This is a genomic window from Azohydromonas australica DSM 1124 (assembly GCF_000430725.1).
GTDB lineage: Bacteria > Pseudomonadota > Gammaproteobacteria > Burkholderiales > Burkholderiaceae_C > Azohydromonas > Azohydromonas australica.
Genome location: NZ_AUMO01000055.1, coordinates 9860 through 66410 on the forward strand (window position 1 = coordinate 9860; position 56551 = coordinate 66410).

At 66.8% G+C, this 56551-nt stretch carries 51 protein-coding genes and 2 pseudogenes (1 of these 53 only partly in view); 33 read left to right on the forward strand and 20 right to left on the reverse strand.

What is annotated here, in order from left to right; genetic code table 11:
• Positions 1-752 (forward strand): sigma 54-interacting transcriptional regulator (locus H537_RS57010; RefSeq protein ID WP_441293974.1); only part of this gene is annotated, 752 nt, incomplete at its 5' end.
• 208 nt (positions 753-960) lie between these two features.
• Here H537_RS57010 and H537_RS42090 read toward each other — a convergent pair.
• Positions 961-3105, reverse strand: coding sequence for a putative bifunctional diguanylate cyclase/phosphodiesterase (locus H537_RS42090; RefSeq protein ID WP_084150563.1), 2145 nt, complete (start codon positions 3103-3105; stop codon positions 961-963).
• A 913-nt stretch (positions 3106-4018) separates the two neighbouring features.
• Positions 4019-4312 (reverse strand): helix-turn-helix domain-containing protein, encoded by a 294-nt coding sequence (locus H537_RS0109710; RefSeq protein ID WP_169516981.1) that lies wholly within the window; start codon positions 4310-4312, stop codon positions 4019-4021.
• Between the two features lie 161 nt (positions 4313-4473).
• Between H537_RS0109710 and H537_RS0109715 the strand changes: the two genes are divergently transcribed.
• A complete protein-coding gene (locus tag H537_RS0109715; protein WP_156901573.1) occupies positions 4474-5274 on the forward strand; it encodes a DNA/RNA non-specific endonuclease in 801 nt (266 codons plus the stop codon).
• A 73-nt stretch (positions 5275-5347) separates the two neighbouring features.
• Here the strand turns inward: H537_RS0109715 and H537_RS56710 are convergent, their stop codons facing one another.
• The 3 genes from H537_RS56710 to H537_RS0109725 all read right to left on the reverse strand — a co-directional run bounded on the left by H537_RS56710 (position 5348) and on the right by H537_RS0109725 (position 8476).
• A complete protein-coding gene (locus tag H537_RS56710; RefSeq protein WP_375136317.1) occupies positions 5348-5950 on the reverse strand; it encodes a YHYH domain-containing protein in 603 nt (200 codons plus the stop codon).
• A gap of 81 nt (positions 5951-6031) precedes the next feature.
• Positions 6032-7465, reverse strand: a complete 1434-nt coding sequence (locus H537_RS0109720) for an amidase family protein (protein ID WP_028997767.1) — start codon at positions 7463-7465, stop codon at positions 6032-6034.
• A 12-nt stretch (positions 7466-7477) separates the two neighbouring features.
• Entirely contained in the window at positions 7478-8476 is a 999-nt protein-coding gene (locus H537_RS0109725; protein ID WP_238446643.1) for a Bug family tripartite tricarboxylate transporter substrate binding protein, read from the reverse strand.
• Between the two features lie 122 nt (positions 8477-8598).
• Here H537_RS0109725 and H537_RS42095 point away from each other — a divergent pair, with 122 nt between their 5' ends.
• Positions 8599-9540 (forward strand): LysR family transcriptional regulator, encoded by a 942-nt coding sequence (locus H537_RS42095; protein ID WP_051242289.1) that lies wholly within the window; start codon positions 8599-8601, stop codon positions 9538-9540.
• A gap of 100 nt (positions 9541-9640) precedes the next feature.
• Here the strand turns inward: H537_RS42095 and H537_RS42100 are convergent, their stop codons facing one another.
• Complete coding sequence (locus H537_RS42100) at positions 9641-10465, reverse strand: GntR family transcriptional regulator (protein ID WP_084150564.1); 825 nt, start codon at positions 10463-10465, stop codon at positions 9641-9643.
• Between the two features lie 218 nt (positions 10466-10683).
• On the opposite strand from H537_RS42100, the gene H537_RS0109740 reads away from it, so the two are divergent.
• The 11 genes from H537_RS0109740 (at position 10684) to H537_RS0109790 (ending at position 20729) form a co-directional block, all read left to right on the forward strand.
• Complete coding sequence (locus H537_RS0109740) at positions 10684-10914, forward strand: hypothetical protein (RefSeq protein WP_238446644.1); 231 nt, start codon at positions 10684-10686, stop codon at positions 10912-10914.
• A 67-nt stretch (positions 10915-10981) separates the two neighbouring features.
• Positions 10982-12304: an aromatic ring-hydroxylating dioxygenase subunit alpha gene (locus tag H537_RS0109745; RefSeq protein ID WP_028997770.1), complete on the forward strand. Its 1323-nt coding sequence runs from the start codon at positions 10982-10984 to the stop codon at positions 12302-12304.
• Positions 12305-12319: 15 nt separating this feature from the next.
• Positions 12320-13759: a glutamine synthetase family protein gene (locus tag H537_RS0109750; protein WP_028997771.1), complete on the forward strand. Its 1440-nt coding sequence runs from the start codon at positions 12320-12322 to the stop codon at positions 13757-13759.
• Positions 13760-13764: 5 nt separating this feature from the next.
• Entirely contained in the window at positions 13765-14088 is a 324-nt protein-coding gene (locus H537_RS0109755; RefSeq protein WP_028997772.1) for a 2Fe-2S iron-sulfur cluster-binding protein, read from the forward strand.
• A gap of 2 nt (positions 14089-14090) precedes the next feature.
• Positions 14091-15335: an NAD(P)/FAD-dependent oxidoreductase gene (locus tag H537_RS0109760; protein WP_043458489.1), complete on the forward strand. Its 1245-nt coding sequence runs from the start codon at positions 14091-14093 to the stop codon at positions 15333-15335.
• A gap of 75 nt (positions 15336-15410) precedes the next feature.
• The gene (locus H537_RS0109765; RefSeq protein ID WP_028997774.1) at positions 15411-16598 is read left to right on the forward strand and encodes an ABC transporter substrate-binding protein; all 1188 of its coding nucleotides are present in this window, start codon (positions 15411-15413) and stop codon (positions 16596-16598) included.
• A gap of 32 nt (positions 16599-16630) precedes the next feature.
• Positions 16631-17491: a branched-chain amino acid ABC transporter permease gene (locus H537_RS0109770; RefSeq protein ID WP_028997775.1), complete on the forward strand. Its 861-nt coding sequence runs from the start codon at positions 16631-16633 to the stop codon at positions 17489-17491.
• Positions 17491-18453 carry a branched-chain amino acid ABC transporter permease gene (locus H537_RS0109775; RefSeq protein WP_028997776.1) on the forward strand — a complete coding sequence of 321 codons (963 nt, stop codon included), beginning with the start codon at positions 17491-17493 and terminating at the stop codon, positions 18451-18453. The genes H537_RS0109770 and H537_RS0109775 overlap by 1 nt, the downstream gene beginning before the upstream one ends.
• Entirely contained in the window at positions 18450-19277 is an 828-nt protein-coding gene (locus H537_RS42105; protein WP_084150565.1) for an ABC transporter ATP-binding protein, read from the forward strand. The genes H537_RS0109775 and H537_RS42105 overlap by 4 nt, the downstream gene beginning before the upstream one ends.
• The gene (locus H537_RS0109785) at positions 19270-20013 is read left to right on the forward strand and encodes an ABC transporter ATP-binding protein (protein WP_028997777.1); all 744 of its coding nucleotides are present in this window, start codon (positions 19270-19272) and stop codon (positions 20011-20013) included. The genes H537_RS42105 and H537_RS0109785 overlap by 8 nt, the downstream gene beginning before the upstream one ends.
• Positions 20010-20729, forward strand: a complete 720-nt coding sequence (locus H537_RS0109790) for a type 1 glutamine amidotransferase (protein WP_028997778.1) — start codon at positions 20010-20012, stop codon at positions 20727-20729. The genes H537_RS0109785 and H537_RS0109790 overlap by 4 nt, the downstream gene beginning before the upstream one ends.
• Before the next feature lie 182 nt (positions 20730-20911).
• Here H537_RS0109790 and H537_RS0109795 read toward each other — a convergent pair whose 3' ends face one another.
• From H537_RS0109795 to H537_RS0109815, 5 genes are all read right to left on the reverse strand, one after another.
• Positions 20912-22045, reverse strand: coding sequence for a porin (locus H537_RS0109795; RefSeq protein WP_028997779.1), 1134 nt, complete (start codon positions 22043-22045; stop codon positions 20912-20914).
• 410 nt (positions 22046-22455) lie between these two features.
• Positions 22456-23160, reverse strand: coding sequence for a nitroreductase (locus tag H537_RS0109800; RefSeq protein ID WP_051242293.1), 705 nt, complete (start codon positions 23158-23160; stop codon positions 22456-22458).
• Complete coding sequence (locus H537_RS0109805) at positions 23157-23729, reverse strand: NADPH-dependent FMN reductase (RefSeq protein WP_028997781.1); 573 nt, start codon at positions 23727-23729, stop codon at positions 23157-23159. The genes H537_RS0109800 and H537_RS0109805 overlap by 4 nt, the downstream gene beginning before the upstream one ends.
• Positions 23730-23767: 38 nt before the next feature.
• Entirely contained in the window at positions 23768-24328 is a 561-nt protein-coding gene (locus H537_RS0109810; RefSeq protein WP_028997782.1) for a 4-hydroxylaminobenzoate lyase, read from the reverse strand.
• An 8-nt stretch (positions 24329-24336) separates the two neighbouring features.
• Entirely contained in the window at positions 24337-25326 is a 990-nt protein-coding gene (locus H537_RS0109815; protein WP_028997783.1) for a tripartite tricarboxylate transporter substrate-binding protein, read from the reverse strand.
• A gap of 249 nt (positions 25327-25575) precedes the next feature.
• Between H537_RS0109815 and H537_RS0109825 the strand changes: the two genes are divergently transcribed.
• Positions 25576-26562 carry a LysR family transcriptional regulator gene (locus tag H537_RS0109825; RefSeq protein WP_028997784.1) on the forward strand — a complete coding sequence of 329 codons (987 nt, stop codon included), beginning with the start codon at positions 25576-25578 and terminating at the stop codon, positions 26560-26562.
• Positions 26537-26938, forward strand: a complete 402-nt coding sequence (locus H537_RS52500; protein ID WP_169516982.1) for a tripartite tricarboxylate transporter substrate-binding protein — start codon at positions 26537-26539, stop codon at positions 26936-26938. Before H537_RS0109825 ends, H537_RS52500 begins: the two co-directional genes overlap by 26 nt.
• A gap of 274 nt (positions 26939-27212) precedes the next feature.
• Here the strand turns inward: H537_RS52500 and H537_RS50810 are convergent, their stop codons facing one another.
• The gene (locus H537_RS50810) at positions 27213-28994 is read right to left on the reverse strand and encodes a carboxypeptidase regulatory-like domain-containing protein (protein ID WP_084150566.1); all 1782 of its coding nucleotides are present in this window, start codon (positions 28992-28994) and stop codon (positions 27213-27215) included.
• A gap of 1189 nt (positions 28995-30183) precedes the next feature.
• On the opposite strand from H537_RS50810, the gene H537_RS0109835 reads away from it, so the two are divergent.
• Positions 30184-30660, forward strand: coding sequence for an HU family DNA-binding protein (locus tag H537_RS0109835; protein ID WP_310733012.1), 477 nt, complete (start codon positions 30184-30186; stop codon positions 30658-30660).
• A gap of 158 nt (positions 30661-30818) precedes the next feature.
• Here H537_RS0109835 and H537_RS0109840 read toward each other — a convergent pair whose 3' ends face one another.
• On the reverse strand, positions 30819-31118 hold the full coding sequence (locus tag H537_RS0109840) for an SWIB/MDM2 domain-containing protein (protein WP_051242297.1): 300 nt from the start codon (positions 31116-31118) through the stop codon (positions 30819-30821).
• Positions 31119-31314: 196 nt separating this feature from the next.
• Here H537_RS0109840 and H537_RS0109845 point away from each other — a divergent pair, with 196 nt between their 5' ends.
• Together H537_RS0109845 and H537_RS0109850 are read left to right on the forward strand one after the other, a co-directional pair.
• Entirely contained in the window at positions 31315-31701 is a 387-nt protein-coding gene (locus tag H537_RS0109845; protein ID WP_156901576.1) for a hypothetical protein, read from the forward strand.
• An 18-nt stretch (positions 31702-31719) separates the two neighbouring features.
• Positions 31720-33417: a hypothetical protein gene (locus H537_RS0109850; RefSeq protein ID WP_156901577.1), complete on the forward strand. Its 1698-nt coding sequence runs from the start codon at positions 31720-31722 to the stop codon at positions 33415-33417.
• A 344-nt stretch (positions 33418-33761) separates the two neighbouring features.
• Here H537_RS0109850 and H537_RS42115 read toward each other — a convergent pair whose 3' ends face one another.
• A complete protein-coding gene (locus H537_RS42115; RefSeq protein WP_156901578.1) occupies positions 33762-33959 on the reverse strand; it encodes a hypothetical protein in 198 nt (65 codons plus the stop codon).
• 1253 nt (positions 33960-35212) lie between these two features.
• Between H537_RS42115 and H537_RS0109860 the strand changes: the two genes are divergently transcribed.
• From H537_RS0109860 to H537_RS42125, 6 genes and pseudogenes are all read left to right on the forward strand, one after another.
• Positions 35213-35668: a VOC family protein gene (locus H537_RS0109860; protein WP_028997789.1), complete on the forward strand. Its 456-nt coding sequence runs from the start codon at positions 35213-35215 to the stop codon at positions 35666-35668.
• A gap of 28 nt (positions 35669-35696) precedes the next feature.
• A complete protein-coding gene (locus H537_RS0109865) occupies positions 35697-36914 on the forward strand; it encodes an FAD binding domain-containing protein (protein WP_028997790.1) in 1218 nt (405 codons plus the stop codon).
• Positions 36915-36968: 54 nt separating this feature from the next.
• Positions 36969-37322: a DUF485 domain-containing protein gene (locus tag H537_RS0109870; protein WP_028997791.1), complete on the forward strand. Its 354-nt coding sequence runs from the start codon at positions 36969-36971 to the stop codon at positions 37320-37322.
• Positions 37319-38968: a cation acetate symporter gene (locus tag H537_RS0109875; protein WP_028997792.1), complete on the forward strand. Its 1650-nt coding sequence runs from the start codon at positions 37319-37321 to the stop codon at positions 38966-38968. Before H537_RS0109870 ends, H537_RS0109875 begins: the two co-directional genes overlap by 4 nt.
• Positions 38969-39171: 203 nt before the next feature.
• Positions 39172-39894, forward strand: a complete 723-nt coding sequence (locus H537_RS42120) for a TetR/AcrR family transcriptional regulator (RefSeq protein WP_051242298.1) — start codon at positions 39172-39174, stop codon at positions 39892-39894.
• 67 nt (positions 39895-39961) lie between these two features.
• Positions 39962-40559: pseudogene (locus tag H537_RS42125) on the forward strand (MFS transporter); the annotation flags it as partial.
• Between the two features lie 644 nt (positions 40560-41203).
• On the opposite strand, the gene H537_RS0109890 reads toward H537_RS42125, so the two are convergent.
• The gene (locus H537_RS0109890) at positions 41204-42646 is read right to left on the reverse strand and encodes a replication initiation protein (RefSeq protein ID WP_028997793.1); all 1443 of its coding nucleotides are present in this window, start codon (positions 42644-42646) and stop codon (positions 41204-41206) included.
• Between the two features lie 1996 nt (positions 42647-44642).
• On the opposite strand from H537_RS0109890, the gene H537_RS52505 reads away from it, so the two are divergent.
• Both H537_RS52505 and H537_RS55505 read left to right on the forward strand, forming a co-directional pair.
• Positions 44643-44957 (forward strand): hypothetical protein, encoded by a 315-nt coding sequence (locus H537_RS52505; RefSeq protein ID WP_156901579.1) that lies wholly within the window; start codon positions 44643-44645, stop codon positions 44955-44957.
• Positions 44958-45019: 62 nt separating this feature from the next.
• Positions 45020-45373: pseudogene (locus H537_RS55505) on the forward strand (EamA family transporter); the annotation flags it as partial.
• 278 nt (positions 45374-45651) lie between these two features.
• On the opposite strand, the gene H537_RS0109900 reads toward H537_RS55505, so the two are convergent.
• A complete protein-coding gene (locus H537_RS0109900; protein WP_156901580.1) occupies positions 45652-45816 on the reverse strand; it encodes a hypothetical protein in 165 nt (54 codons plus the stop codon).
• A gap of 268 nt (positions 45817-46084) precedes the next feature.
• Positions 46085-46258, reverse strand: a complete 174-nt coding sequence (locus H537_RS52510) for a hypothetical protein (protein WP_156901581.1) — start codon at positions 46256-46258, stop codon at positions 46085-46087.
• A 673-nt stretch (positions 46259-46931) separates the two neighbouring features.
• Here H537_RS52510 and H537_RS52515 point away from each other — a divergent pair.
• Positions 46932-47078 (forward strand): hypothetical protein, encoded by a 147-nt coding sequence (locus H537_RS52515; RefSeq protein ID WP_156901582.1) that lies wholly within the window; start codon positions 46932-46934, stop codon positions 47076-47078.
• Between the two features lie 525 nt (positions 47079-47603).
• On the opposite strand, the gene H537_RS0109915 is transcribed toward H537_RS52515, so the two are convergent.
• The 3 genes from H537_RS0109915 to H537_RS0109925 all read right to left on the reverse strand — a co-directional run bounded on the left by H537_RS0109915 (position 47604) and on the right by H537_RS0109925 (position 50437).
• Positions 47604-48128, reverse strand: a complete 525-nt coding sequence (locus tag H537_RS0109915; RefSeq protein WP_028997795.1) for a GlcG/HbpS family heme-binding protein — start codon at positions 48126-48128, stop codon at positions 47604-47606.
• Between the two features lie 123 nt (positions 48129-48251).
• A complete protein-coding gene (locus H537_RS0109920) occupies positions 48252-48896 on the reverse strand; it encodes a response regulator transcription factor (protein WP_028997796.1) in 645 nt (214 codons plus the stop codon).
• The gene (locus tag H537_RS0109925) at positions 48893-50437 is read right to left on the reverse strand and encodes an ATP-binding protein (RefSeq protein ID WP_064735939.1); all 1545 of its coding nucleotides are present in this window, start codon (positions 50435-50437) and stop codon (positions 48893-48895) included. The genes H537_RS0109920 and H537_RS0109925 overlap by 4 nt, the downstream gene beginning before the upstream one ends.
• A gap of 69 nt (positions 50438-50506) precedes the next feature.
• Here H537_RS0109925 and H537_RS52520 point away from each other — a divergent pair, with 69 nt between their 5' ends.
• From H537_RS52520 to H537_RS0109955, 5 genes are all read left to right on the forward strand, one after another.
• A complete protein-coding gene (locus H537_RS52520; RefSeq protein ID WP_156901583.1) occupies positions 50507-50965 on the forward strand; it encodes a cupin domain-containing protein in 459 nt (152 codons plus the stop codon).
• A gap of 376 nt (positions 50966-51341) precedes the next feature.
• Complete coding sequence (locus tag H537_RS0109935; protein ID WP_028997798.1) at positions 51342-52724, forward strand: hypothetical protein; 1383 nt, start codon at positions 51342-51344, stop codon at positions 52722-52724.
• A gap of 1167 nt (positions 52725-53891) precedes the next feature.
• Positions 53892-55106, forward strand: a complete 1215-nt coding sequence (locus tag H537_RS42135) for a ParA family protein (RefSeq protein ID WP_051242304.1) — start codon at positions 53892-53894, stop codon at positions 55104-55106.
• Positions 55103-56014, forward strand: a complete 912-nt coding sequence (locus tag H537_RS0109950; RefSeq protein WP_028997800.1) for a ParB/RepB/Spo0J family partition protein — start codon at positions 55103-55105, stop codon at positions 56012-56014. The genes H537_RS42135 and H537_RS0109950 overlap by 4 nt, the downstream gene beginning before the upstream one ends.
• 382 nt (positions 56015-56396) lie before the next feature.
• Positions 56397-56551, forward strand: the start of a protein-coding gene (locus H537_RS0109955; RefSeq protein WP_028997801.1) for a ParA family protein. The gene runs 661 nt beyond the window's last position; 155 of the gene's 816 nt are visible here — the first part of the coding sequence; the start codon lies at positions 56397-56399; its stop codon lies beyond the right edge, outside the window.

The window sequence follows — 56551 nt, forward strand, 5'->3', positions numbered from 1 at the left end:
ACGAGAAGGGCAGCTTCACCGGCGCCGACCGCATGCACCAGGGCTTCTTCGAGCGCGCTCACGGCGGAACGCCGTTCCTCGACGAGATCACCGAGATGCCGCTGGAGCTGCAGGTCAAGCTGCTGCGGGTGCTGGAGACGGGCACCTTCATGCGCGTGGGCTCGACCACGCCCATCGAGACCGACGTGCGCGTGATCGCCGCCACCAACCGGGCTCCTGAGCAGGCCGTGGCTCGCGCCAAGCTGCGCGAGGACCTGTACTACCGGCTCAACGTGTTCCCGATCGCGCTGCCGCCGCTGCGCGACCGCTCCAGCGACGTGCCGCTGCTGGCCGAGCACTTCCTGGCCGCGGTATGCGAGCGCGAGAGCGTGCGCAAGCGCTTCACGCCCGCGGCGCTGGAGAAGCTTGCCGCGTACCGCTGGCCGGGTAACGTGCGCGAGCTGCGCAACGTGGTGCAGCGCGCCTTCGTGATGGCCGAGGGCGAGCACATCAACGACGAGTGGCTGCCCAGCGACCGCCTTGCTATGGCCTACGGCGCCGAGCCTGTTGTCACCATCAAGATCGGCACGTCAATGGCGGAGATGGAGCAGCAGCTCATTCTTGCCACGTTGCATCACTGCAAGCAGCACAAGGAGCAGACGGCAGCCGTGCTGCAGGTGAGCATGAAAACGCTCTACAACCGTCTCAAGGAATACGCGACCGGGCAGCAACCGAGTAATGAACCGAGCATTCGCGCTGACAAAACTGTTTGACAGCGCCATCGGCACCGACTGCTGGACAGTACCCTGGGCCGGAAAGGATGCTGCCACGCAGGTGTCCGCGACCCTGACCAAGAAGATATCGGCCAAGGCCACCGAACCACCCAAGAAGGCGGCCGAAAAGAAAAGTACACCCGGGCCATGGCATCGCGAGTGCTGGTAGCGACCGTGATGTCCTGTACAGGCGGTCAGGGACCGGCACCTATGCTCCCTGCACGGGGTCCTGCGGCTCTTGCGGCTGGCGGTCCAGCCACGCCTCCAGCGCCTGCGCTGGCATGGGACGTGCGATGCCGTAGCCCTGCAGCTGCTCGCATCCCAACTCGGCCAACTTGCGCGCATGCTCGGCCGTTTCCACGCCTTCGGCTACCGTGCGCACGCCGAAAGCCTGGGCCAGGCCGATCACGGCCCGCACGATGTGCAGGTCGCCCTGGTCCGACAGCATGTTGCTCACGAAGCTGCGGTCGATCTTGAGCGTGCGCACCGGCAGCTTGCGCAGATAGCGCAACGAGGAGTAGCCCGTGCCGAAGTCGTCCAGCGCGAAGGAGATGCCTTGGCGAGCGCACGCCTCGATGGCACGGCCGGCTGCGTCAAGATCGTCCAGGGCCGCGGTTTCCAGAACTTCCAGCTCGATACCGCCCTGGACACCGCCTGCGGCCTGTTCGGCACTGCGCACGATGGCGGCCACGGTGTTGGCCAACTCCGGCAGGACCAGCGTGCCCGGCGAGACGTTGATGCTCATGTGCAGTGCCCGGCCTTGCGAGCGCCAGCGCGCCCACTGCGCCACCGCGGCACAGATCACCCACAGGTCGAGCTGGACTTCCAGCGGTGTCCCGACGACGATCGGCAGAAATGCGCCTGGCGGCAGCAAACCGCGCTGCGGATGCTGCCAGCGCACGAGCGCCTCCGCCCCGAGAACGGTGCCCGTTCGTGCACAGACCTTGGGTTGGTAGTGCAGGCACAGCTGTCCCCTGGCCAGCGCCTGTCGCAGCTCGTCAAGCAGCGCGGCCTCGGGGGAAACGCCATGAGCGGTGTCGTCGTCAGCCATGCAGATGCGGTTCTTGCCCAGCCGCTTGGCACGGTACATCGCCTGGTCGGCCGCGCGCAGCAGGTGCTCCGGCGTGTCACCATGCTGCGGATACAGCGCCAAGCCAAGACTCGCCGTCATGCGCGGCGGCTGACCGTCCAGTGCATAGGGTTGTGCCAGCGTCTGCTGCACGCGCTGCAGCAGCGGCTCCAGCGCGGCGGTGCTGCCAACGTTGGCCAGCAGGAGCACGAATTCATCACCGCCCACGCGGGCCACGGTGTCGCTGGCACGCAAGGCCTGGCTCAGGCGGCGAGCAACCTGCAACAGCAGTCCGTCACTGGCACCGTGGCCAAGGGTGTCGTTGACCGTCTTGAAATCGTCAAGGTCGAGCTGGCATACGGCCACCCGCTGTCCCTGCCGCTCGGCCAAGGCAATGAGTTGCCCCAACCGGTCCAGCGCCAGCACGCGGTTGGGCAGCCCGGTGAGGGCATCAAAGTGTGCCAGCCGTGCCAGGTCTTCCTGCTGGCGCTTGAGCCTTGTGACGTCGTTGTAGAAGGCCACGTAATGCGTGGGCTGGCCCTCGGGCGACAGCACGGTGCGGATGCGCACGCGCTCCGCAACCAGCTCGCCGTCGGCACGGCGGTTCCAGATCTCGCCGCTCCACTGACCTGCCTGCCGCAGGCTCGCCCACATCTGGCGATAGAACCGCTTGTCATGGCGCCCGCTGGCCAGCAGGGTCGGGCGGCGTCCTATCACCTGCTCACGCGCATAGCCCGTGTGCGCGATGAAGGCTTCATTCACCTCGACAATGTGTGAGTGCGCATCCGTAATGACAATGCACTCCTGGGCCCCTTCAAACACGCTGGCCGCCAACTGCATCCGCTGCCGTTCCTGGTGTCGCTCTGTGCAGTCCTGCAGCGTGCCGCAGGCGCCCACGATGGCGCCCTGCCCGTCGCGCATCAGCCGAACTCGGCCCTCCACCCGGCGCACCGAGCCATCACTGGCAATGCCTCGGATAGCGTAGCAGTGGCGCTCGTGCGGATGGCGAACGAGGCTGCGCACAAGCGTCCGATAGCGTGCCTGATCCTCGGGCAGGAGGTAGCCTGCGCAGCGCGCGCCCAGCGTGCTGTGCACATCGTGTCCGAAAAGGTCTGTCCAAGACGGCGTCAGAAACGTGAAGCGCCCGCGTGCATCCGTCAGGAACAACACTTCCTGGATCTCATCCAGCGCCGATCGACACGCCCGCACAGCCAGGTGCAGTTGCTCGGGTACATCGTCGAGCATTGCGCCTGCAGCGGGTTCCTGGCGAGGTACCTGGATCATGCGGATTGAGATGCGAACACGCAGGTACCAAGTCCTGGATCAAGCCCCAGGCAACCAGCACCCGACAGCGTCTGTTCCTGCGGCAACTTGTTTGCCAGTCCTCTGCTACGGTTGTCGCGAACTCAGGCTGGCGGCTGGCTTTGACTGTAACCGATATGCAACCATCCGTTGCTACTGCAGTAGCTCAACAAACAACAGTGTTTCATGCACCGATGCGTCGCACGTATCTGCACGTGGATGGCCTGGAGGAACACCGCCGGGTACTGCCCTCCAGGACCCGGGCAGAAGTCATGGACTACAGCGCGCTGTGCGCCGAGGACACCAGGGTGGTTCTTTTCTCGCGTCGCTCGGCCGCCTCGGCATGACCGCGTGTAGCCGGGATGACCGGCCGGCTGGCGCCCGCAAGCCCCCAGCCGCCGACGCTCTTCATGCGTGAGATTCGCCGTCATGGGCCGGCGGTTCACTTTGCTCCTGGCCGCATACCGGCGGCGTCGGCCTACCCGGCGACGCCGGAGCGGGAACTGCGGGCCTGCGGTAGGGATGTGACGTTTCTGCGACAGGAGGGCAGCTTGACGCGCGTCGATCGAGGTCAAGCTCCTCATCCGGATTGACGCGCCACCCTCGTGAACGCGGCGAATTCAGGTTCGAGACCCAGCCTTGGCGCACTCGAGTGCCTGCGTATCCAGCTCCCGCACCTGCTGTGCCAGCTCGGGCGGCAACCACACCTGCACGCGCACGCAGCTCGCGGGCACCGACCAGGAGCGCGGCAAGTCGAGGCCTTGAGCAAGTCCCGGCGCCGTTGTCGGCCGAGCCATTCGCACCGCCGCGGCCGGCGTGGCAGCAGTGCTTCGCACGCGGCTTGAGAAGCGTTGGGGCGCAGTTACCTTGGCTTTGGCCGGCTGACCGAGCGGGTTCACCGCCGGCGTCCCGGCCTGGGCCGGATACCGGCAAGCTCGATGCGCAGCGCCTCGCGATCGAACTGCGGATCCACCAGGTCAGGCAACCACTCCAGGCGTTCGTAGAGATGCAGCGCCGCGGCGTAGATCGCCATCGACACCGACGGGTCGCCGCGCTCGAGCTTGATGATGGTCGGCGCCGAAACGTTGATCTGAGCGCCCAGATCGCGGATCGTCATGCCCCGGCGCTCACGCGCCAGGCGCAGGTTCGCGCCCAGCGACGACAGCGCCTGTGTGATCGGCTGAGGCATCTCGCTGGTGATCTTCGGGGCGCGTGGCATAAGCGTTATTTGAACATGTTCCGCGACTATAATTAATTTAAATTAAACAACACGCAGTATGAAGTTTGAGCAAGGATGGCGTCCGGCACGAATGCCTGCTGCTCTTGCTGCAGCCGCCTGCGCAGGTGATGATGACGAAGCCCCTGACTTTTTTGCTGGCCGCAGTGTGCGCACTGGCCCTGACGGGCTGCGACAAGGGCACGCTGCCCGGCGCGGCGCCAAAACAGGCTCCGGCTGCCGCGTCAGCAGCGGACTCCGTAACGGGGTTCGAGCAGTGCCGCCAGTTCTTTCCTGGCGTGCTGCCTCGGGTACCGGAGCTGCAACAGCGCCAGCCGCGCGACCTGTGTTTCGACGCCTTCGCGGTGCTGCACTCGGGCCGCAGCAAGACGCCCGTGTTTGTAGTTGAAAAGCTCACCGCGGCGCAGCTGGACGACGCCGCCGACGAGGAGCGCACGAACAAGTTCTTTGCCGACGCGCGCCTGCCCAGCGCCGAGCGCGCCACGCTGGAGGACTACAAAGGCAGCGGCTACGACCGCGGCCACATGGCGCCCGCGGCGGACATGCCCACGGCGCAGGCCATGGCGCAGTCCTTCAGCCTGGCCAACATGGTCCCGCAGGCCCCCGAGAACAATCGCAAGCTGTGGGCTGGGCTTGAAAACGACACCCGGCGCTACGTGCGCCGCGCCAAGGGCGCGGTCTATGTCTTCACCGGACCGGTGTACGGCGCCAGCGGCGCACAGGTCATCGGCCCCGGCCGGGTGTGGGTGCCTTCGCACCTTTTCAAGCTGGTCTACGACCAGCAGGCGAACCGGGCCTGGGTCCACTGGAGCGAGAACAGCAACGAGGCACGCGCGGGCAAGCCCCTCACCTACGCCGAGCTCGTGCGGCGTACCGGCATCGAGTTCCTGCCCGGCCTCTCCCCCAACGACTGAAACGCGCGAGCAGCTGCCATGGCTGGCTGCAGCGGCCGTCCTGGTGTCCCCGACCAAGTCCGGCAGGGGCACATCAGCAGCCCGCGTAGTTCTTCCTGCCGCTGCTCGTGATGGTGTAGGTCCCGCCGCGGGGTCCGACATGGCAAGCCGCAGATCCGGGTGAGGCAGGCATGGGCTCGGTGCCCCGTACGGTCTGGGTACCGGACGCCTGGCTCGTCGGGGGTGGCGAGGGCGCCGCCTGTGCACGGTGGCAGTGGTAGTCGCCGGTCTTGCGGTCGTGGTGGCAGCCCTCAGCATCCAGTCCACCACCATGCGCACGTGCATGCGCATGCGAGGACACGGCAGCAAGACCTGCGACAGCAAGCAACGGCAGGCATTTCATCATCCTGCCCCTCCCATCCTCCATACCAAGCGTACGCGATGCGCCGGCGGGCGGCGCCGCGAGCGGTCCCTCTGCACGAAGCCATCCTACGCCATCGTGTCCCTGCGGGGCTAAGGCCGTTGGAGCGCGCGGCGCTGTTGCATCCCTGCGGCACGCGGCCGGATGCCGGCGCTGGCCTTGGCTCGTGGGCCGGGCGCGGCCACCGCCTCCAGATGCGCGGACCGTTGTGTCCCACGACTGCCGTCGGCGCGGCGGACGGCCCAATCGCAACCACCCATGGAGGCCGCCATGCATGGCGCGAGGCCGGCGACAGGGATCGGTTGCGAACCCGCCTGACGGAACTCGCTGGCCCGTTCGCGCAACTGGAGTTCTACCTTAGCTGAGCCGGCGCGCACCGTGGAGGGATGGGAAACCACAGACCTGTTCCAGAATCCGACCCGCCACCAGCAGCCTGCGTTCGCGGAACGCTGCGCCGAGCAGCTGCACTCCAACAGGATGACCATCTGACATTCCGATCGGCACGTTGAGTCCCGGCAGGCTCATGGCCGCGGGACCGATCAACGTGCTTTGATCGAGCAGCAGCTGTCGCATCCGCTCCTCGCCTTGAAGATCCTCATCCCAGGGCATCGGTGTCCGGCAGGACGTCGGCATCAGGACGATCGGATATCGCTCAAGAAACCGTGCCCACTCTTGCCGAAGCACGTCCCGTTGTGCAAGCGCCTTCGCATAGGCGTACGGCTCTCTGGAGGGCATGCACGCGGACATCGAGCGTACCGACGAGATGATGGCTGGATCGTTGGTCGCGTCGACGGCTGACATCATCCAGAGCTCGACATCCGTCATGACGATGGTCAGCCAAAGATCCAGGGCTTGAACAAGGTCCGGCGGGGACGCTGTCTCGACGCTGTAGCCGGCGCTCTCCAGAGCCTCGGCGGCCTGGCTCAAGACCGCGTTCACTTGCGGAGCTACGCGTGCTCCAGGCACGCTGTCTACCAACGCAACCCGTACCGGTTGCGTGTCGTCGTCGAAATCCAGGCGCACGTCCGTCCACGTCGGGTCCATGTGCCCATCGCGGGCCATGGAGCGCAGTCCCAATTCGACGTCCTCTACCCGACGGGCCAGCAGACCCTGCGAAGAGAAGAGCTGAAGCCCCATGAAGCGCCGTTCAACCGAGGGATTCAGCGCCGGGATGCGACCGGGCGTCGGTTTCAGACCGGCAACGCCACACACGTAGGCGGGATAGCGGATCGAACCGGCAATATCCGTCCCATGTGCCAACGCACACATGCCTGCGGCCACTGAAACGGCGGCCCCGCCGCTCGATCCACCGCAAGTGATGTCAGGCCGCCAGGGGTTCAAGGTCCTGCCGTGCATCGGGTTCTCCGTGAACCACCGAAACGAGAACGGAGGAACGTTGGTCCTTCCAACGATCAGGGCACCCGCGCGGCGCAGGTTTGAAACGACCGCACTGTCCGCCGGTGCGATACGGTCCCTCCAGGCGGTCACGCCATTGGACGTTGCTTGTCCGGCCACATCCGCGTTGAGCTTGATGCTCACTGGCACGCCATGCAATGGACCGAGCGCGGCCGGATCTCTGCTTCGCAGGCGATCCGCCTCTATCGCCTCCTGCATCGTTTGCTCGCGGTCCATGTAGACGATGGCGTTGAGGCTGGGATTCACGTCATCGATTCGCCTGTAGAAGCTGTCGAGAACCTCCACGCACGAGACCTCGCCCGCACGAACGGCGTGAGCGATCTGCGTCGCGCTCCATTGCCAGATTGCATCCCCCGCCGGGCTGTTGTCCGTCATTGCTAGTGCTCCTCAGTCAAGCTTGATGTTGTTCTGACGGGCGACCTGCGCATACGTGCTGGTCCGGGCCTCGAGCAGCCGCCGGGTTTCGATGGGGCTCAGCGGAGCAACATCGAAGTTGAATGTCTTGTAGCGGGCACGCAGTTCCGGACTCGCCAAGGCAGCCTGCAAATCTTTGTTGATCTTGTCGGCGATGGCCTGGGGTGCCCCCTTGGGCAGCAGGAGCGCCACGAAACCGCTGGCCTCGAAGCCAGCAGGACCGCCGGCCTCCGCGACCGTTGGCACCTCCGGAAAGCTGGTCAGCCTCGACGGTCGCGCAACCGCCAGGTATTTCACCCTGCCAGACTGGTACGCAAACTGGGTCGACGCCATGGCGCCCAACGCCCAGTCGATCTCTCCCGTGCTGACGCCCGTGTACAGCAGGCTCATTTCCTTGTACGGGACGTGGGTCATCCGGGCGCCTGCCAGGCCGAGCAACGCTGCGGAGTGCAGGTGGGCGGCGCTACCAACGCCCCAGGTGCCGTACGTTGTCTTCTCCGGCGCCTTGCGCGATGCCGCCAACAAGTCACCCACACTCTTCCAAGTGGAGTTCGAGGCGACGACGACGAAGAACGGCGTGGTGTAGAGAACACCCACCGGATCGAAGGTTTCGAGCAGCCGAAGACCGCGGCTCGGGAAGAGGCTGGGCAGCGCGCTCAGGGCGTCCCCATCGTGCATCAACAGCGTATGACCATCGGCGGTTGCCCCCTGGGCCGCCTGGATGGCGATGAGTCCGGCACCGCCGGGGCGGTTCTCGATGATGACCGGGGTCTTCCATGTCGCCGCGAGCTTCTCGCCGGCGGCGCGCATCATGGCGTCCGGGCCACTGCCCGCCGAAAACGTGGTGATCACGGTCACCGGTTTGGTCGGAAACGCTGGTGCACCTTGCGCGAACGAAGCAGCACTGCAGAGGCCGAGGATGGTGGCAAGAACGGCCCGTCGGCTCGGGCGAAAAGGTTGGACAGGCGTCACGCGCATCTCCTGTGAGTTGTGTCCAATGTTCGAGCAGACCCGATATCTCGGCAAACGGGGACGCAGATACCATCCATCTGGATTTTCGATATCGCCAGGCGAACGACTTCCGGAGGCACCTCGTGGCGACCCTTGACCTGCAGTGGCTCGACGTCTTTGACGAGACCTACCAGCTTCGAAACGTGTCGCGAGCAGCCGAGAAGCTGGGCATCACGCAGGGGGCGGCCAGCACCGCGCTGACCCGGCTGCGCGGCTACTACGGCGACGAGCTGTTCACTCGCACGTCCCGCGGCGTATTGCCGACGCCCCGAGCCGATGCGCTGCACCCGGTCATCCGCGAGATCCGCGAGCGGCTGCAGGCGGCGCGCAATACCCCGGCGACGTTCGATCCGGCGCGTGCGCAACGCGTCTTTCGGCTGTGCATGACCGATCTGGGCGAGATCGCTTTTCTGCCGCGGCTGCTGAACCACCTACAGTCCCGCGCACCCTCGGTGTCCATCGAAGCCGAGAAAATCGGTGGCGACACGCCACGCCGACTCGAGGAGGGGACTGTGGACCTGGCTGTCGGCTACATCCCGCAGATTGATGCCAGCTTCTACCAGCAAGCATTGTTCGAGCAGGACTTCGTATGCCTCGTCAGCCGCTCACACCCGCGCATCCGCGGCAAGCTGACCGCCGCCGCATACGCGAACGAGCGTCACGTGGTGGTGGTAACGCCCGGAACCGGCCACGGGACGCTTGTCGACCGCTGCCTTGAGGCCCATGGAGTGACGCGCCACATTGGGCTGCGTGTACCGAGCTTCCTGGCGGTGGCGCAGATCGTCGGTGAAACGGAGCTGATCGCCACGGTGCCGCGGCACTATGCCGATGTGACGTTGGCTCGGGAACCAATCCGCCAGTTGCCGCCGCCCTTCGATCTTCCAACGTACGCGGTCAAGCAGCATTGGCATGCTCGCTACCACCGAGATCCAGCCAGTCTGTGGCTGCGCCAGACAATCGCAGACCTGCTCCCCGCGGCCGTGACGCCCTCCGGAACTCGACCGCCGCAGCGTCGCACGCCATAGAGATTCACGTTTTGTCGCGTGAGCCGGATGCGCGGCTGCAGCGCAAGCGCATTCCGAGAACAATGGCCCCGCGTGAGCGCGCCATTGAAGTGAAATGCCTTCACGGCGATGGCTGACCCTTGAGAGGGTTCGAGCCGCTGGGCTTATCCGGCCGGCTCGCTACAGCCGACTCCGTGGCCCGACGGCTGCGCGCCCCTCGGCCACCAGCGTCGACAAGCGCAATGCCAGGCAACACTTGCGCAGCAACCTCCGGTCGGTCGATCGCGAGGTCGAGATTCATGCGGGCAACCTCCACATGCTCCTCGCACAGCGCTTGCGCCCTGAAGCCCTGTCCCCGCTCCAGGGCCTGAACGAGCGCATGGTGCTGGCGGTGCGCCAGCTGCATCGCCTGGTGGCCCTCGTCGATAGAGGATTGCATGGGCAGCATCGCGCTCGCTGCGGCAAAGGGTAGTCCGTTGAGCATGTCGATGGCGCGCGCCAGCGCCGTGTTGCCGCAGCCATCGACGAGCAGCTCATGGAAGCGGTTGTTCATCTCGACATACGCGGCGTAGTCGTCCAGATCCATGGAGGGCTTCTCGACGGCCTTGTCGCCGACCTCCAGGCACTCGTGGAGCTCCCGGGCGAGTTGCCGCGAGAGGCCATGTTCCGCGATGGTCCGCGCCGCGAATCCTTCTAGCAGACCGCGCACGAGGATCGCGTCAGAGACTTCGCGAGCGGTGAACCTGCGCATCTGGTAGCCGCCACCAGGCGACGACTCGATGAGGCCCTCGTGCTCCAGCGTCGCCAGTGCCAGTTTCACCGGCGTTCTGGACGCACCCAGCCGTTCGGCCAGTGGAATCTCGGCCAGCCGCTCACCGGGTGCAAATCCGCCCTTGAGGATCAGGTCGCGTAGCTGAACGAGAACTCGGGACTGTGTCGACTCCATACATGGCTCCTGTGTTCCCAATGATCGCATGCACTCGACATCGGAACCAAGCAGTCTTCTCGTTTTCGCATACAAGCTGCATGCATCTAAGCCTCTTGAAGGCAAAAATGCTGGTTCAGCGGCGCCTGAAATCGACAAATCTAAGGGTAAACGCTGAATTTTCCGGGTTGATATACAGCAAGACGGCATCCATACTGAATGCAGCTGCATGCAATTGCATGTACCTGGAGATCACCATGAATGCTCCTTCGCCTTCACGGAAGGACCGCTCCTACCAGCTGCGGTTCAACGCTCTGGATGAAGGTGGTCGCGCCCTGGTCTTCCCTTGTGACGCCAAGGGACAGGTCGACATCGACTCGCTGAGCGAATCCGCGAGGAACGACTACTTCTTTGCGCGTGCCGTGGTCGGAGGTGAATTCACCAGGCCTTGCGTGCAGCTCAACGGCTGACCGCCAGGAGCCGCGCTGCCAGCGCAGCCCAGCGGTCACACCCCCATTCCCCAGAACGGAGATCTCGATGATCAGTCAACACCAGAACGACCTCATGACCCACGTCGGCCCCGGCACTGCAGCCGGGACGCTGCTGCGCCGGTACTGGCAGCCCGTGGCACTTGCAGAGGAGCTCGCCGGGCCGCGGCCGCTCAAAGCGCTCCAGCTCATGGGGCAGGAGCTGGTGCTGTTCCGCGACGAGAACGGCCAGTTGGGGCTGCTCGACCGCGACTGCCCGCATCGCGGCGCCGACTTGGCCTTCGGCCGGCTGGAGCACGGCGGGCTGCGCTGCCCGTTCCACGGCTGGCTCTTCGACGGGAAGGGCGCCTGCCTGGAGACGCCGGCCGAGCCGGCCGGCAGCAAGCTTTGCACCCGGATCAAGCAGGGCGCGTACCCCGTGGTCGAGAAAAGCGGTGTCGTCTTCGCGTACCTGGGCGAGGGCGAGCCGCCGGCCTTTCCCGAGTTCGACTGCTTCGTCGCCCCGGAAAGCCACACCTTCGCCTTCAAGGGGCTGTGGGAGTGCAACTGGCTGCAGGCGCTCGAAGTGGGGATCGATCCGGCCCACGCCTCGTTCCTGCACCGCTTCTTCGAGGACGAGGACACCGCCGAGAGCTACGGCAAGCAGTTCCGCGGCGCCTCGGCCGACTCCGAGCTGGCCATCACCAAGGTGCTGCGCGAGTACGACCGGCCCGACATCCAGGTCGAGCCCGCACCCTACGGCATGCGGCTGACCACGCTGCGCAAGATCTCCGAGGAGCAGACGCACGTGCGGGTCACCAACCTCGTCTTCCCGCAGGCCTTCGTCATCCCGATGAGCTCGGAGATGACCATCTCCCAATGGCACGTGCCCGTCGATGACACGCACTGCTACTGGTACGCCATCTTCACCAGCTTCACCGGGCCGGTGGACAAGCAGCAGATGCGCGAGCAGCGCCTGGCCACCATCGAGCTGCCCCACTACACCTCGCGCAGGAACAAGCACAACGACTACGGCTACAGCGTCGAGGAGCAGCTCGGCGCCACGTACACCGGCATGGGCACGGACATCAACGTGCACGACCAGTGGGCCTGCGAGTCGCAGGGGCCGATTCAGGACCGCACCCGCGAGCACCTGGGCACGACCGACAAGGCCATCATCGCCTACCGCCGCCTGCTCGTGAACGCCATCGAGCGCACGCAGGCCGGCGAGGCGCCGCCGATGCTGCCCGCCGCGGGCCAGACGAGCACCTTCACGGGGCCGCCGTCCATCGACGGCGTCGCCCTGGCGCACAAGGCAAGCAGCTATTGCCAGGACGCGGACCTGGAACGACGCCGGAAGTCCGACTGGGCGTCGGCTCGCCTGGCGGCCTGAGCAGGCGGAGGGCAAATGGCTACGTTTGTAGATCGCCACGGGCTGTGGAGCCCGCAGCAGGAAGCCCAGGCCACGGACGTCATCGGCCGCCTCGACGCAGGTGACGTGGACGTGGTTCGCTTCGCCTGGCCCGACCAGCACGGCGTCCTGCGCGGTAAGACACTGGTTGCCAGCGCAGCGCGCGGGGCGCTGCGCGAGGGCGTGAACCTGACTTCCACCTTGCTGGGCAAGGACACCTCGCACAAGACAGTGTTCCCGGTCTTCTCCGCGGGCGGCGGCTTTGGCGTCGAAGGCCTGCAGGGCGGCGCCGACTTCGTGATCGTGCCCGACCCCTGCACCTTCCGCACCCTGCCCTGGTCGCCCCGCACGGGCTGGGTGCTGTGCGACGCCTACATGCCCGACGGCAAGCCGTGCCCGCTGGGCACGCGCCAGGTCCTGCAGCGGGCGTTGCGCCAGGCCGAAGCCCTGGGCCTGGAGTTCGTCGCCGGCCTCGAAGTCGAGTTCCACGTCTTCAAGCTCGACGATCCGAACATGCGTCTCGCCGATTCGGGCCAGCCGGGCGAGCCACCACGCGTGTCGCTGCTGTCGCACGGGCACCAGTACCTCACCGAACAGCGCTACGACCGCGTCGACGGCCTGATGGAGCTGCTGCGCTCGCAACTGAGCGCGCTGGAGCTGCCGCTGCACTCGCTGGAGGTGGAGTTCGGCCCCAGCCAGTTCGAACTCGTCTTCGGCCCGACCGCGGGGCTCATGCCGGCCGACACGATGGTGCTGCTGCGCAGCGCCGTCAAGCAGATTTGCCAACGCAACGGCTATCACGCGACCTTCATGTGCCGGCCGCGCATCCCCAACGTGATGTCCAGCGGCTGGCACCTGCACCAGTCCCTGCGCAGCCGCAAGGACGGCACCAACGCCTTCGTGCCGGAACGCGAGGGCCAGGCCCTGAGCGATCTGGGCATGCACTACCTTGCCGGGCTGAAGGCGCATGCCTGCGGCACCGCCGCGCTGGCGAGCCCCACCATCAACGGCTACCGCCGCTACCGGCCGTTCTCGCTGGCACCCGACCGCGCCAGCTGGGCCCGCGACAACCGCGGCGCGATGCTGCGCGTGCTCGGCGGCGTGGGGCAGAACGCCTCCCGCATCGAGAACCGCATCGGCGAGCCGACGGCAAACCCCTACCTCTACCTGGCTTCACAGCTGTTCTCCGGCCTGGACGGCATCCAGCGCGAACTGCACCCGGGGCCCTCGGCTGACGCGCCCTACGAGACGCCCGCCGAGCCCCTGCCGCGTTCCCTGGCCGACGCCCTCGGCTGCCTGCGCGCGGATGCGACGCTGGTCGAGCAGCTCGGCCCGGCCTTCGTAGCCCACTACTGCGCCATCAAGGAAGCAGAGATTGCCCGCTTCAACCTCGAAGTGAGCGAGTGGGAACAGCGCGAGTACTTTGACCTGTTTTGACCACCATGCCCACGATCCACTACATCCTCAAGGACGGCAGCACGCGCAGCATCGAGGCCAAGCCCGGCGCGAGCGTGATGGAGACCGCGATCCACCACAACGTGCGCGGCATCGACGCCGAGTGCGGCGGCAGCTGCTCCTGCGCCACCTGCCACGTCTATGTCGATGACACCTTCATCGACCGCCTGACACCACCCGACGACATGGAGAGCGAGCTGCTCGACGGCGTGGCCTCCGAGCGCCTGCGAGGCAGCCGCCTGAGCTGCCAGATCGCCATGACGGCCGAGCTCGACGGCCTGACGGTGCGCATTCCCCAGAGCCAGGCCTGACCATGGCAACGCAAGCCCCTCTGGTGATCGTGGGCGCGTCCTACGCGGGCACACAGCTCGCGGCAAGCGCCCGCGAGCTCGGCTTCGAGGCCCCCATCGTCATGGTCGGCGACGAGCGCCACGCGCCCTACCAGCGGCCACCGCTGTCCAAGGGATTGCTGACGGGCAAGACCCCGGTCGACCGGCTCGAGCTGCGCGGCCCAGACTTCTTTGCGCAGAACGACATCGACCTGCGGCTCGGGCTTCGGGCAACGGCGCTCGATACCCGCGAGCGCACCGTGACCTTCGATGACGGGACGGTGCAGCCCTACGGTTGGCTCGCGCTGGCCACCGGTGCGCGATGCCGGCCCCTGTCCGTGCCGGGCACCGGGCTCGAAGGCGTGTTCAACCTGCGCACCCTGGACGACGCGCTCGGCGTGGCCGGTGCGCTGGCCCGGTCGAAGCGGGCCTGCGTGATCGGGGGCGGCTTCATCGGCCTGGAAGTCGCCTCGGCGTTGAGCACCCGAGGAGCGGACGTGACGGTCATCGAGAGCCAGCCGCGCCTGCTGGCACGCGTGTTCCCGGCGCCGATGTCCGAGTACGTGGCCGCCGCGCACCGCCGGCGTGGCGTCTCGCTGGTGACGGGGCGCGGCGTGCGCCAGCTGCACGGCAAGCAAGGCCGCATCGATGCGGTCGAGCTCGATGATGGCACGCACATCGAGTGCGACATGGCAGTGCTCGGCACCGGGGTGCTGCCGAACACCGACCTGGCCGAGCAGGCGGGGATCGCCACCGGCAACGGCATCCTGGTCGACGCGTCGGGGCGCAGCTCGGTCCCCCGCGTACTAGCGGCCGGCGACGTGGCCAACATGGCGATGCCAGCGGTGCCGGGCGGCCGCGCCGTGCACCTGCGGCTGGAGTCGATCCAGGCGGCCAATGACGGCGCGCGGGCCGCCGCCGCCGTCCTGGTGGATCGGGAGCAGCCCTTCACCGGAGTGCCCTGGTTCTGGAGCGACCAGTTCGAGCTCAAGTTCCAGATGGCCGGCCTGCCCGCGAGCGGCGACACGACGGTGCTGCGCGGCGACACGGCCACGGACCGCTTCACCCTCTTCTACCTGCGCGACGGGGCCGTGGCCGCGGCGCATTCGGTCAACCGCCCCGCCGAGCACATGCAAAGCCGCAAGCTGATCGCCAGCGCAGCCCGCATCGCGCCGCAGCTCCTCGCGGACGAATCGGTCGATCTCAAGAGCCTCGTGGCGGCCGCATGAGCTCGGGCGCCGTGCGCGGCGCCTTCGCATCCCCTGCCGGATCGCCGGACAACACACCCCCAACGGAGACAACCCATGATCAACAGACGCGCCCTTTTTGCAACGGCCCTGGTGGCCTGCCTCGCAGGCCCGGCCACCACACACGCCGCGGATGCTCCACTGCGCATCGGTCTGATCGCGACGTACTCGGGGCCTTATGCCGACTACGGCCGCCAGTTCGACAGCGGCATTGCGCTCTACCTCAAGGAGCACGGCGGCAAGATCGCGGGCCGCCCTGTGGAAATCATCAAGAAGGACACGGCCGGGCCGGCACCGGACGCGGCCAAGCGCATCGCGCAGGAGCTTGTCGTCCGCGACAAGGTGAACGTCCTGACCGGCCTGGACTTCAGCCCCAACGCCTACGCAGTGGCCGCGGTCGCGACGCAAGCCAAGGTGCCCACCCTCGTGATGAATGCGGCCTCATCGGGCATCACGACCAGCTCCCCCTACGTCGCACGGCTGTCATTCACCGTGCAACAGGTCACCGAGCCGATGGCGCGCTGGATGGCCAAGGACGGCGTGAAGGAAGCCTACACCGTGGTGGCGGACTATGCGTCCGGGCAGGACGCCGAGGCCGCCTTCAAGAAGGCCTTCACCGCGGCGGGGGGCAAGGTGGTGGGGGAGGTGCGCACGCCGATGAACAACCCCGACTTCTCGGCCTACGTGCAGCGCATCAAGGACGCCAAGCCGCAGGCGGTGTTCTTCTTCTTTCCGTCCGGCGTGATGCCCCCGGCGTTCCTCAAGGTGTGGAAGGAGCGCGGCATGGGACAGGCCGGCATCAAGCTCTACGCCACGGGCGACGCGACGGACGACAGCTACCTCGAAGCGATGGGGGACGTCGCGCTGGGCCTGGTCACGAGCCACCACTACTCCTATGCGCATGCTTCGCCGAAGAACCAGAAGTTCGTGAAGGACTTCGCCGCCGAGTTCGGCAACCAACTGCGCCCCAACTACTTCGCCGTGACGGCCTATGACGCGCTGGCAGCGCTGGAGCTTGCGCTGGCGAAGACGGGCGGCGACACCTCGGGCGACAAGGTCATGGAAGCCCTCAAGGGGCTGAAGTTCGAGAGCCCGCGCGGCCCGGTCGAGATCGACCCGGTCACGCGCGACATCGTGCAGACGGTCTACATCCGCAAGACCGAGCGACCCAGCGGCCCGCTGGTCAACGTCGAGTTCGACAAGTTCGAGCGCGTGAAAGACCCGGCCAAGCAGGCGAGCCACTGAAGCGCCCTCCTCCATGCCTCATCGGGACTCTCATGGGAATCGTGATCTTTGACGGAGTGGCCTACGGCATGCTCCTGTTCCTCATCGGGGTGGGTCTGTCCATCACGATGGGCTTGATGAACTTCGTCAACCTTGCCCATGGCAGCTTCGCCATGGTGGGCGGCTACGCGGCAAGCATGCTGATGGGCCGCCTGGATGCGGGCTTTGCCGTCTCGCTGGCCGCTGCCTTCGTCGCGGCCGCGACGGTGGGCGCCCTCCTGGAGCTTCTGCTGTATCGCAGGCTGTACCGTGCGCATCCGCTGGACCAGGTACTGCTCTCGATCGGGATCGTGTTCGTCTCCATCGCCGCGTTCACGTGGTGGTTCGGCCCGTCCATGCAGCCGTTCAAGCTGCCGGCAGCGCTGGACGGCCAGGTGTCGCTTGCCGGGATGGAGGTGGGCCGCTACCGCCTGTTCCTGATCTTGTGCGGCGTGCTCGTACTGGCCACCCTGCTGCTGGGCCTGGGCAAGACACGCTACGGCGCCATGGTGCGTGCAGCCGTGGACAACCAGCGCGTGGCACGCGGGACCGGCATTCATGTGCAGCGCCTGTTCCTGCTGACCTTCTCACTGGGCTGCGGCCTGGCGGGACTGGGCGGCGCGCTCAGCCTGGGTGTGCTGGGGCTGGAACCGACGTTTCCGCTCAAGTACCTCGTGTACTTCCTGATCGTGGTTTGTGTAGGCGGCGCCGGCACCATCACCGGCCCGTTCGCCGCCGCGCTGCTGGTGGGCATCGTTGATGTCGCAGGCAAGTACTACTTGCCCGAGGCGGGCGCCTTCCTGGTCTACGTCTTCATGATCGCCATGCTGCTGTTGCGCCCCAACGGCATCGTGGCCCGCAAAGGACTCGCTTGATGAAAAGCCTCAGCCTCTCCCCCACCCAAGTGCGCGCGACGGAGATCGCGGTGTGGCTCGCGTTCGCGGCCGCCTACGTCGCGCTGCCGGACAAGCTCGCTTTGATGAGCCAGGTCCTGATCTTCGGCCTGTTTGCCGTGTCGCTGGACATGGCGCTCGGCTACGCCGGCATCCTCACCGTCGGCCACGCGGCATTCTTCGGCACGGGTGCCTATGCCGCCGGTCTGCTCGCCCGGCACGGCTGGGGTGAGCCCTTGTCCGGCCTGCTGGTCGCGCTGATCGGCTGCGCGGCGCTGGGCTACGTGCTGAGCTACCTCGTGGTGCGCGGCACGGACCTGGCGCGGCTGATGATCACCATCGGCGTGTGCGTGCTGCTGGCCGAGCTTGTCAACCGCCTCGCGCCCGTCACCGGTGGCACCGACGGGCTGCAAGGCATGGTGGTCGATCCGGTGCTTGGCACGTTCGACTTCGACCTGTTTGGCAAGACGGCCTTCTGGTACGCCTACGCCGTCGTGCTCGCGTGCTTCCTGCTCGTGCGGCTCATGCTGCGCTCGCCCTTCGGGTTGGCGCTGCGGGGCATCCACGACAGCCGCAAGCGCATGCTGGCCATCGGCTCGCCGGTGGAGGCACGCCTGCGTATGGCGTACTGCTTCTCAGCGGCGATGGCCGGCGTGGCTGGCGCGCTCCTGGCCCAGACCACGCAGTTCGTGGGCATCGAGTCGATCGGGTTCAACCGCTCGGCCGAGATCCTCATCATCCTCGTGCTCGGCGGGACGGGCCGGCTGTATGGCGGCCTCGTGGGTGCGCTCGTCTACATGCTGGTGCACGACGCTTTCGCCGAGATCGACCCGCAGTACTGGATGTTCTGGCTCGGCATTTTCCTGATCGGCGCCGTCCTGCTGGGACGCGGCGGGATCATGGGGCTGCTGTCGCGCGTCGTCCGCACGGAGCATGCGCGATGAAGGCCGCTCATACGCTGCAGACCCGGGACCTGGGCGTCCGCTTCGGTGCCTTCCAAGCCGTCGACGGCCTGTCCCTGCGTCTCGAACCCGGTGCGCGGCAGGCGCTCATCGGCCCCAACGGGGCCGGCAAGACCACGCTGATCAACCTGCTCACGGGCGTGTACCGCCCGACGGCCGGCAGCATCCACCTGGGCGAGCAGGACATCACGGGCCTGCGCTGCGACCAGCGCGCACGCCTGGGAGTCGTGCGCACGTTCCAGATCAACACGCTGTTCCCCAGCCTGACGCCGCTGCTGTCGGTGGTGCTCGCCATCAGCGAGCGCGAGGGGCTGGGTGCCGCCTGGTGGCGCCCGTTGAAGCGCTGCACCGCGGTGCACGCCGAGGCCCACGCGCTGCTGCAACGGCTGCGGCTTGACGACTTGGCCGATGTGCCGGTGGCCGAGCTGGCCTACGGCAAGCAGCGGCTGCTGGAGATCGCCATCGCGCTGGCCGCCCGCCCACGCATCCTGCTGCTGGACGAGCCCGCAGCGGGCGTGCCGCAGAGCGAGAGCGGCGAGCTCTTCGAGGTGATTGACGAGCTGCCGCCTGACATCAGCATCCTCTTCATCGAACACGACATGAACCTCGTCTTCCGCTTCTCGCGCCGCATCTCGGTGCTCGTTGCCGGCCGCATCCTCACCGAAGGCACACCGGCCGAGATTGGCGCCGATCCCGTCGTGCGCGAGGTGTACCTCGGCAACGGCTCGGGCTTCCAGGGCCGGCAGGCCCCCATGGGGAGCCAGGCTCACGCGGGCGCCTGCCTCGCAGGAGCGGCCCATGGCTGAAGTCCTCGCCTTCGACCAGGTCACGGCCGGGTACGGCAACGCCGTGGTGCTGGATCGGCTGAGCTTTTCGCTCGCACAAGGCCAGAGCCTGGCCGTCCTGGGCCGCAACGGCGTGGGCAAGACCACGCTGCTCGAAACGCTCATGGGCAACACCCGCGTGACGGATGGCTCGATCCGATGGCTTGGCCAGGACATCACGCGGTGGCCCTCCCATCTGCGGGCACGCGCGGGCATCGGCTGGGTGCCGCAGGAGCGCGAGGTGTTTCCCTCGCTGACCGTCGAGGAGAACCTCGTCGCGGTGACCCGGCCGGGCGTGTGGACCCTGGAACGGGTCTACGGGTTCTTTCCCCGCCTGCGCGAGCGCAGGGGCAACTACGGCAACCAGCTCTCGGGCGGCGAGCAGCAGATGCTGGCCATCGGCCGTGCACTGATGACCTGCCCGAAGCTGCTGTTGCTCGACGAGCCGATGGAAGGCCTGGCGCCGCTCATCGTGCAGGAGCTCGCCACCGCGATCCGCCGCCTGTGCGAGAGCGACGGCCTGGCCTCCATCGTGGTCGAGCAGCATCCGGTCTTGGCACTGGAGATGACGCACCAGGCCATCGTCCTGGAGCGCGGCACCGTGGTTCACGCCGGCCCCAGCAGCGCCCTGGCAGCAGACGCCCCTTTGCTGGAGCGCTTGCTCTGCGTGGGAAGGGCCGAAGAAATGGCAAGCCACGAGGCCGTCGTTCAAGCATGAAACCCATCGCAGTTTTTCAACATACCGAAGTGGGCGCACCGGGCACGGTGCCGCAGATCCTTGATTCGCTCGGCTGCGACGTGCGGCTGGTACGCATCGTGGACGGCGAGCCGGTGCCTTCAGGCGTCTCAGAGTTTGGGGGTCTGGTCTTCCTGGGCGGCTACATGAGCGCGCATGACGAGCTGCCGTGGATCGCACGCGAGATGTCGCTGATCCGCGACGCCCATGCGCGCGGCCTGCCCGTGGCCGGGCACTGCCTCGGCAGCCAGCTGGTGGCACTGGCGCTGGGTGGCCAGGTGCATGGTCACACCCGTCCGGAGATCGGCTGGAACCGGATCGAGGCCGCGGACGACCCCGTCTCGCGCGAGTGGTGGGGGCCTTATGCGGGCCGCGTGGTGACGACGTTCCAGTGGCACGGGGACACGTTCGTGCCGCCGGCCGGCGCAAGGCAGATCGCCCGTGCCGAGCACTGCGAAAACCAGGCCTTCGTGCTGGACGAGCGGCACCTGCTGCTGCAGTCGCACCTGGAGATGACGCCCGAGCTGGTTGAGCTGTCGCTGCAGCGCAATGGTGGGCAGTTGCTGCGGGAACATGCTGCCGGCAACCCCGCCGTCGCGTCGAAGGAGGAGACGCGCCGTCTTCTGCCCGAACGCACAGCCGAGATGGCACGCGTGCTGCGACGCCTCTACTCGCGCTGGATCGAGCGCTGCCAATAACCGCATGGCAATCAGCTTTCGCAACACGTCTCAGGCAGCGCTCACCTGACGGGCCCAAGCGAACATTGCGGCAGGAAGGTTCAAGCGACTTGCCCTGCCTGTTGGCAATCCGTTTGACGTGCTGCCGCTCAACGTTGTTGCCGATGGCCTTGTGTCCATCGGCGGCAACGATGCCAGCTTGGTCAAAACGAGGTTCGCACGCCGACCATGACAGCGCTCTGCGAACCTCCCGCCACAGGGTTGCTGCCGGACTGGCCGGAGCTCACCGAGATGGCCAGCCGGGCGCCGTTGCTGATGTGCGCTGCCTGGGCGTAGACCATGGCGCGTTTGGAAAAGCTGTAGCTGACGCGCAGTACCGCGAGCGTCGACTGGTCGCCACCGCCGTTGAAGTTCAGCTGGTAGAACTGTCCATCCAGAATAAGGGCCGGCGTGGCGATGTAAGCGCCGCCGATCCAGTACAGGTTGCTGCGCGCGCTCGCGCCGTTGACGGCCGACAGCGGCGCCGCGGCGTCGTTGTCGCGCCGGATCACGCCGGCCGTGACCTTCACCGGGCCGAACTTCGCATAGCCGTTGAGCGTGACGCGCTGGTCCTTGAGCGCGCTGCTGGTCAGCCCCGCGAAAGCGCCCGCGCCGCCGCGGATCTCGTCGGCCGCCAGCGCCACGCCCCACGCCGGCGAGTCGTACTTGACCATGGCCGACCACTCGCGGCAGGCAGTCTTGTCCGCGGCGTTCTCGCCCGCGCAGTTGGTGCCCGCGGGGCTCGGCCCAGCGTTGACCGCGTCGCGGCCCAGGCTGTAGCCCGCGCCCACCGACACGCCGCTGAAGCTGCCGCGGTAGGTGATGGCGTTGTCGGCGCGCGAGTTGGGGATGTAGGCATCGAGCGAGCCCACGCCGTAGACATTGGGGCCGAGCTGGTCGGCGTCCAGCAGCGACCAGAACAGCATCGTGTACTGCCGGCCTAGCGCGACCGTGCCCCAGCCGCCGGACAAGCCCACCAGGGCCTGGCGGCCGAACAGCCGCCCGCCTTGGCCCGACACGCCGTTGTCCGGCCCAAAGCCGGACTCCAGCGTGAACACCGCGCGCAGCCCGCCGCCCAGGTCCTCAATGCCGCGCAGGCCCCAGCGCGAGGGCAGCGTGCCGGAGATGTTGGGCATGCGCGTGAGACTGCCGCCGGTGGCGCCGACGTTGGTGATGCGCTCCACGCCGGTGTCGATGAGGCCATAGAGGTCCACTGCCGCCGGAGCCGGTGTGGTTTGTGCCTGAGCGCCGACGACGGCCAGGACCGACATCCCCATGGCTGTGATGCGGGGTTTCATGCTCATGTCTCCATTGTTTTCATGTCGTGGTGCGGTAGCAGACAGGACCGTGTGCACCGCTACCGACCCGGCGGCACACGCGTGACGCAGGCTCGAGGCCGTCCCTGGCGTATTGAGTCGTGGTGGCGTACGGTCGTACCCGTACCGTGCGACGGCACACTTGACGCTTGGGGTACGGCTGCAGGGAGTGGGACAACTGCTCAACATGGCAGCTGCAGCCTGCGCAGGCGGACGGGCGGGCAAGCCGCCGGGGTGAAGGTGTCCTATCGGTCATCCCGGGTGGAATGCACCGGGCACCTACCTGCTGCAGTGCGCCGTCGTTACAGCGCAGTGTCTGTTGGAGCGAAACTCCGGCCGTCAGATGGTATATATCTCAACCAAAACACAACCCTCATGGCCGAGTACGCAAGCTATGGCAGGTCGAATCCGAGGAATGTGGAGAACCGCTCTGCAGCCTCGCGCGGCACCGCAAGCGAGTTAACCGGCGCGCTCGGGTCTGCATAGCCAAGTGACATTCCGCACACGACCGCATCGTGCTCACCAAGCCCGAGATGCCTGGCGATGACGCTCTGGTAACGGACGAAGGAAACCTGGGGGCAGGTGTCAAGACCGCCGGCCCGCGCGGCCAGCATCACGTTCTGGATGAACAACCCGCAGTCCAGCCAGCTGTGAGGCGTGAGCCTGCGGTCCAGCGAAAAGATGAGGCCGATCGGAGCACCGAAGAACTCGAAGTTGCGTCCCGTCTGCCGCTTGCGGGCAGGCGCATCGCCGCGGTCTATACCGAGAGCGGCATAGTACGAGGCGCCAAACTGCTCCTGGTTCATACGCAGCCTCTCGGGCAACACCGCTGGAAAGTGCGCCGCCGGCGGAAATGAATCCGCCTCGTGCGCGGCCAGCAGTTCCTGGGACAGCGCGGCCTTGGCCGCCCCGGCCAGCACATGGACACGCCACGGCTGGGTATTGGAGTTGCTTGGCGCCCAGGACGCCAGCCTCAGGATGTCCAGCACTTGTTGCCTGCTCACCGGATCCGGCCGGAAGGCCCGCACGGATCTGCGCGAGCGCAACAGGTGCTCGATGCCGGGACCGGGCAGGTCCGGCTGGAGTTCCGCTGTCATTGCGCCGCTCCTTGCCGCAGCGCACGTGCCGTGGCGACCAGCCGCGTCATCAGTTGGCCCAGCAGCGCCCTGGCCTTCTCGTCGACAAGGCTGCCGTTCATGCCGAACTTGTCCCGGGCGGAACCGATCAGGACGTCCGGCTGGCTGACGACAACCATGTCCAAGGCGGCCATGATCTGACGCAGCTGGCCCTGGGCACGCACGGTGCCGAGCGCTCCCGGCGAGGCCCCGATCACGGCGCCGACCTTTCCCGCCCAGCTGTTGTGCCCCATCGGCCGCGAACCCCAGTCGATCGCGCTCTTCAAGGCCGCCGAGATCGAGGCGTTGTGCTCGGGCGTCGCAAACAGGATCGCGTCGGCGCCCTCCACGGCCGCCTTGAGGTCCGACACCTCCGCCGGCAGAGGGGTTTCGTGCTGCTGCGCATAGAGCGGCATCTCGTGCAGCTCGAAGACCTCCAGCGTGCTGCCTGACGGCAGCTGCTGTGCCGCCGCAGCCAGCGCCATCCGGTTGAATGAGCCGTCACGAGTGCTTCCCGCGATGCCGAGGATCTTGACGTTCCGATCTGCCATGGAAATCTCCTCTCTGGTTGTATGGGTGAGGAGGCCGTTCAGTCGGCCTGATGCAGCGTGTCCGGCGTGTTCGAGACCGGCTTCACTTCATAGGAAATTCGTCCCGCCGGGAGGTAGAACAGGGCGATCACGGCACCGCCTTTGCCCTCGGGATAGTGGTGGCTGCCGGGAGGCGGCGCGGTCCAGCCGCCATGGCACCACCCGTTCGGCCCTGCAAGCGCCGCACCCTCGTTCAGCGCGATGACCATGTTGAACTCACCATACGGATGTGAGTGGTAGTCGCCCCTGAAGCTGCCCTCGGGATTGCCCTGCTGGTTACCCGTGCTGTCCATGTAGACGGCGGTGATGCTGAAGTGGAAGGTTTCTTCCGAAGGCTCGGCAATGCGGCTGCGGCGGTACTTTCGGCCCTGGATTTCCACGTTCGCCGCCCAGCCTTCCTCGATGCCGGCCCGCACCAGCGCAGCCAGCTCCTTGTAGAGACTGCTGTTCGGCCCGTACTCGCGGTTGAGCCAGGCTTCGACCTCGGTGCCGGGTGTCATGTCCTTGATCTCCCGCAGGAACGGGATGCTGCGCTCGATGAGCTGTTGACGCTTGTCCATGTGTGCTCCTATTGCTGCGACGTGAAACCGGATGCCTTCACGATCGGCCGCCAGCGCTCGCGCTCCTTCGCAAGCCTCTGCACGAACTCGCGTGGAGACAGCGTGATCGGGTCCATGCCGATCTGGTCGAACCCGGCCTTGACCACCGATGTTTGCGACGCCACCTTCGTGGCCTCATACAGCGCGTTGACTGTTGAATCGCTGGCCTTCGGCGGCAGGAAGAGGCCGTAGGTTTCCGCGCCCTCCACACCCGCTAAACCCTGCTCGGCGAACGTCGCGACCTTGGGCAGGAAGCGCGAACGCTGCTGTCCGGTGGTGCCGAGAATGCGGAGCTTGCCGGTGGCCAAGTACGGCAGAAAGTCACCCACGAAGCCGAAGTAGCTGGCGATCTGGCCACCCAGCAGGTCTTGCAGCGCAGGCGCCGACCCTCGATATGGCACGTGCTGCAGGTTCAGACCCGCGGCCTGGCTGAACCGGAAGCCCAGGAAGTGAGCCACCGATCCGGCCGCCGGCGACGCATACATCGCCTTGTGCGGCGCCTCCTTTGCCCAGCGCACGAACTCAGCCAGGCTCGTGACCGACTGGGGAGCCATGCTGCTCACGGCGAAGGCACACACCGCCTCGCACACGGGCGTGACCGGTGTGAAGTCGTTGGTGCTGTCGTAGGCCAGGTTGGAATAGACGTGGGGATAGATCGTCAGCGAGGAGGTATGGGTGCACAGCACCACGCTTCCGTCGGCTCGCTCCCGCTTGAGCTGGGCATTGGCCACACGGCCCGCGGCGCCCGCGCGGTTATCCACGATGTACGCCCGGCCCTGCTGGCGCCATGCGTCGGAGAAGCGGCGTGCCGTCTGGTCCAGCGTGCCCCCGGCGGGATAACCAACCAGGACCCTGCCCGGCTGGGTTGACGACTGGCTGCGTGCGAGCAGTGGCATCGTCGTGCCCGCGAGGGCCGTCAACAGGCCCTTGCCGAAGGCTCGGCGCGAGGGTTGGTCCATGATGTCTCCGTTGCGTCAAGGTGGTATGGGTCGGGAACGGCTTCATGGTGCTGCCAGCGCGGGGGTTACAGAAGCGGTATCTGTGCAGGTGCGCTATGCACGCCATGCAACTCATGCCGGGAAACCCATGCCGGCGCAGGCCCAGGCGGGTGAGCTCCGGCTCGCCCAACCTCCCGACGGCCCATGCAGCGCGGGAGACGCCGGCGTCGGCACAATGAAGCTCGTGCAACCCATCAACCAGAGGGACCGGTGAATTTCGACCGCATCGACCTGAACCTGATCCGGGTCCTGGACGTCATCCTGGAGGAGCGCAACCTCGTGCGTGCCGGCCTGCGGCTGCATCTGAGCCAGTCGGCAGTCAGCCATGCCTTGGCGCGTTTGCGCGAAGCGATCGGCGACGAGCTGTTCGTGCGGACCGGCAAGGGGCTGGAGCCCACTGCGCGCGCGCTTGCGATGGCACCGTCGCTGCGCGAGGCCCTCTCCCGGATCGAGGAGTCACTGGGGGTGCAGCCCTTCGATCCTCAACGTTCGGCGCGGCGCTTCTTCATCGCTGCAAACGACCACGTCACCGCAGTGCTCGTGGCCAAGTTGAGCCGACGTCTAGCGGCACGGGCTCCAGGCATCTCGCTCGTCATCCGGCCGTCGACACGGATCGACCTGGCCGAGCAGATCGATGTGGGTCGCATCGACTTGGCGATTGGCGTCTTTGCCGAGGTCCCCAAGCGCCTGCGCTCCCAAGCCTTGGCGTCCCTGGGGGAGGTGATGGTGATGCGCAAGGGGCATCCTGCAGCGCGTCGTCGCCTGACGATGGCTGACCTGGCGAAGCACCCACTCCTCACGGTCTCCGTCGGCGGTGACGAGGAAGGTGCTGTCGGCGGCTTCATCGTCGAGCGCGGGCTCGCGCGCCAGTCGGAAATGTTCGACCGCCGTTCGCTGGAAGAAGCTTTGAAAGATGCGGGGCTGGTGCCCAACATCCGCGTCACCGTGCCGCATTCGCTTGCGATTCCGAGCCTGCTGCTCGACTCCGACATGCTGTCCATCGTCCCGCAGAGCTTGGCGCAGGAATTTGCCTCAGGCAACCGGATCCTGGTTCGCAAGCTTCCCTACAGCTCTCAGGAATCTGTCCTGCGCGCGGTCTGGCATCGGCGCAACGATCATGACCCGGCATGTATCTGGTTGCTCGACGAAATACGTGCTGTGGCTCAGGCCTATGAACCCGGCGATCCGCATCGCTGATCGCTGGCAGCGAAGCATGCGCGCGTCGCTCTTGCGTCGCGACGCCGGGCGCGGTGGCCTGCCCGGGCGGGGCGGGCAGGCGGTTGACTCAGTGGAAAGGGGGACGCCCACGATTCCCGTGCCCTACAAGGGCGCGGCTGCTGCACTCACGGACTTGATGGACGGCCAGATCGGCCGTGATGTTCACGATCGTCCCTACGGCGCTGCCGTTTATCGAGTCGGCCAGTTGCGTGCAATCGGCGTCACTGGTGCGTTTCGGGATGCGCTGCGCCATCCGGTGCTCGTGGTCCGGGCGTTGCCGGCCCGTGTGACGCCGGCGCGTTATCTGCAATCCGTGCCGACGACACTGGCGCGACCGTGGCATGTGCAGCGGTAGCTCCTCGCGCACGGGCGTGAGCGGCCGCGCAGCGGGCGCAAACTCGGGCGACAGCGGCCATGCAATCCCGAGTCAACCGGCGCTGCGTCGAAGGCTCCCCCTGCCAGCCGCGCCGTGCCCTTGGCATTTGACCCACCATGCAAAAAGTCGGCAGCCGTCGTGCCAGCTGCCGGCGTCACGTGCGAACACCGGTATCGATGCAGCGCCGCGGTGGCACGATTGAAGCTTCCGTGCCGCCCGTGCCACCAAGCTCACCGGTGTCGCAACACCCTGGTCAATTGCCGCCGCACAAGGTGGGGGCTGGGTTCACAACGGCAGCAGGAAGTGCCGGCGACCATGCATTGACCGTCTGCAGCGTCACGGTGCAGTCCGCGGCCACGACCACGTCAAACACATGCCAGTAGAGGTTGGCTGCCTCACCGGGCGGCGGCGAGAAGACGTTGGTCGCTCCCGCGCGGGTGATCTCGACGCGTACCGGAGAGTTCGTCATGTCGGGTGCGAAGGTCTCGCTGAAGTTGTTCACCACGTAGCGATAGGTTCCTACCATCAGCTTGGTCACGGTGACGACTTCCGGACCGTTTCCGTCCGTGTCGTCCACGTCCAGCGCAGCAAAGGGCGACGCCACCAGGCTGCCCGTATCGCTGAACCAGACGTGCGAGTTGTCCGGCAGCAGCAGGTGGGAGTCCACGTCCTGCGGCAGGCTGCCCCAGGTCAGCTTGATGCTCAGGCTGGCCTCGTTGTTGGAAACCACCAGGCACTCGGGCAGCGTGTAGTCGGTGGCCGAGGCCGTCGTCGAGACGGTGTTGGTCAGCCGGGTGCCGGAGATTCCGATGATCGTGGCCCGCGCATTTCGCTTGATGGCAATGCGGAACGTCCCGTCTGCGGCGGTGACTGCAGCGGAGGAGCCGCTGTAGTCGATGCCGTCGGAAGCCATCCTGGCACCAGCAACTGGCTGGTTGCCCTCATCGCGCACACAGCCGCTGACGAAGATGGTCTCGAGCACCTGATCGGCGTTCCAGTAACTGAAGTGCGTCACAGTGCCTTCGTAGTACTGGTTGGGTGCCACACCTTGCAGCGTGGCACTGCCTTCCTGCACCCACCGGGCCGCCGTCTCGTCGAAGTAGAACAACGGAATGGTCGCCGGCACGGCAGCGGCCGGCGTGCGGGTGCTCAGCGGAATGCGCACCGTCGCAGTGGCTCCCCTGGCCAGGTTGTAGCGCACGCCAGCTGCATCGGTGATGTCGACCAGCATGGCGCCGAAGCTCTCGATCGGGGTAGGCGCCCCGGACACCAGCGCCGTGTAGTCGCCCGGCATCTGGTTGACATCCACGGCCGGAGCGATAGGTGTCACGGCCACTTGCACTGAGCCAGTGGCCGCAGTGCCATCGGGACGAGCGATGCCGTTGGCCGGCAGGACGACTTGCGCAGTAGACGACGGCACAGCCACCGTACCTCCGGATGCCACATCCACGGCCTGCGTTGTCCCAACGGGAAGCAGTTGCACCGAGAGCTGCGTCGTGGCCGAGGCAAGCACTTCGGCCGGCTTGACGGTCCTTGCGTAGTCCGGTGCGGAGAACACCGCCACGACCCTCGAATTGGCCGGCACTTCCATTGTGTAGTTGCCACCTGCATCGGTTACGGCACTGGTGTTGCCGACCATGACGGTAGCGCCCTGCAGCGGAGCGCCTGCCGCAGCGAGGACTCGCCCGGCGAGTGTGCCCCTTGGTGACGCCGTCACGTGCAGTGCGGCGGCGGCACTCGTGACGCTGCCTCGGGCGTTGGTCACCACGACGGCGAACTGCGCGCCTTCATCCGCCAGGGACGCCGGCGGCGTCGCGTAGGAGGCGGACGTGGCGCCCGGGATGACGACGCCATTGCGCTGCCATTGGTAGCTCAACGGAGCATCGCCGGCTGCTACGACTGCAAACGTGGCAGCCGTTCCCTCGTTTACGGTCTGGGCAACCGGCTGAGTACTGATGGTCGGGGCGTTCCCGCCGACGACGGCCCCGCCGCCATCGCCGTCTCCTCCGCATCCCGCCATTGCAAGCAGCAGCATGAGCGGGATCAGCCAACATCTCTTCAGTAGGTATAGCAAGTTGGTGCTCCTTGATGAATATGCGTGGCAAAGACGCGAAGCTGGCGTCAAAGCGGATGCGCGGCGCAACCGGGAGCACGCGGCTGCCCGATTCGCATGGGTGTACGGTAGAGCAGTAGCTAACTTCAACGTCAAAGTTGGGCGTGCCGCCCGATGTGCGGGGGCAGCGGTGAGCACAACCCGCGGTCGTGCACGGGGTGCCGACCCCGGCTGGCTCGCGGCCAGTTTGCCTGCGCTTGCCTTGTTGAGAGCAGCCCGAGCGTTGACGAAGTTGCTGGTGCGTCGAAGTAGGCGCAGTGGCGCCACGGTCGGTGCTTCGATGGGGCACGAGGTGAAGGCACAGGCAGCGGCGTGGGGCCCCAGGGTGCGGCAATGCGCGCAACGAGGCGCCTCAAGCGACGCGCCGCGCGGCGACGCCCGTCCCAGGCGGGTTGGCCATCGTTAGCCAGGACCAGGTCGAGACGCTACCCGCCAAGCTGACGCTTCTGGAGATTTCGGGGATAGACGAAGTTCGGATGGGTGGCCAGGCATGAGGGCTGACCGCGCTGAGGTGCAGCCGGCCAACGTTGGGGTGAATCGCTCGCTTGATGGCGTGCATCGAGAGGCAGGACACCAGCGCATGCGGGTGCAGCGTCGGGCATGGTGGCTTGGCCGCTTGGAACCTCGCGCCGCTTGTGCACGCATTGCCCGGATCTGGGCGAAGTGCATGCCGCGACCTCGCATAAACACGCAAGTAATCTTCTTGCCCCGCACGACCCGCGCTCGCTTGCCACAGTGACCAAGCGGCCGGCGGCGCTCTCGCCGGACGTAGGGCACGCCCGGATCCTCTGGCGCCCGGGCTTTGCCGGCGTCCAGGCCTTGAGAGTACTTCTGCCGGGCCGGCGCGTGACGATCCACCGCTCCAAGAGCGACTTCTGGAGAGCGCCGGTGGGGGCATCGCCCAGGCGCGCGTGAAGTGGCCTGCCCAGTAGCAACAGCGCGGGAGTAGCTGCACACCGCACTCACCATGGGATCCGTGCTGCGCTGCGTGGGCAAGGGCGGGGGCGTGTGCAGCGAGGCCCTGCATCCAGCCCCCCGAATCCGCCGCCTGCGCACCCTGCGTTCCATGACCCAGGTGCCCGGTGGCTGGCGAGCCGCTCACTGATGGTGGATGCAACAGCCGGCACTGCCGCGACCAAAATCGCCGCGCGCCAATGTCAAAATCCTGCGCCTCAACTCACCATGCAAGCCACGCATGCACCGTAACGACCTGGCTGCCCTGCTGGCAGAACAACACGAGCTCTCCAAGGCCAGCGCCGCGAAAGTGCTCGGCACCGTGATCGACGCCTTGTGCTCGGAGCTCAAGAAGGGCGACGCCGTGGCCCTGGCGGGCTTTGGCACCTTCAAGCTCGGCCAGCGTGCCGCGCGCACCGGCCGCAATCCCGCCACCGGCGACAAGATCAAAATCGCCGCGCGCAAGCTGGTGAAGTTCTCGCCTTCCACGTCGCTGGCGGGCCTGGTGGATCCAAAATTCGCCAAGGCCCGTGTCGAAAAGGCCGCTGCCAAGCAGGCAGCCCCGGCCAAGAAGGCTGCAGCCAAGACCGCTGCCACACCCGCGAAGAAAGCAGCTGCAAAGAAGGCCGCCTGAACTGGGCCAACGGCGACCGCTGGCTTGGGCATCACGCCGCGCTTGAAGCGGCTGCGACGGATATCTCACGCCAACTGAAAAAGCCCCAGGGGACAGGGCTTCTTCATCATGGAAGATGATCGCCACAGTGCCGCTGCCGGCATCGCGGCGATGCGGCTTCAAGCCAGGTGCTTGCTGACCAGCCCCGTCATCTCGAACATCGTGACCTCGTCCTTGCCCATGACCGCCTTCAAGGCGTCGTCGCACAGGATGTTGCGCTTGTTCGCCGGGTTCTGCAGGTTGTGCTGCTTGATGTAGTCCCAAAGGCGCTTGGTGGCTTCGGTGCGTGGCAACGGATCGGCCCCGATGATGGCCGCAAGTTCGCGACTGGGCTTCAAGGACTTCATGAAGGCGCTGTTCGTCTGGGTATCAGTCTTGGCCAATGCAAATGCTCCTGCGGTGTAGATGGGGCGCAGCATACCGCTTCGAAGACTGGCGCTTTGCCGTCCCGTGGAGTCGTTTGCCTCGTGATCGGGGTTTGGCCCCATGGCCCGTCGTTGCCGCGTTGGTCATGCGCACACAGGGGGCGCGCCGCGACCGCGCACTTGGCATTCCTGCTTTGCGCGCCCAGTCTGGTGAAATACTCCAACATTGAATTACCCAGGGAACCCAGCAATGAGTCACGACATGATGGACGCCACAGGCGACGCATGGGCGGCTGCCCAGCTCGTCCGGTCCTTTGAAGACAGCGATCAGAAAAAGCGCCTTGCGGGGCTGGATCCCATCGAACGCGAGGCGCTGATCCGCGCCATTGCCCAGGTGGCTGATCGCAAGGCGGCGTCCTATGCACGGGCCCTGTCCGGCGAGCTGCCGGGCCTTGCCGCATGGATGAAGCGCGATCCGGACTTGGCCCGGGCCACGGCGCTGCTCAACAAGCACTTTCTGGCGATCAATTCGATCGCCGCACGACCCGGCGTGCCGGCCGCCAGTGGCGTGTCCATGGCACCGGCCGGCGAGCACGACACTGCAGCGGACCAGGCGCAGCAGGCCTTGGCATTCTGAACACTCCGGGAGCACCACGTGGCAAAGCCTGATTGGTCATCGAAGCGTCGTGACGGCGACCGCGGCCGCAACCGTGACCGCAACACCCGTGAGCCGATGCTGGACAACGTGATCCTGCACCCGGCGTCGAACAGACGTCCCAGCGGGCCACGGCAAGACAACTCCAAGCCGCAGGTTGCCAAGCAAGGCGTGAAAGGCGCCTTGCGTGCGGCCAATCTGCGGCTGCTGCTGGAGAACGCGCCGGTGCGGGAAGCCTTGGCGCTGGTGGCCGAGGTGCCCTTGGAGCGGCTTGAGGCCATGTCCCAGGGGGCGCTGTGCCCCGACGAGACTGCCTTCCATATCGAGCGGACACTGAAGCTGCCCGGCAAGTGGCTGGACGGGCTCAACAAGGAGGTCCCGCAGCGCACGCTGGAGTTGCTGAAGAACCCCGACCGCGCCGGGCTGCTCGACGACGAGGACTTCGAGGACGGTTCACCGGTGCTGGATCCCGTGGGGAACGCCACCTCCGCACAGCCAGCGGCCGAAGTTTCAGCCGTTGCCCAACCGGCATCCGCCTCAACGCAGGCTGCCGCTCATGCTCCTCACGCCCGGCAGGCTCGGAAGGTCGAGGTCGCGAACTCGGCCGCTGTCGAACCCGATTCCGGGGTCGCAAGCAGCGAAGGAGCAAAGACGGCGCAAGCAGCAAGCCCGGCGGTCGATGCCGCCCAGGCGCCTGCTGCTCCCGAGAGCGTGCAAGCCGCAGGCAAGCGCGCTGCAAAGGCGTCCAGGCGAGCGGCGGCCGCCGCTGAAGCCCAGTTGCCCCTGTCCGAGATTGCACCGCCCTCGCAGTCTGGTTCGAACGAGATCTCCTCCATGGCATCGCCCGAGTTGCGCAAGCAGAACCTGACCGTGCTGCTCCAGGGCAAGGGCGCCAAGAGCGCGCTGGCCAGGGTCCTTCATGCCAAGCCACCGTACGTGTCGGCCATGCTCAGCGGGCGCAAGAGCCTGGACAAGGATCTCTGCAACGGGATGGCTCGCGCGCTGGGCCTGCCCGATAACTGGTTCGAGGCGCCTCGCACGGCAGCGGACATTCCTGCCGCCACGCTTCAACGCCTCGTGTCCTTGCGGGACACAACAACCGACGCCCACACGGCTTCGAGCGGCAACACGGCTGAAGCCGCACTTGCGGTTGCCAGCGGCACATCCACCGAAGCCACGGCAGATCCGACTGATTCGGGTGGCCTGGGTCCCGCCCTGGCTGGCACTGCTGCAGGCGATGTTGCCACCCACGCTGCCCCCAACAAGCAACGGGGACGGCGCTCCCAGGGCGCAATCCAGCGCGGCAGCCAGCAGCCCACCGAGCCCACGGCGCTGGCCGGAGCGTCCCCCAGCGGGGGCACCACCGCTGCGCCCCAGGCCGAACCGCTGGCGCCGGTCATGGTTGAAGCGCAGCCCGCGACGCAGGCACCTGAGCCGGCGTTGCGTACCGAAGTCCTGGCGCCTGCTGCACCGGCCCCGGTCGCAGCACCGGTTGCGGCTCCGGCACCTGTGAAGGCTCCCCAGGCCGCGCTGCAAGCCGCTGACTTCACGCCGCCGTATTCGCAGCCCTTGGTCATCGAAGGCGGCCTGGCGCCCATCACGGAAGCGCTCATCAAGATCCTGGTGCTCAAGGCCAGGCAAGGCGCGCTTTCCGAGGACAAGGCCTTCGAGCTGCTGGGTGAAGCGCGCTTGCTCTGAGTTCCTGGCTTTCCCGAACGCCGGTTCGCTTGTCCGCCCGGCAGCGATGGCGTGCCGAAGCTGCGTTGCCGCTGCCCAAGAACAGAGGGCAGGCTTTTCGGAGATGGTGGGCCCGCTTGCGCCAATCTGGCCGTCCACCAGGGCTCATTGCAAGCTGCCGGAGCTGCTGAAGCTGCGTATGGCCGGTGAGCGACAGGCACGACCTGCCGGAGACGGCTCGGATCTGGCAACCCCTACCGATTCAGGGGACGACACTGGACAGGACGTCGGTCCTGCAGCGGCTGGCACGACGACGCGCATGACCGGGCTCGCCGGCCGCTCACGGGCTTTCAGGGAAGCGAAGATCAGCGCGGCGTGGCCGCCCACTGCATCACGAGCGCGGGCTCAGCGCCGAACCTTTCGCGCAGCGCAAAAATCTCGTGGCGGACTTGCCGGAGGCTCAATTCACCACGAAAGGCACGCCGCTCCAGATCGGCCATGGCCGAGAGGTATTCAGCGGGCGGTCCTTCGGCAGGTGAGCGGGAAAGCGAGTTGTTGTCCATGGTCAGCGTCTGGGTGGAGAGGGCTACCGCCAAGGGCGCTCGTCCAGCCAGGAAACTGATGAACGCCTCAGCTATCGGTGTGCTGCATGGCGTCAATTGTCATTCCTCAAGCGCTGCCGTACATCACGGAAATCACGTAAGCCCAAACCCTGGGCTGCCCGGCGCTCAGTGCTACTTGATAGGCACCCCGATGTCGTGCTTTCGATACGGCCGGCACAAACCGCTTTCCGAGCTGACGAGCAAAGGGATCCTTGGGCGCAACGAGACGGTCTGCGCAGTGAACTCTGCCGCTCCCAACCCTGGCGGCAGCGCGCCGTCCCTAAAAACTGGTGAGTCCGTCCACCAACGCTTCAGGCTCAAAGACCAGGCCGGTCATTTCGGCAGACGTCGAATGCTCAACAGGATCAGCACGACGCTTGCGAAAAGAATGGCTCCGAATACGGGGCAGCACCACGCAGCCCCAGGACGTCGGTGAGTGCCCCAAGTCCTGTGGTTGAAGCCGCAGAATCCAGGTAGCCGGCCACCCGATACATCGAAATGAGCTGCGCGCGGCGGCTCGCGGGTGCGCGCTCCGTCAACGCACCCCAGTGCTGCCGTGCACACGCCGCTCAGCGCACCGCTGCCAAGCCCGGTGAGCCGCCGTCCGATGAACAAGCTCGCCAGGCTCGATACCCACGCAAATACCAGCGGACCCGACAACACCACGACCAGCGTCGGCACGAGCACGACGCGACGCTGCGCATGACGGTCCGATACACGACCCATCGTCATCAGCGACGCTGAGCATGCCCACGGCATGGACCGAGAACAACGCCGTCAGCGTTGTCGACGAGAACGGCCAGCGAGACGGGCAGATGCCATAAAGCGGCGGCGGCGCCGTGCTGCCGAACAGCGCACTGCCAAGCGCCAGCGCAAGCAGCGCCCGCACTGTCCCGATCGTTGAAGCCACGTTCAGAGAACGCCCGTCGTCGGGATGAAGCAGAACAGCCCGCTAGTGAGACCGTAACGCCAAGCGCCAGCATCAACGGCACGGGTGCGGCCTCCAGTAATGCCATGGCTGCGCATCCGCCATGTCCCGATTGCAGCAGGGATCCGCAGCAGATGCCGGGCCACCGGCAGTGCTCGAGGCCGCCTGCAGCGACTGAGACAGCGCCGCTGAGCATGCCCCTAACCCGAGCAAGCCGGCTTGCAGTTCGTGAAAACGTCGCCTACTATTTATCCATCGATAACTTAAGACAGATTTGGAGACCTCCATGTCGATCAGCAAGCTGGCCCATTTTTCAGTCCGTACCACTTCGCTCGAAGCGTCACGGCGCTTCTACACGGAGATCCTCGGCTTCAAGGAGGGCTACCGGCCGGCCTTCAAGTTCCCGGGGCTTTGGCTCTACCGCGGCGGCGACGAGGCCGACTTCGGGGTCGTCCACATCATCGGCATCGACGAGAACGATCCCGAGGGGCTGGTGCAGTACCTGGGCGACAAGGCGAGCGCATCGCTGCACGGCAGCGCGGCGGTGGACCACCTGGCGTTCCTGGCCACCGACCTGCGCGCGATGCGCGGCCGGCTCGACGGCGCCGCGCTGCCCTACCGCGAGCGGACCGTGCCCGACCTGGGGCTGCACCAGCTGTTCGTGGAGGACCCCTCGGGCATCACGATCGAGCTGAACTTCCCGGCCGCGGAGGCGCAAGCCCTGCACCAGGGCCAGCACTGAACCCGACATGGCACGACAGGAGACAAGCATGGGCAAGCAACGCAAGGCACTGGTCGTCGGCGGTTCGCTCGGGGGGCTGTTCGCCGCCAACCTGCTGCACCGCGCGGGCTGGGACGTGGAGGTCTACGAGCGCGTGGCCGAGGAGCTCGAAGGGCGGGGCGCCGGCATCGTCACGCACCAGGAGCTGATGGCCGCGCTGGCCGTGGCCGGCGTGAGCGTGGACGACAGCATCGGCGTGGCCGTGCAGGAGCGCGTGACCCTGGCCCGCGACGGCAGCGTGGCCGGACGCCGCGCCATGCCGCAGGTGCTCACCGCCTGGAGCCGGCTGTACCACGTGCTCAAGGTGGCGTTTCCGCGCGAGCGCTACCACAACGGCTTCCAGCTCGAATCGCTGGCGCAGGACGACGACGGCGTCACGGCCTGCTTCAAGGACGGCCGGCGCGTGCGTGCCGACCTGCTGGTGGCGGCGGACGGCATCCGCTCCACGGTGCGGCAGATGCTGCTGCCGCAGGCGCGGCCCGAGTACGCGGGCTACATCGCCTGGCGCGGGCTGGTCGAGGAGTCGGCCCTGAGCGAGCGCACGCTCAAGGAGCTGTTCCCGTATTTCGCCTTCGGCCTGCCGCCGCACGAGCAGATGATTGCCTACCCGGTGGCCGGCAAGGACAACGCCTTCGAGCCCGGCAAGCGCCGCTTCAACTTCGTCTGGTACCGGCCGGCTGCTGAAGCCACCACGCTGCGCGACCTGGTGACCGACGCTTCGGGCAAGGTCTGGCTGGACGGCATCCCGCCGCCGCTCATCCGGCCCGAGATCCTGGAGGACGCCCGCCGCGCGGCACGGCAGGTGCTGGCCCCGCAGTTCGCCGAGGTGGTGGAGAAGACGGAAAACCTCTTCTTCCAGCCCATCTTCGACCTGGAAAGCGCCCGCCTGGCCTTCGGCCGTGTCGCGCTGCTCGGCGACGCCGCCTTCGTGGCCCGGCCCCATTGCGGCATGGGCGTGACCAAGGCCGCCAGCGACGCCGTGGCCCTGGCCAGGGCGTTGCCAGCCCATGCCGACGTGGCCGCCGGCGTGCAGGCCTACAGCAACGAGCGCGCGCCCATCGGCGCAGCCATCGTGCAGCACGCCCGACACCTCGGCGCTTACATGCAGGCTCAACTTCGCGATGAAGGCGAGCGCCGGATGGCCGAGCGCTACCGCACCCCCGAGGCCGTGATGCGGGAGACCGCCTTTGCCCGCGCCTTCAGCTGAACCCGCCACGACGGCGGCAGACCGCCGCCACTGACAGCTACCAGGAGAGAGTTCATGGAACACACCACTGCCCTTCCGGGGCCATGGCCCCGGGCCGCGGCCGACGCCACCTGCGAGCAGCTCGAGCGGGATCCGCGCTTCCAGGCGCTGCTGAGCAGCCGCCGGCGCTTCATCTGGGGACTGACCGCGCTGATGCTGGTTGTCTACTTCGGCTACATCCTCACGCTGGCCTACCGCCCCGATCTGCTGGGCGCGCGGCTCGTTGCATCGCAGCCCATGACCGTGGGCATCCCAATCGGGTTCGGCATGTTCGCCTTCACCTTCGCGCTGGTTGCGGTCTACGTGTACCGCGCCAACTCGGTGTACGACGCGATGATCCGCGACCTTCGCCAGGGAGCCGGCCAATGAAACCCACCGCCCTGACACTCTGTGGCCTGCTCCTGTTGCCGCTGCCCGTGCTGGCGGCCGGCTCGACGGTGGGCCAAGGCCTCAACCTCACGGCCATCGGCATGTTTTCCGTATTCGTGCTGGCCACCCTGCTCATCACCCGCTGGGCGGCTCGCCGCAATCACAGCGTGGAGGACCACTACGCGGCCGGCGGCAAGATCACGGCAATGCAAAACGGCTGGGCGATCGCGGGTGACTACATGTCGGCGGCTTCGCTGCTGGGCATCTCGGCACTGGTGTTCACCAGCGGCTACGACGGCCTGATCTACTCGATCGGCTTCCTCGCCAGCTGGCCGGTCATCCTGTTCCTGATCGCCGAGCCGCTGCGCAACCTGGGCCGCTACACGCTGGCCGACGTGGTGTCCTACCGGCTGCAGCGCACGCCCATCCGGACCTTCTCGGCGTCGAGCTCCATCGTGATCGTGCTGCTCTACCTGGTGTCGCAGATGGTGGGCGCGGGCAAGCTGGTGGAGCTGCTGTTCGGCCTAAGCTACACCACGGCCGTGGTGCTGGTGGGCGTGCTGATGATGGTCTACGTCTTCTTCGGCGGCATGCTGGCCACGACCTGGATCCAGATCATCAAGGCCGCGCTGCTGCTCACGGGATCCGTGTTCATGGCCTACATGGTGATGCAGCGCTTCGGCTTCAGCCTCAACGCCCTGTTCAGCGAGGCGGTGGCAACGCACAAGCTGCATGAAGCCATCATGCGCCCCGGCGGCCTGGTCTCCGACCCCGTGTCGGCGGTATCGCTGGGGATGGCGCTGATCTTCGGCACGGCGGGCCTGCCACACATCCTCATGCGCTTCTTCACCGTGGGCAACGTGCAGGCCGCACGCAAGAGCATCCTGTACGCCACCGGCATCGTGGGCTTCAGCTATGCGCTGATCATCATCATCGGCTTCGGCACCATCGCCCTGGTCGCCAGCGATCCGCACTACCAGACCGGTCAGGGCGCCATCATCGGTGGCGTCAACATGGTCGCGGTGCACCTGGCCCATGCCGTTGGCGGCAACCTCTTCCTCGGCTTCATCTGTGCCGTGGCCTTCTCCACTATCCTGGCCGTCGTGGCGGGGCTGACACTGGCCGGGTCTTCCGCCGTGTCGCACGACCTCTACGTCAACGTGTTGCGCCGGGGCACGGCCACGGAACGCGAGGAGCTCTGGGTCTCCAGGGCCGCGACGGTTGGGCTGGGCGTGCTGGCCATCGTCCTGGGCATCCTGTTCGAGCACCAGACCATCGCCTTCATCGTGAGCCTGACCTTCTCCATCGCGGCAAGCTCCAACTTCCCCGTCCTCGCGCTGTCCATCTACTGGCGCGGACTGACGACGCGCGGCGCCGTGATCGGCGGCAGCCTGGGGCTGGTGAGCGCCGTGACGCTGACCATCCTGAGCCCGACGGTGTGGGTAAAGGTCCTCGGCCACGCGGCGCCCATCTATCCCTACGAGTATCCGGCGCTCTTCTCGATGCTGGTTGCATTCGCCGGGATCTACCTGTTCTCGGTGACGGACAAGTCTCAGCGCGCCAGGAATGAGCAGCGCGCCTACGCCAACCAGCTCGTGGCCAGCGAGCTGGGCATGAAAGCGGCAGCGGCTGCCCACAGCGCCTGACCCTCGCCAACGGCAACGCCCCCAGGTGTTTTGGAAACGCCTGGGGGCGTGACCCGTTGCAGGAATTCCTCCGGTTCCCCAGGCAAGGCCCGGCAGGACAAGTGGGCGCATCGAACCTACAATTTATCGACTGACCGGTAGAGCACGGCACCGGGACGCCTTGTGGTATCGGCGGCAATGGCAGGGATCCAGTGGAGAATGCGATGGACACAAAGGCGGATACGCAACCTCGGCCCAGGCAGCGCCTGCAACCGCAGGAGCGCGAGCAGCAGATCGTCGCCAAGGCCATCGAGCATTTCACCCGCTACGGCTTCTCAGGCAGTACACGGGAGCTTGCCAAGGAACTGGGTGTGACCCAGCCCTTGCTTTATCGCTACTTCGAAAGCAAGGAAGCGCTGATCGACAGGGTCTACAGCGAAGTGTTCAAGTGGCGGCGCGAGTGGGAGCAGCTGATCGCCGACCGCAGCATGGGACTGACCGAGCGCCTGTACGCCTTTTACCTTGACTACGCGTCGGTCATCCTGCGCGAGGAGTGGATCCGGATCTTCATCTTTTCGGGTCTCACGCGCGAGGGGATCAACATCAAGTACCTTGACAAGCTGCGCAGCCGGATCTTCCTTCCGGTACTGGCCGAGGTACGGGCGGAGTTCAACGTTGACGAGCCGCGCGGCGAGGCCGAGCAGGAAGCCGAGATCGAGATGATCTGGAGCCTGCACGCGGCCATCTTCTACCTTGGCGTGCGCAAGTGGGTGTACGGGCTGCCTGTGCCGGAGGATCTCCAGGCCGTCATCGAGCAGAAGGTTGACATGTTCCTGCACGGAGCACCGGCGGCAATGCGCAAGCTGCGCCAGGCGCGCGCCACGGCGCAGCCTCCTGCAGCCAAGCGCGCAGGCGATGGAAAGGCCGGCCGCGCGCGACAGCGTTGACCCTGGAGAGGCCGTTGAGCTTGAGCATGGTGTTTCCCTCCATGGAAGCCGCCACTGCGGCAAAGCAGTGGCCGCGACATCGAACTGCTGCCGCACCGCCCTTGCACTGCTCGCGCTCACCGTCAACGCCTTCGCCATAGGAACGACGGAATTCGTCATCGTCGGCCCCATCCCGACCATCGCCGCCGACCTCCAGGCCAGCCTGCCCTCGGCCGGCCTGCTGGTCAGCCTCTACGCGCTGGGCGTCGCCATCGGCGCGCCCGTGCTCACTGCCCTCACCGGGCGCCTGCCGCGCAAGACGCTGCTGGCGCTGATGGCGCTGTTCACGGCGGGCAACCTGCTCGCGTGGCAGGCGCGGGGCTACGAATCGCTGGTCCTGGCGCGGGTGCTCACCGGGCTGGCGCACGGCGTGTTCTTCTCCATCGGCTCGACCATCGCCACCATGTTCACCGGACTGACGGTGGCGCTGGTCACCGGCGTGCCGCTGGGCACCTTCATCGGCCAGCACTTCGGCTGGCGCGAGACCTTCCTGGCCGTCGCCGCGCTGGGCCTGCTGGCCAGCCTGCGCGCCGTGCCGCGCGGCATCCGGCATGCGCCGCCGGCCTCGCTGCGCAGCCAGGCCCGGGTGCTGGCGCAGCCGCGGCTGCTGCGGGTGTACGCGAAGTCCCCCTTCGCTGATCGCAGAGAAGCATTGACGTCCACCCCGCTCTTCCCGCTGTTTGCGCGGCGAGCGTCAGCGAGAGGGCGGGATGGATGTCAAAACGGTGGCATTACGCAGCTCTCCCGATAGGGAACGCGACTGGCGCAAGCGCAGCCATCCCAGCTTGGGCGGCTTCACGCGGGCGCTAGCCTGATCCAGCGCAAACTGCCTGGGATCGGGAAAGCGTAGGCCCGGCTCCAACCCGCGCAGTGTCTGCTGTAGGAGGTGGATAGGTGTCTCGGCCAGCCAAGCCGTCTCAGGAACGTGGCGCCATTCGGTGAGCCATCGGCACATGGCCACGTAGGGCGAGAACTTCTTCCCCGCCTCGTGCCGGCGGCGCTGCTCGGCAATGGCGGCATTCCAGACCCAGCGGCACGATCAACCGCTCGATACCCGGCCTGGTACGCAACTGGAAGCGAAACGCGTTGAGACCCATGAGGCCCCTTTTCCGGATACCGGCCGCCAACTCGGTGCATTTCGTATTGCGTGAGAAACGACTTGAATGCTGGATGTGGCGCGATCCTTCCTTGCCCTGAGCGACAGAGTTTGCCGCGCAAGCTGATCAGACCCACCTCAGAGATTGCTACCCGGAATTGCGTACGAAGCAGCTCAACCCAGCCCCAGTTCGGCCTGCGTGGATGCGTTCGGCTTCTTGGCCGCCTTCTTCTGCGCGTCGAGCACGTGCTTGCCGAAGGACTGCCGCAACCGTTCGCTGGTCACCAGCTGCTCGTAGGGCACCTGGTCCTTGTCGAGCTGGAGCTGCGCGCGCAGCACCCTGAAGTGGGCCGTGCGCGTGAAGGAGGCCCAGAGATCCGTGCGCTGCCTGGCGTCGCACTTCAGGTACTGCCTGAAGCCCTCCTCGCCAGCGAGCTCGAACTCGCGGCGCAATGCTTCCGTCTGGGGGCCCTCCTCGCTGCTCGCGCGCTTGGCGACGGCACGAGGGGCCTTCGGGACAACGGCAGGAGCCGGCTTCACGACCGCGTCCGCGGCAAGTTCCGCCGTCGGCACAGTCCAGCCCTCCTCCAGCGCCTTCATGAACAGCCGTCCCGGGAACTGAACCTTCTTGCCGCGGCCGTGGTTGGCCATGCGGTGGCGCACGAAGTCGATGGCAGCCTGTAGCCGCTCGGGCGTGTACTTCTCGGAGTTCGCCGTGATGGCCTGGAAATCGACGGCGCCGATGCCGAACTCGCCGCGCAGCGTGTCGTAGATGGTCTTGCGGGCTTCCGTTTGGTGCATTGACTGCACGACCATCGCCCCCTCCTGCTCCCGGAAGACGAAGCGGATGTGGGAGATCTTTTTGGAGCCCGGGACGTTCTTGGTTTCGTACTCGACGTACAGGTCGGAGAGCTCGTTGATCTGCTGAACGGCGACCCCCAGGGCGACGCGGCGGAACTCCTTGAACTCGTCCATGTACTTCGAGTCCTTCGCATCCAGCCAGACGCGCGCCTCCTGCAGCGTCAGCCACTCGGTGGGCGAGCCGCGGTAGGCAATGGACTTGAGCTTCTCGTACAGGGCGTGCGCGAAGCTCGACTTGAAGCTCGACGTCGTGCGCAGCGACAGGAACGTGTAGCCGCGCGGGTCCTTGTGCAGCTTGCGGATGGCCGGGTCGAACTTGAAGTACACGCGGCCGTTGGCAACGCCTACCAGGCCCACCAGCGGGATGGAGACGAATTCCGGATTGCCGCCCTGCCCGTCAGGCCGCTCGCGCATGACGACCACGCTGGTCTTCTGGGTCTCGCGCAGGGACTTGACGAGCTGCTGGTGGTTGCGGCTCGCGTAGTTGATGAGGAACTTGAACAGGTCGACGTCGCAGTCGAACTCCAGCTGCTCCAGCGGCGCGTTGCACGCCAGGTAGTTCATCACGTTGAGACCGCGGCGGGCCAGCACCCCGACCCCGGAGATGTCGACGAAGACGTTGTTCTTCGGAAACGCGATGTCGCTTTCGGCATCGGCGATGGTGGCGGTACGCCCCTTGCGGCCAATGGTCTCCTCGAAGAGAAGCAGCGCGTACTGCTCGCCGACTACGTCCCCGGCAGGCGTGATCTCGGCCATGACACTCAACGGCTCGAAAGTGGTAGTAGGCCGCGAGGCTAGGGACAAAGTGGGAACCGGTCAACAGCAACCATCACTTTGCCCATTGAAACAACACCGGCCTTCAGGCGCAGGCGATGCCGCAGAGGTGTCCCGGCCCCTGGCCGCGGTGACCGGCAGCGCCAGCCGGTATGCCCCGCACACAAGAGCCCACCTTGATGTGGACAACCATGAAAAGCTCAGTGCTGTCAGCCGTTTAACTGCGCGCGCACAGAAAGCACCACCTTGCACAGAAGCACCCACTTTGGTGCACAGAAAGTCCCACTTTCCTTTTCACAGAAGAACCCACCTTGCCCGGTTATCCACCACAGAAGAGCCCACCTTGCCTTCAAATCCGCACAGATACACCCACTTTTCCTCTCGCAAGTCTTTGATTTATAAAGAATTTTTGACCTCTGAAATGCTGGCTTGCTATTAAATATGCTTGCTTGCTACTCGAATCTCGCCTTGCGACAAATGCGGACACTGGACCCGTCATGCGGAGACGGCCCGGTACAGACTGCTTGCACCGAGGATGCGCCTGCAGGTTGAACGGCGACGGCAACTGGCAGGCTGCAGGAATATGGCTGACCAGGAGGAGGGAAGAGTTCCGCGTGGCTGGCAGACGGCAAGATTGGCTGCGCTGAGCCCGCCAGGGCCATAGGCGTGCCGTGCAAACACGCAATCACTGCGCTCAGGGCATGGTCTCGGAAGCCTTTGCCCAGGGCCAAGGTGGGCTTCTCTGTGCGAGAGCAGCTCACAGCCCAGGGGCAAGGTGGGATGTTCGGTGTCCTGGGCGCGCGGTGGCTTTAGCGGTGGTGCCCCGATCACCGGACTCTTCTCTGCACAGTCAGTACCACCTTGCCTTGGCAGGCCCCGTCCACAGGGGGCTGCTCAGGCCAAGGCGTGTACCCAACCGCACCGATCCGGCGCCTGCCGCACATTCAGTACCACTTTGACCGATAGGCGCGGCCCGTCTGTCGAGGAGCGGCCGAGCCTCGGCGTGGGTTTGCCCGCGACTCTCAAGACATGCCGCACAGTCAGTACCACCTTGATAGGCTACACGCACTGCAGCGCTGCCGAGCGCACGCGATCCGGCGGGACGCAGTGTGCTGCACAGTCAGTACCACTTTTCCTCGGGCAACCCCACGCATTGAGGTCCAGCTGAACAAACGGCACGCGCCCGCAGAAGGCTCTCCTGACCCCTGTCGCACAGTTGGTACCACTTTGCTCCGGTCACCGGATCAACGGAGCTTGGCGCGGACAGCTTCGGCTACTCGGGCGGGAGCGCTGTCGAGCGCCTTTCGACCTCTCGTCCTGGGCTTCCGCACATTCAGTACCACTTTGCCCGGCCAGGGATGGCGACTGCCGTACTGCGGTCATTCGCACCGGGGAGGCGTAGCCGGCACGTGAAAACGCTGGTTGCGACCAGTTGCTGTTCTGCCGCTCTTAGAACTGCAATCCAAAGTGGGCGTTTCTGTGCGTCTGGTTATCGAGACCGGTTACCGAGCTCCAAAGTGGGTTCTTCTGTGCTGGAAAGGTCTCACGCCTGTGCTACCAAACGACCCGCGCCTTAGACAGGTGGTTTCATTGGCTGTCGCGCCGGTGCTGGCGAGGCCTGCCGCACAGTTTGTCCCACCTTGCCTCAGGCCGCCTGGCAAGACCTCTCCAGACCGCTCTGAGGCCGGGCCGTTAGGAATACAGGCCCGGCGGCCGCTTCGTGTCCGCTCCTGCCAACACGAAGAAGGGGCTGCCGGGCCTCCAGGAAGGCCGGGGAGCGGGTTTCACTTGAAAAGTCAGGGGAGCGGCACCGGCCAACGCTTTCCCGGGCTTCCTGAGCCCCCTGTGGCGACGCTGGAGGGGTGGATGGTCCAGCAAGGACTGCCGGGGGAGTGTTTGGCTGATTCCGGCGGCAAGGTTGTTAGTTTTCGGTCTGGCGAGACTTGATCTTGATCGCTCTGCAGTGCAGGGTGGTTTCGTGCCCGAAGACCTGCCCCCGCTTCCCGAAACGCCGTCACCCGAACTCCCCAGGCCTTTGCTCCTGGTCTATGTCTGGCGCGGCGACAAGTTCGATGAAATCGGAAGCGGCGAAACGCAGGGCACCGGCCACCCGGTCGGGCTCCATCTTGGCGCGGACAAAAGTGATGGATCGAGCTGCGGGGCCTCGATCCCGCCGTCTATCCCGGCCAGCAACGCTCCGGGCTGGGCGATCCTGAGCCAACTTATCTGGCGTTCTTTGGTGGTGCGTGTGCGGGTCACGTTCAGCACGCCAGCTTTCTCAGTGCGCGCATGACCACTCACGCCGCCTCACGCGCCGATGGCGCGTAGGCGGCGGGAGTGGTCATGGAGCCTCGATTGGAACGGACGACGTGTGGCTGGTTGAACGGCCTGGCCGGTGTATTGGTTTTCAGCGGCTCGCTGCCGGCAACCCGAGGGGCCGTGGCGGACTTCCACCCGGTCTTCCTCACCGGCGCGCGGGCCGTGCTGGCCGCGCTGCTGGGCACCGGCTTGCTGCTCGCAGGGCGCCAGCGCCGCCCGGCCCGGCCCGGCAGGAGCTTGTCCCCCTGGCAGTGGTGGCTTTCGGCTGTGTCGTCGCCTTCCCGCTGTTCACAGCTCTGGCCTTGCAGCGCATCACGGCGGCACCTGCCAGCGTGTTCGTTGGCGCCCTGCCGCTTGGCCACTACCGTCTTTGCGGTGCTTGATGCAGGCCGCCATCGTAGCCTGCGCTGCCCGGTACTGCGTCAGTCCTCAAGTGCTGCGGGCCGCACCCATGCGACCGGAGCCCCGAGCGGAAACAGGGCCCGGAACGGGGGACGTTGCGCTTCAGCGCCGTGTTTCGAGCTGCGTGACCTTGGCCTGTGCCTCGTCGACGTCCCGATGCATCTGCTCAAGGTACCGGCCACGCTCCTCGCCTTGCCATTCGGCCGGCTAGAAGGTATCCAGCGAATGGCGTGCGCTCGCGTGGAGCGTCCCGGTGCGGCGCTTCATCAGCGAGCGGTCGGGAAGGCAGCTGGCCGGAGCAGGAAGGCTTCGACGTCGCGCAGCGTCAGCGGAAAGACCGGCTTGACGTCGCGTACCAGCAGCCTGAACAGCGACAGCCGCAGTTCCTGCGCGCCGGCGGCAACCTCGTCGTTGAAGGTCAACAGCGCCACGGGCCGGCCCCTGGCGTCGTCCATCCCGCCCCGGGACACCATGCCACATTGCAAATGGTGTCGCTGCCGTGGGCAAGGCAGGTGGAGCTTTGGGCCCTGGTGGGGCCCGAACGTCCTGTGTAAATGGATGGTGGCCGCATGCGCGCAGTGCGCGTCACCAGGCATTGCCAAGCCTGGGTGGCTTGAGCTGTCAGCCGAGATGTTGTTGAGTTGACAACAGCCGGTGGCCGCGTGCCGATGCAGCCGACGCACGCACGGGGTTTACTCCTTATGCAGGAAAAGCGCTGCGCAGCTTGCGTCCAACCACCTCGCCACGCGGCCCGCGGGAGGCCTGGGCAAGCACTCCGCGCAGACCGTTCAGCACCTGGGTGAAGACTTCGGCCGCGACCACGGCACCCCGCGGCGCGGTGCGGCTGTAGGCGGAGACTGTGATGGTGGTCATGTGGAGCCTTTTGGAAACTTCAGAACTTCGATGCACTGAAGATTAGGGTTTTCACCCAATCAATGCAATTGAAATCTTGACATGGAACATATTAAGAAAGTGAATAACGCAAGCGTGCGCGTTTGATGTTCCTCCCGGTTTCCGTTCCCAGGACAGGCCTCACCGCCGCTGGCTGGCAAGCCGACGAGAGCGGAGTTCAGTGCACGCTGGGAACGCGCACTGCTTCGCTGCCACAGGTGTCGTGCAGGCCATCGGCTTTAGGTCCTGGCCGGAGGCACACGTGTACTTCGGCCAGATCGGGGCCCTGGCACGTGACGGCCAGCAAGCGCGGTTGGTGATGGACGGGTTGCATCGCGCAAGGCCTTCGAGATGGACGCCGCCGTCATGTCGCTGCAGGTACCGTGGCGCTGCCACTCCCTCCTCGGAGATCGGCGTCAAGCTCGTGCGCATCGCCGCCGAGCAACCGGACCAAGCGCACCGTGCATTGGCAGGCGGTGGCTACTGCGGTGCCGGGGCAGGCAACCGCGGTAGGCTGTTTCCACCCTTGCCCCGCCGTTTGGATGGCCGTGCTCCAGGAGCTCCCCGGCCTCACTGCTGCTCAGCCAGCGTTCGGCAGTGGCTTGGCACCGTTGCGCAGTGCCCATGGCTGGAATTGAACGCAGTGGAGATCCCGATGAACGTCATCACTGTGATGCTGATCGAGGAGCAGTTCGGCACGCTGGTCGCCGCGGCCACGACCGTGCGGGACCAAGCCAAGGCGTGCGCGAGCACATCGCCGATGCCTATGCCTACACCATCGTCAACTGGGCCAACTTCCTGATGATGACGCTGGCGCCCTACCCGGGCCTCAAGGCCTATCTCGCGCGAGTGGCGCAGCGCGCCGCGCGTGCAGGATGCGCTGCGCGCCGAGGGACTGCTGAAGTAGGCGTTGTCCCAATGCACTCGGCACCTGAGTGCGCTGCGGCGGTGCTGTTGCCGGCCCTGCCCCGTGTCGTTGCGGCCGCTTCCATGTGCGCCCACTGCAGGCCTGTCCTTGCCAGCGGCTGGTCGCAGCCTGGGGGGCAGAAGCCCCAGTGCTGCCTTCAGCGTGTCCCCTCAGCCGTGCGGCTCCATTGTTGCGGACGCCCTGCGCGGTACAGCAGCCAGGAGAAGACCCGTGCCGGCCGCACGTCACGCACGCCCCAAAACGGGCTGTGCCCAGGTCAGTGACGACTGCCATGCCTCGCCAGAACGCAGTGACCGGATCGATCACGGGAGACAGCGTGCCGACGGCTGGATCCTTGCCAAGGCAATTCGCCGATGTCTTGCCGGGATGGAAAGACTGTGCCGCCACTTTGGCGTGCGTTCACTGCAGCTGCGTCTTGATCTTCTCCAGGGCCGCCAGCGCGCACTGCTCGTCGAGGTGGCCGCCGGGCGCGCCGCCCACGCCCACGGCGCCGATGACCTCGTTGCCGGCCTTCACCGGCACGCCGCCGCCCAGCAGCAGGAAGCCAGGGATGTTGACGAGATTGGCAGCGCCCGGGTTCTTCTGCGCGCTGTCCATCATCGCCAGCGTGGCGTTCCTGGCCGAGGCGCTCGTGTAGGCCTTGAGGCGGCTGGCTTCGAGCGTGTGGGAACCCGCGGCGTCGGCACGCAGCACGGCGCGCACGCCGCCCGAGCGGTCCACCACGGTGGCAGCCACCGCGTGGCCGTTGGCCTGGCAGGCCGCGACGGCCGCGACGGCGATCTGGCCGGCCAGCTCGGCGGAGAGGGTGCGCTCGGTGCGCACGGCCGGTGCAGGCGGCGCGGACTGGGCGCTGACCAGGCCCGTGGCTGTTGCGAGCGCAGCGGCAGTGAGGGCAAGGCGGGCGATGCGGGCGGGGATGCTCATGTCGGGTGGTCCTGGGCGGGTGTGGTTGCGTTGCGGGCCGGCAGCTCGCCTGCCGTGCCTCGCATTCTTCGCACTCGCTGCGCCGGCCACCATCCGCGCGCCTCGCGCGGTGGCTGCGTAGATCTACGCAGTGCCCGGGGTGCTGCCTGCGGCGTGCGCCTCCACCAGCGCGGCGTAGTGGCGGATGAGCTGCGCCAGCGTCTGCACCTGCAGCTTTTCGCCCAGGTTCGCGCGGTGCGTCTCCACGGTGCGCGAGGACAGCCCCAGCGCGCGCGCAATCTCCTTGCTCGTGAGCCCGGCTACCACCAGGGCCAGCACCTCGCGCTCGCGCGCCGAGAGCTGCGCGTAGCGATCGCGCGCATCGCGCCCGGCGGCCTCGCGAGCGCGGCCCTGCACGTGCGCGCGCACGCCGTTGAGCACCGCCTCCAGCAACGCATCGTCGTCCACGGGCTTCTCCAGGAACTCCGCGGCACCGGCCTTGAAGGCGCGGCGGCACATGTCCACCGTGCCGTGGCCCGTGAGCATGACCACCGGCTGGTCCGCGCCCTGTTCACGCAGCAGCTGCAGCACCGTCATGCCCGACAGGCCGGGCATGCGCACGTCCAGCACGATCACGCTCACCGACTCGCGGTCGAACCCATCGAGGAAGGCCTGCGGGTCGCCCCAGTGCGCCACGCGCAGCCCCACGGTACCGATGAGCAGCGCCAGGCCGGCGCGCACGCCGTCGTCGTCGTCGACCAGGTGGATGAGCGGGGAAACAGGGTTCATGCGGAGATGGTTCCGGACGGATCGGGTGAGGAAGCCGGTGCGAGCGGAAGCTCCAGCACGAACTCGGCGCCGCGCGGCGCGGCGTTGCGCGCGCAGAGGGTCCCGCCCATGGCCTGTGCAAGCGATTCGCACAGCGGCAGCCCCAGGCCCAGGCCACCGCGGCGCGTGGTGAAGAAGGGCTCGAAAAGCCGCGGCAGCGCCTGCGGCGCGATGCCGGGACCATTGTCCCGCACCACGAGCCGCGCCCGGCGCGCGGCGTTGTCGGCCTGCACCTGCAGCACGATGTGGGCAGTCTCGGGCGCAGGCGGCGGCGCGTCCTCCAGCGCCTGCAGCGCGTTGGTGACGAGGTTGTGGACGACCTGCTCCAACGCCACGGGGTCGGCCCACACCGGCGGAGCCTGTCCGGCCACTTCCGCGCGCACGCCACGGCGGCGCAGCTCGGGCGCCAGCAATGCGAGCAGCGCTGCCACCGAGGCTTCCAGCCGCATGGCCTGCGGGGCGGCCGTGGCGTCGGGGCGCTCGACCAGGCGGCGCAGCCGCGCGAGCACGTCTGCCGCGCGGCGGGCCTGAGCAGCGGCGAGCTCCAGGGCCTGGCGCGCGGTGTCGAGGTCCTCGGGTTCGGGCGCCTGGCCCGCGGGCAGCAGCCGCAGCGCGGTGCGCGTGCCCGCGAGCACGGCCGTGAGCGGCTGGTTGACCTCGTGCGCCAGCCCCGCCGCCATGCCCCCGAGCGTGCCCAGCCGCGCTGCCTGCGCCAGCCGCGCGAGCTCGGCGCTGCGCTGGCGCTCCTGCCGGGTGCGCCACCACTGCCACGCGCTGGCCAGGCCCGCGCCGCTGGCCAGGGCCCAAGCCAGCAGCGGGCCCCAAGGCCACTGCGCCGGCCCCGTGTCCTGCTGCAGCCGCAGCTCGAAAGGCTGGCTGGCCGAGGCCAGTGCCTGTGCGAAGGTGAAGCCTGCCGTCAGCCCCGCAGGCCGAGCCGCGGCCGGTGGGCCGGGGTCGAGCACCAGCGTGTGCGGCCCGAGCACGAGGACTGCGCGTGCCGGGCTGCGGCCGTTGCGCAGCGGCCATTCTCCTGGCAACACCAGGTGGTGCGCGTCAATGCGCAACGCTGCGGCGCCGCCACCGCCGCCCACCGCCGGCACCACCAGCGTGTAGCGGCCGACTCGCGCGTCCACGGCCGCGATTTCCGCTGCGCGCCGCAAGCGCGCCTTGTCCTCGGCCGCAGCCAGGGCCGGGTCGTCCCAGGCGCGGCCCGGCTCGCGCCGCAGCACGGCCAGCAGCTGCGGGTACAGCTGCGGCAGCCGCAGCGCCAAATCGTCAGGCGTGCCAGCAGAGGCGGCCGGCAGCAGCGCCAGCGTCGCCAGGATGGCGTCGTGCTGCGCCGCGCGCTGGCTCAGCAGCCGGTGTGCGACGCGGGCGCCGTCCTGGAAGGCTTCGCGGCGCTGCGCGATGTCCCAGCGCACCAGGACGGCACCGCCAGCCAGCCCCAGTGCGAGCCAGATCGGCAGCCACAAAGGCACGGGAGGCAGGCGCAGCGCAGGCATGGGGCCGAATTCTGGCGGAGCGTTGCGTGCCGCCAAGCTGGCGCTTCACGATGGGCGCGCTGCGCAGTCATGAACACCCGCTGCCTGCCGCAGCCCGGACGGCTCCTGCACCCGGAAAGCGCAGAACCAAGGCTGTTGTGCTTTGCGTCGAGCTTCCGTGCGGGGAGCCCGATCCTTCGGGCCTCAATCTGCAACCGGCTCGACCAGAACAAACAAGCGCTATTGAGGCCATCAGCAGCCGAAGCCGCAGGCACAGCGGCTATCAAGTGCGATCCCTGCGCCGTGCGCAGACGCGCCCGCATGCGCCGAGGCAAGAAGCCGGAGTTCACAACCGAGGCCGGCGCCAGCAGCTTCATCTACGTCCCGTCCTGCGTGCTTCACCAGAAGATCAACACCAGCTCTACCGATGGGCGCGAACGCATGCCAGTGCGCAGCGGCGGCCAGGCTGTGGTGTTCACCTCGACATTGAGCCGGTCGCGCCGCCTGGAGGCAGGCCTTGGGTCGATCCTGTTCACGGGGCTGAACTGAGATCGTGGCAAAGAAAGTTGTCATGGCAACGAGATTTTCACGCGCTGGCCAAGCGCATGCTGCCCACTCGCTGCACAGGCGAGCCAGCCGCCGGTCTGCAACCCGGGCCTTCCAATCCACTCCCTTAGGCTTGCGCAAGATTAGGGGTGTTCCCAGCTAGCGCACGCCGCAGCTTGGCGCCGCTGGCGACACTGCTTTCAATGCGAGTCAGGGCGCGACCCTCCCCTGCCGACGGCAGGGCGCTCGCCGCTCATGCGAGGAGTTCGCCATGCCATCTCCCATCGGCGCTTCGGGAACCTCCGGCGCAAGCTATCCCCAGGACTTGGCCGATTGGCAGGCCGCCTTCCCGGCCAGTGTCGCGTCGATGAACACCGTGATGCAGGACGGCGTGGTCATCGAGTCCACAGCCGCGGCCTACCAGTGCGGCAGCGATCCGGAAATCGATGCCCAGGTTTGCAGTGGCGGCGTGGCCAACGCGGATGCCGGGATCATCGAGATCCACGACCGCGAATCCCCTGCCGACGTGGCGCGCCGTACGGGGCAGACCAACGGCTGGACGCTCGAGAGCTTCACGCGCTGGTGGAACCTGAGTCACTACACCAGCAAGGGCCTGCCGATCCCGCCGGCCACGCCCGAATCGCAACGGCAGATTGCCAATGCCTTCCTGCAGCAGCAGGCCTCGGATTCCACGCAGGTGCTGCACAGTTGGAACACGACGGACAACGCCGCCCGGATCGGCAACGCCATTGGCCTGGGAACGGTGGCCGCGGCCACCAGCTTCCTGCCTGCGGGCTTGTTCATCGACAACCCGGCGCTGCTGGCCAAGGGACTCGTCGCGTCGGAAGTGGCCCCGATGCTGACCAGCTCGGGCGGGCCTGACGGCGGCATGGGCTCGGTCATCGGCGTCATGGCCGGGCTGGCCGCGCCGGCACTGGAAACAAGGGCGGCAGGCGCCGCCGTGCCTGCCGCAGCCGGTTCGCTGGAAAACCGGGCCCTGGCAAGCGCTGAGAATGCGCTGGTGCAGCAAGGCGAAATCCGGGCGGCCAAGGTTGGAGCCGACACCGGCGCCAAGGCGCCTGCTGCCGCCCCACAGCCCTCTGGCGTGGTGGTCGATGCGAAGGCCTACCAGGTTGCGCCGGGCCGGGACGGGCGGCTGCAGGCCCTGGGCATGGAGCCTGGTCAGGCCCGCGTCGTTGCCCGCGCCAGCGACGGCATGGGCGCGGACTTCGAAGTGGTCACAGGTGGTGCTGCCCGCTCTGGCGTGCAATCCGGAGAGCTCATGGCTCGGCCGACGAGCAACCCGGCGATCCGCACTGAGCCCTCGGTGGCAGTCGATCCTTCGGCCTACCGGGCGCCTTCAGTCATTTTCGATCCCCCAGGCGGAGATGCCCCGCGGCTGATCACGGCCATCGACAACCAGGCCTATTACCGATCAACCGGTAGCGTGGTAAGTACCGACAGCGCAGGCATCGAGCACGTCAAGGAGGCCGGGCAGTTCTACCGGACGCTGGGCGCGCAGGAGCCAGCCGTGCCTGATCTTCGACTGCAACCGGGCTGGCTCATCAAGGGTGAAGGGCTGACCAGCAGCGGCTTCATGCCCCGGCCGGTCGTCATGCCCGGTGGCCTGACGTTCGAGCCGCAGATGCGGCTGACGACACCGGCCCAGCTCAATGCCTGGCTCGAAGGCCAAGGCGTGCCGGCGGTGGGCGATGCAGCGCCGCTTGTGCGTGACGCGATCCAGCGACTGGGTCCGCGCTAGGGTGCGACAACAAGTCTGGGAAAACGAGTGCCGGCCACATGCCACCGCCACGGGACGACACTCAAGATTCAGCAGGCGGCTCGTCAACCTCGGAAGGCAACGGCATTTCACGGCATGGCTGGCCGTTGCGCTTTAGGCGCCCTTGCCCCCACCCCGCTTCCCAGGCGTCGGCCTCTGCGGTGCCAGGGCGGTAAGGACATCCGTACTTGTCCAGCTCTCCGGCCGCGAATCCTTCGAGCCAGGCGGTCCGAGCTTCTTGTGTCATGTCTTGGCCGCACTCCTCGCCCTGCCGGGCTCCCTGGGACCCAGCATACGGCTCGTGAGCCTCACACGCCGTGGACGACGAACCCAGGCAACACACTCCTTGCGGGGGCCTTCCCCTGGAGCAGGTGTGGCTGAACAGCATCCCGCTCGACGTCAACGCTGCATATGACCAAGCATCCAGGCCGATGGTGCCGGCACGCGCTTGGCCAGACTCTGCGAGGCCACACATGAAGGCCTCGGCCATGACCAGCCGGCCCATGCGTGGGTGCTCCAGCATGTCGCGCGTGTGCGTGGCCAGGCCGCTGGCGTGGATGTAGAGCCGGGTGTCGCCCGCGGGCAGCATGAAGGCGCCATGGAGCCGGTGGGCTCACCACGTTGTCGCGTGGCCAGGGCAGCAACGGGCCGCTCCTTGAACAGGCGCCTTGAAGTCGAGGACGGCCACACGTTCCATCACAGGAGCTCCTGCACGTTCGCGCCGCCCAGTGTGCCCGGGTGTGCTCGCCAGTTGGCCGCCGTGCGGTGCCACGGGCATCGCGGGCAGCAGCAGGCTTGCGTCGTCGCACTCGTCGGTGTCGATCAGGCTCACGCCGGCCTGGATGGCCGCCGCGCGTGGCACGCCGCGCAGTACCTCCAGGCATTGCACTGCCGCCCGCATTCGTCCATCCAGCTGCTGCTCTGGCGATTTCACAAGCTCGAAACGACCCCACTCCACGACGCAGGCCACCACCGGGCGGCTTGCGTCGCGCGCTGCAAGCCCGCCTGGCTCCTTCCATCCGGCCGCGCCCCCCGCACACCGAGGTGATGAAGCCTGTGTGTTTTAGGCAGCAGTCGCAATCAATTTTCTTTGGAAAAGCATGCCTGTTATCTACACTGCGCCCAAATGAACCACACGACATCAAAATAATGACTTCCAGAGGCACCATCAAGCTCAAGCTCGCGCAGGAGTTCTGCCGCTGGTCCGGGGCGTCCACCACGTTCAGGACCCTGGTCCCGCCGCGTCCCGGTGATGGCGAGAAGGAGAGCTACCACAACACCTATCGTGCCATCGACATCCGGCACGCCCGGCTACGGCTGATGGACGTGTTCGAGGAGCCCACCCGGGCGCGCACCATCCCGCCGATCATCAATGTCCGCATGGCCAAGGGCGGAACCGGCAAGACCACCGTCGCCGCCAACCTGGCGGCCTGCATCGCCATGCAGGGCCACCGCGTCCTGATGATCGACGCGGACCCGCAGGCTTCGCTCACGACGATGTGGGGCATCGACTGGGCGGTGGAAGACATCACCCACATCGGCCACCTGCTCCAGGCCAACGAATCCAAGACAGACAAGCTCACCCGCGAGGAACTGGAAGGTGCGATCCGGCCCATCTACTCGGACGGGATGCTGGACCTGATCGCCTCGGACATCACGCTCACCGACATCGACACGTGGCTCACGTCCGTGATGGGGCGCGAGCTGCTGGTGGCCAAGCTGCTCAACGCGCACGTGGACGTCTTCAGCCGCTACGACGCCATCATCATCGACGGCGCGCCCGGCACCACGCAGCTGTCCAACGCCCTCGCCTATGCCGCGCCGCACCTGCTGGCCGTCGTGATGCTGGACGGCCAATCGATCAAGGCCATGGAAGTGCTGGCCGCGAACATGCAGGAGATGCACGAGGCGTTTCCGGACCGGCCGTTCGACGTGCGCATCGTTGCCAACAAGTTCTCGTCGCAGATCACAGCCTGCCGCGATGCGCTGGAGACGCTGCGCGCGGCCTACCCCGGCAAGCTGGATTCGAACATCATTCCCACCGCGGCCGGCTTCCTGCGGCAGGTTTCCCTGGTGAACGAGGAGGACAGCGGCCCGGTGATCGAGCGCGAGCCCAGCAGCCCGGCCGCCCGGGCAATGGTCGACCTCTCGCGCTCCGTGATCGGCGCCTACGACATCCAGCTCGCCGGGCTCACGCCGGTAGTCATGCCGCGCCGGCAAGGCGGCTCATCGGCCGTGCGGGCCGCGATGAAGAAGGCCGCCCAGCCGGAGCCGGACGAGCCGGCCGCGCAGCCAGACCCACGTGGCCGCGCCTCGAAGAAGCAGCAAGCGGGTGACGCCGCCACTGCCAAGGAGCGCGCATGACCGCGGAAGTTCGCATCAAGAAGCGCTCGGGCCTGCTGGGGCAGCCGCCCAAGGACTTCGAGGCCGCGGGCAAGCGCCTGCCCAGCTTCGACTTCGCGCAGCCCAAGGCGGCCGCAGGTGCGGGCACGCCGGTGCTGCTGTGGATCAGCGAGATCCAGCCGAGCCCCTACCAGACCACCGAGCTGGATCCGGCCAAGGTCGCGGAGCTGGCGGAAAACCTCAAATCCAATCCGCTGTCCACGCCGATCTCGTACCGCGTGCGGGAGGACGGCAAGCCTGAAGTCCTGGCCGGGCGGCACCGCATCGCGGCCTACGAGCTGCTCGGCCGTGCGCAGATCGAGGCCGTGCAGCGCCAGGCCGACGATGACGAGGCCGAGCGCATCGTCTTCTACGACAACCTGCTGGCGCCGTCGCTTACCGACTACCAGAAGTACCTCGGCTTCGCCCGGCGCAAGGCGTCCAAGGGCATGACGGGCGAGCAACTGGCGCAGGAAGCCGGCATCAGCGCCGCGCTGGTGTCCAGACTGCTGACCTATGCCGACCTGCCTGAGCCGATCCATCAGGTGCTGCGCGCGCATCCCGGCGCCATTGGTGCGAACGCCACCACGCCGCTGGCGCAGATCGCTAGCGTCAATGCGGCACTGGCCACCCAGGCGGTCGAGCGGATTGCTGCCGGCGAGATGGGTCAGAAGCAGGCGCTGGCCTGGGCCAAGGCCGAGCTGAGCACCAAGCGCAAGGCGCCGGTACAGACGGTCAAGGTCTCCATCCGTGCAGGCAAGCTCCGGTACGCGGAACTCTCACGCCGCTCCAACTTGGTGGCCATCTCGTTTGCCAGCGAGGAAGAGGCCGAGGCGCTGTACGCAGCCATCGAATCGCTGCTGAAGGAAAGAGCAGGTGGGTCCAAGTAGGGCACGACACGGGGCTTGGTGCGGTCCGGTGGTGTCTGAAGCCGGGCCGCAGCAGTCGCGTGGCAAGGAAGGGGCAGGGCTTTTGGGCACTGCATCGCCTGTGCGGCGGTCGCGCTGGCGTAGCGGCACGGGAAATCTTTTCGCCGTGTCCTGGCTAACACGCACTGAACGAGCGTGCGAGGTTGATACTATCAATCTCAACAAAATCAAAGACTTAGAGAGGGTGTGTATTGCGGCCACGCCGCAGGCTGCCTCGGACGCGCCAAAGTCGCCGTGCAAGACACGGCAGGCACGTATTGAAAGCAGCCCTCATCAACCAACTGGGACGACGCACGGGCCTGCCTGAAGACCTGCAGTTGTTCCTTGGCTCGAAAGGGCGCCCATGAAGATCCTCGCTGTCGCAGTGCGCAAGGGTGGCGTTGGCAAGTCAGCGCTTTCGTTCATGGAGGCTCGCCATCTGGCCTGGAGTGGGCTGCGTGTCCTGGCCATCGACATCGACGACCAGGGCCACCTGTCCAAGCCGATCCGGCGCTCGGG

Bases quoted from the DNA above. Each gene is read 5' to 3' on its own strand.
- H537_RS0109920 (WP_028997796.1), bottom strand. From the start codon at position 48,896: ATGAACCCTGTTTCCCCGCTCATCCACCTGGTCGACGACGACGACGGC.
- H537_RS0109815 (WP_028997783.1), bottom strand. From the start codon at position 25,326: ATGGACCAACCCTCGCGCCGAGCCTTCGGCAAGGGCCTGTTGACGGCC.
- H537_RS42120 (WP_051242298.1), top strand. From the start codon at position 39,172: ATGGACACAAAGGCGGATACGCAACCTCGGCCCAGGCAGCGCCTGCAA.
- H537_RS0109790 (WP_028997778.1), top strand. From the start codon at position 20,010: ATGAAACCCATCGCAGTTTTTCAACATACCGAAGTGGGCGCACCGGGC.
- H537_RS0109810 (WP_028997782.1), bottom strand. From the start codon at position 24,328: ATGGACAAGCGTCAACAGCTCATCGAGCGCAGCATCCCGTTCCTGCGG.
- H537_RS56710 (WP_375136317.1), bottom strand. From the start codon at position 5,950: ATGCATGGCGGCCTCCATGGGTGGTTGCGATTGGGCCGTCCGCCGCGC.
- H537_RS0109875 (WP_028997792.1), top strand. From the start codon at position 37,319: ATGAAACCCACCGCCCTGACACTCTGTGGCCTGCTCCTGTTGCCGCTG.
- H537_RS0109755 (WP_028997772.1), top strand. From the start codon at position 13,765: ATGCCCACGATCCACTACATCCTCAAGGACGGCAGCACGCGCAGCATC.
- H537_RS0109845 (WP_156901576.1), top strand. From the start codon at position 31,315: ATGAGTCACGACATGATGGACGCCACAGGCGACGCATGGGCGGCTGCC.
- H537_RS0109740 (WP_238446644.1), top strand. From the start codon at position 10,684: ATGTACCTGGAGATCACCATGAATGCTCCTTCGCCTTCACGGAAGGAC.
- H537_RS0109795 (WP_028997779.1), bottom strand. From the start codon at position 22,045: ATGAAACCCCGCATCACAGCCATGGGGATGTCGGTCCTGGCCGTCGTC.
- H537_RS42100 (WP_084150564.1), bottom strand. From the start codon at position 10,465: ATGGAGTCGACACAGTCCCGAGTTCTCGTTCAGCTACGCGACCTGATC.
- H537_RS0109720 (WP_028997767.1), bottom strand. From the start codon at position 7,465: ATGACGGACAACAGCCCGGCGGGGGATGCAATCTGGCAATGGAGCGCG.
- H537_RS42105 (WP_084150565.1), top strand. From the start codon at position 18,450: ATGAAGGCCGCTCATACGCTGCAGACCCGGGACCTGGGCGTCCGCTTC.
- H537_RS0109775 (WP_028997776.1), top strand. From the start codon at position 17,491: ATGAAAAGCCTCAGCCTCTCCCCCACCCAAGTGCGCGCGACGGAGATC.
- H537_RS52500 (WP_169516982.1), top strand. From the start codon at position 26,537: ATGAACCCGGCGATCCGCATCGCTGATCGCTGGCAGCGAAGCATGCGC.
- H537_RS0109915 (WP_028997795.1), bottom strand. From the start codon at position 48,128: ATGAGCATCCCCGCCCGCATCGCCCGCCTTGCCCTCACTGCCGCTGCG.
- H537_RS0109770 (WP_028997775.1), top strand. From the start codon at position 16,631: ATGGGAATCGTGATCTTTGACGGAGTGGCCTACGGCATGCTCCTGTTC.
- H537_RS0109840 (WP_051242297.1), bottom strand. From the start codon at position 31,118: ATGCTGCGCCCCATCTACACCGCAGGAGCATTTGCATTGGCCAAGACT.
- H537_RS0109860 (WP_028997789.1), top strand. From the start codon at position 35,213: ATGTCGATCAGCAAGCTGGCCCATTTTTCAGTCCGTACCACTTCGCTC.
- H537_RS52520 (WP_156901583.1), top strand. From the start codon at position 50,507: ATGAACACCCGCTGCCTGCCGCAGCCCGGACGGCTCCTGCACCCGGAA.
- H537_RS42090 (WP_084150563.1), bottom strand. From the start codon at position 3,105: ATGATCCAGGTACCTCGCCAGGAACCCGCTGCAGGCGCAATGCTCGAC.
- H537_RS0109805 (WP_028997781.1), bottom strand. From the start codon at position 23,729: ATGGCAGATCGGAACGTCAAGATCCTCGGCATCGCGGGAAGCACTCGT.
- H537_RS0109765 (WP_028997774.1), top strand. From the start codon at position 15,411: ATGATCAACAGACGCGCCCTTTTTGCAACGGCCCTGGTGGCCTGCCTC.
- H537_RS42115 (WP_156901578.1), bottom strand. From the start codon at position 33,959: ATGGACAACAACTCGCTTTCCCGCTCACCTGCCGAAGGACCGCCCGCT.
- H537_RS0109785 (WP_028997777.1), top strand. From the start codon at position 19,270: ATGGCTGAAGTCCTCGCCTTCGACCAGGTCACGGCCGGGTACGGCAAC.
- H537_RS0109750 (WP_028997771.1), top strand. From the start codon at position 12,320: ATGGCTACGTTTGTAGATCGCCACGGGCTGTGGAGCCCGCAGCAGGAA.
- H537_RS0109835 (WP_310733012.1), top strand. From the start codon at position 30,184: ATGCAACAGCCGGCACTGCCGCGACCAAAATCGCCGCGCGCCAATGTC.
- H537_RS0109925 (WP_064735939.1), bottom strand. From the start codon at position 50,437: ATGCCTGCGCTGCGCCTGCCTCCCGTGCCTTTGTGGCTGCCGATCTGG.
- H537_RS50810 (WP_084150566.1), bottom strand. From the start codon at position 28,994: ATGCTGCTGCTTGCAATGGCGGGATGCGGAGGAGACGGCGATGGCGGC.
- H537_RS0109760 (WP_043458489.1), top strand. From the start codon at position 14,091: ATGGCAACGCAAGCCCCTCTGGTGATCGTGGGCGCGTCCTACGCGGGC.
- H537_RS0109935 (WP_028997798.1), top strand. From the start codon at position 51,342: ATGCAGGACGGCGTGGTCATCGAGTCCACAGCCGCGGCCTACCAGTGC.
- H537_RS0109800 (WP_051242293.1), bottom strand. From the start codon at position 23,160: ATGACAGCGGAACTCCAGCCGGACCTGCCCGGTCCCGGCATCGAGCAC.
- H537_RS0109745 (WP_028997770.1), top strand. From the start codon at position 10,982: ATGATCAGTCAACACCAGAACGACCTCATGACCCACGTCGGCCCCGGC.
- H537_RS0109710 (WP_169516981.1), bottom strand. From the start codon at position 4,312: ATGCCTCAGCCGATCACACAGGCGCTGTCGTCGCTGGGCGCGAACCTG.
- H537_RS52510 (WP_156901581.1), bottom strand. From the start codon at position 46,258: ATGACCACCATCACAGTCTCCGCCTACAGCCGCACCGCGCCGCGGGGT.
- H537_RS0109715 (WP_156901573.1), top strand. From the start codon at position 4,474: ATGACGAAGCCCCTGACTTTTTTGCTGGCCGCAGTGTGCGCACTGGCC.
- H537_RS0109865 (WP_028997790.1), top strand. From the start codon at position 35,697: ATGGGCAAGCAACGCAAGGCACTGGTCGTCGGCGGTTCGCTCGGGGGG.
- H537_RS0109870 (WP_028997791.1), top strand. From the start codon at position 36,969: ATGGAACACACCACTGCCCTTCCGGGGCCATGGCCCCGGGCCGCGGCC.
- H537_RS0109950 (WP_028997800.1), top strand. From the start codon at position 55,103: ATGACCGCGGAAGTTCGCATCAAGAAGCGCTCGGGCCTGCTGGGGCAG.
- H537_RS42135 (WP_051242304.1), top strand. From the start codon at position 53,892: ATGACTTCCAGAGGCACCATCAAGCTCAAGCTCGCGCAGGAGTTCTGC.
- H537_RS0109890 (WP_028997793.1), bottom strand. From the start codon at position 42,646: ATGGCCGAGATCACGCCTGCCGGGGACGTAGTCGGCGAGCAGTACGCG.
- H537_RS52515 (WP_156901582.1), top strand. From the start codon at position 46,932: ATGAACGTCATCACTGTGATGCTGATCGAGGAGCAGTTCGGCACGCTG.